The organism is Palleronia abyssalis, assembly GCF_900302445.1.
Lineage (GTDB): Bacteria > Pseudomonadota > Alphaproteobacteria > Rhodobacterales > Rhodobacteraceae > Palleronia > Palleronia abyssalis.
In genome coordinates this window covers 1-55,330 of the sequence record NZ_ONZF01000006.1, presented here as the reverse complement: position 1 = coordinate 55,330, position 55,330 = coordinate 1, and the positions used below count along the sequence as shown (strand labels likewise).

General features: G+C 66.2%; 56 protein-coding genes (1 of these 56 cut by a window edge). 33 read left to right on the top strand and 23 right to left on the bottom strand.

Annotated features, from left to right (window positions below):
- Positions 1-649, top strand: the 3' portion of a protein-coding gene (locus tag PAA8504_RS13475) for a urate hydroxylase PuuD (RefSeq protein ID WP_108894716.1). The gene continues 602 nt to the left of window position 1, outside the view; 649 of the gene's 1,251 nt are visible here — the last part of the coding sequence; the start codon falls outside the window, past its left edge; its stop codon occupies positions 647-649.
- A 1-nt stretch (position 650) separates the two neighbouring features.
- Here PAA8504_RS13475 and PAA8504_RS22085 read toward each other — a convergent pair whose 3' ends face one another.
- Genes PAA8504_RS22085 through PAA8504_RS13465 form a run of 3 tightly spaced genes read right to left on the bottom strand, consistent with a single transcriptional unit; the run spans position 651 to position 2,892 of the window.
- Complete coding sequence (locus PAA8504_RS22085) at positions 651-821, bottom strand: hypothetical protein (RefSeq protein ID WP_181375798.1); 171 nt, start codon at positions 819-821, stop codon at positions 651-653.
- Positions 822-824: 3 nt separating this feature from the next.
- Positions 825-1,955 (bottom strand): YeeE/YedE thiosulfate transporter family protein, encoded by a 1,131-nt coding sequence (locus tag PAA8504_RS13470; protein WP_108894715.1) that lies wholly within the window; start codon positions 1,953-1,955, stop codon positions 825-827.
- 10 nt (positions 1,956-1,965) lie between these two features.
- Positions 1,966-2,892, bottom strand: coding sequence for a sulfurtransferase (locus PAA8504_RS13465; protein ID WP_108894714.1), 927 nt, complete (start codon positions 2,890-2,892; stop codon positions 1,966-1,968).
- A gap of 392 nt (positions 2,893-3,284) precedes the next feature.
- On the opposite strand from PAA8504_RS13465, the gene PAA8504_RS13460 reads away from it, so the two are divergent.
- Entirely contained in the window at positions 3,285-4,487 is a 1,203-nt protein-coding gene (locus tag PAA8504_RS13460) for an ROK family transcriptional regulator (RefSeq protein ID WP_108894713.1), read from the top strand.
- Between the two features lie 4 nt (positions 4,488-4,491).
- Here the strand turns inward: PAA8504_RS13460 and PAA8504_RS13455 are convergent, their stop codons facing one another.
- Complete coding sequence (locus PAA8504_RS13455; RefSeq protein ID WP_108894712.1) at positions 4,492-5,094, bottom strand: GcrA family cell cycle regulator; 603 nt, start codon at positions 5,092-5,094, stop codon at positions 4,492-4,494.
- Between the two features lie 122 nt (positions 5,095-5,216).
- Here PAA8504_RS13455 and PAA8504_RS13450 point away from each other — a divergent pair, with 122 nt between their 5' ends.
- The 6 genes from PAA8504_RS13450 to PAA8504_RS13425 all read left to right on the top strand — a co-directional run bounded on the left by PAA8504_RS13450 (position 5,217) and on the right by PAA8504_RS13425 (position 11,091).
- A complete protein-coding gene (locus PAA8504_RS13450) occupies positions 5,217-6,026 on the top strand; it encodes an ABC transporter permease (protein WP_108894711.1) in 810 nt (269 codons plus the stop codon).
- 198 nt (positions 6,027-6,224) lie between these two features.
- A complete protein-coding gene (locus tag PAA8504_RS13445; RefSeq protein ID WP_108894710.1) occupies positions 6,225-7,400 on the top strand; it encodes an aspartate aminotransferase family protein in 1,176 nt (391 codons plus the stop codon).
- A gap of 79 nt (positions 7,401-7,479) precedes the next feature.
- Positions 7,480-8,385: an ornithine carbamoyltransferase gene (gene argF, locus PAA8504_RS13440; RefSeq protein WP_108894709.1), complete on the top strand. Its 906-nt coding sequence runs from the start codon at positions 7,480-7,482 to the stop codon at positions 8,383-8,385.
- Between the two features lie 53 nt (positions 8,386-8,438).
- Positions 8,439-9,182, top strand: a complete 744-nt coding sequence (locus tag PAA8504_RS13435; RefSeq protein WP_108894708.1) for a hypothetical protein — start codon at positions 8,439-8,441, stop codon at positions 9,180-9,182.
- Positions 9,183-9,308: 126 nt separating this feature from the next.
- Entirely contained in the window at positions 9,309-10,247 is a 939-nt protein-coding gene (locus PAA8504_RS13430) for an aldo/keto reductase (protein WP_108894707.1), read from the top strand.
- Between the two features lie 73 nt (positions 10,248-10,320).
- On the top strand, positions 10,321-11,091 hold the full coding sequence (locus tag PAA8504_RS13425) for an ion transporter (RefSeq protein ID WP_108894706.1): 771 nt from the start codon (positions 10,321-10,323) through the stop codon (positions 11,089-11,091).
- Here PAA8504_RS13425 and PAA8504_RS13420 read toward each other — a convergent pair.
- A complete protein-coding gene (locus tag PAA8504_RS13420) occupies positions 11,088-11,309 on the bottom strand; it encodes a hypothetical protein (RefSeq protein WP_108894705.1) in 222 nt (73 codons plus the stop codon). The genes PAA8504_RS13425 and PAA8504_RS13420 overlap by 4 nt on opposite strands.
- 5 nt (positions 11,310-11,314) lie before the next feature.
- Positions 11,315-13,699, bottom strand: a complete 2,385-nt coding sequence (gene hrpB, locus PAA8504_RS13415; RefSeq protein WP_108894704.1) for an ATP-dependent helicase HrpB — start codon at positions 13,697-13,699, stop codon at positions 11,315-11,317.
- A 146-nt stretch (positions 13,700-13,845) separates the two neighbouring features.
- Between hrpB and meaB the strand changes: the two genes are divergently transcribed.
- The 4 genes from meaB (at position 13,846) to rpmB (ending at position 17,484) form a co-directional block, all read left to right on the top strand.
- Positions 13,846-14,829, top strand: coding sequence for a methylmalonyl Co-A mutase-associated GTPase MeaB (gene meaB, locus PAA8504_RS13410; protein ID WP_108894703.1), 984 nt, complete (start codon positions 13,846-13,848; stop codon positions 14,827-14,829).
- 80 nt (positions 14,830-14,909) lie between these two features.
- A complete protein-coding gene (gene egtB, locus PAA8504_RS13405) occupies positions 14,910-16,148 on the top strand; it encodes an ergothioneine biosynthesis protein EgtB (protein WP_108894702.1) in 1,239 nt (412 codons plus the stop codon).
- Between the two features lie 3 nt (positions 16,149-16,151).
- A complete protein-coding gene (gene egtD, locus PAA8504_RS13400; protein WP_108894701.1) occupies positions 16,152-17,087 on the top strand; it encodes an L-histidine N(alpha)-methyltransferase in 936 nt (311 codons plus the stop codon).
- A 103-nt stretch (positions 17,088-17,190) separates the two neighbouring features.
- Positions 17,191-17,484, top strand: coding sequence for a 50S ribosomal protein L28 (gene rpmB / locus PAA8504_RS13395; RefSeq protein WP_108894700.1), 294 nt, complete (start codon positions 17,191-17,193; stop codon positions 17,482-17,484).
- 55 nt (positions 17,485-17,539) lie between these two features.
- Here the strand turns inward: rpmB and PAA8504_RS13390 are convergent, their stop codons facing one another.
- Positions 17,540-18,214, bottom strand: coding sequence for an NAD-dependent deacylase (locus PAA8504_RS13390; RefSeq protein WP_108894699.1), 675 nt, complete (start codon positions 18,212-18,214; stop codon positions 17,540-17,542).
- 89 nt (positions 18,215-18,303) lie between these two features.
- Here PAA8504_RS13390 and PAA8504_RS13385 point away from each other — a divergent pair, with 89 nt between their 5' ends.
- Positions 18,304-18,753 (top strand): low molecular weight protein-tyrosine-phosphatase, encoded by a 450-nt coding sequence (locus PAA8504_RS13385; protein WP_108894698.1) that lies wholly within the window; start codon positions 18,304-18,306, stop codon positions 18,751-18,753.
- Here PAA8504_RS13385 and PAA8504_RS13380 read toward each other — a convergent pair.
- The 4 genes from PAA8504_RS13380 to PAA8504_RS13365 form a co-directional block, all read right to left on the bottom strand.
- Positions 18,741-19,040, bottom strand: coding sequence for a hypothetical protein (locus tag PAA8504_RS13380; RefSeq protein ID WP_108894697.1), 300 nt, complete (start codon positions 19,038-19,040; stop codon positions 18,741-18,743). The two genes, PAA8504_RS13385 and PAA8504_RS13380, sit on opposite strands and share 13 nt — an antisense overlap.
- A 116-nt stretch (positions 19,041-19,156) precedes the next feature.
- Positions 19,157-19,429, bottom strand: coding sequence for an acylphosphatase (locus PAA8504_RS13375; RefSeq protein WP_108894696.1), 273 nt, complete (start codon positions 19,427-19,429; stop codon positions 19,157-19,159).
- A gap of 13 nt (positions 19,430-19,442) precedes the next feature.
- Positions 19,443-20,876 carry a UdgX family uracil-DNA binding protein gene (locus tag PAA8504_RS13370; RefSeq protein WP_108894695.1) on the bottom strand — a complete coding sequence of 478 codons (1,434 nt, stop codon included), beginning with the start codon at positions 20,874-20,876 and terminating at the stop codon, positions 19,443-19,445.
- The gene (locus PAA8504_RS13365; protein WP_108894694.1) at positions 20,876-22,111 is read right to left on the bottom strand and encodes a putative DNA modification/repair radical SAM protein; all 1,236 of its coding nucleotides are present in this window, start codon (positions 22,109-22,111) and stop codon (positions 20,876-20,878) included. The genes PAA8504_RS13370 and PAA8504_RS13365 overlap by 1 nt, the downstream gene beginning before the upstream one ends.
- A gap of 142 nt (positions 22,112-22,253) precedes the next feature.
- Between PAA8504_RS13365 and PAA8504_RS13360 the strand changes: the two genes are divergently transcribed.
- Positions 22,254-23,435: an NAD(P)/FAD-dependent oxidoreductase gene (locus PAA8504_RS13360; protein WP_108894693.1), complete on the top strand. Its 1,182-nt coding sequence runs from the start codon at positions 22,254-22,256 to the stop codon at positions 23,433-23,435.
- Between the two features lie 4 nt (positions 23,436-23,439).
- Here the strand turns inward: PAA8504_RS13360 and ggpS are convergent, their stop codons facing one another.
- Genes ggpS through PAA8504_RS13345 form a run of 3 tightly spaced genes read right to left on the bottom strand, consistent with a single transcriptional unit; the run spans position 23,440 to position 26,835 of the window.
- Entirely contained in the window at positions 23,440-24,924 is a 1,485-nt protein-coding gene (gene ggpS / locus PAA8504_RS13355; protein ID WP_108894692.1) for a glucosylglycerol-phosphate synthase, read from the bottom strand.
- A 10-nt stretch (positions 24,925-24,934) separates the two neighbouring features.
- A complete protein-coding gene (locus PAA8504_RS13350) occupies positions 24,935-25,723 on the bottom strand; it encodes an HAD-IIB family hydrolase (RefSeq protein WP_108894691.1) in 789 nt (262 codons plus the stop codon).
- On the bottom strand, positions 25,720-26,835 hold the full coding sequence (locus PAA8504_RS13345) for an NAD(P)H-dependent glycerol-3-phosphate dehydrogenase (protein WP_108894690.1): 1,116 nt from the start codon (positions 26,833-26,835) through the stop codon (positions 25,720-25,722). Before PAA8504_RS13345 ends, PAA8504_RS13350 begins: the two co-directional genes overlap by 4 nt.
- A gap of 265 nt (positions 26,836-27,100) precedes the next feature.
- On the opposite strand from PAA8504_RS13345, the gene PAA8504_RS13340 reads away from it, so the two are divergent.
- Entirely contained in the window at positions 27,101-28,006 is a 906-nt protein-coding gene (locus tag PAA8504_RS13340) for a UTP--glucose-1-phosphate uridylyltransferase (protein ID WP_108894689.1), read from the top strand.
- 73 nt (positions 28,007-28,079) lie between these two features.
- On the opposite strand, the gene PAA8504_RS13335 is transcribed toward PAA8504_RS13340, so the two are convergent.
- Positions 28,080-29,429 (bottom strand): HupE/UreJ family protein, encoded by a 1,350-nt coding sequence (locus PAA8504_RS13335; protein ID WP_245897637.1) that lies wholly within the window; start codon positions 29,427-29,429, stop codon positions 28,080-28,082.
- 2 nt (positions 29,430-29,431) lie between these two features.
- Here PAA8504_RS13335 and PAA8504_RS13330 point away from each other — a divergent pair, with 2 nt between their 5' ends.
- On the top strand, positions 29,432-30,250 hold the full coding sequence (locus PAA8504_RS13330; protein WP_108894688.1) for a DUF4198 domain-containing protein: 819 nt from the start codon (positions 29,432-29,434) through the stop codon (positions 30,248-30,250).
- Here PAA8504_RS13330 and PAA8504_RS13325 read toward each other — a convergent pair whose 3' ends face one another.
- Positions 30,251-30,661 (bottom strand): hypothetical protein, encoded by a 411-nt coding sequence (locus tag PAA8504_RS13325; protein ID WP_108894687.1) that lies wholly within the window; start codon positions 30,659-30,661, stop codon positions 30,251-30,253.
- Positions 30,662-30,784: 123 nt separating this feature from the next.
- Between PAA8504_RS13325 and PAA8504_RS13320 the strand changes: the two genes are divergently transcribed.
- The 3 genes from PAA8504_RS13320 to PAA8504_RS13310 all read left to right on the top strand — a co-directional run bounded on the left by PAA8504_RS13320 (position 30,785) and on the right by PAA8504_RS13310 (position 32,013).
- On the top strand, positions 30,785-31,171 hold the full coding sequence (locus PAA8504_RS13320) for a helix-turn-helix domain-containing protein (RefSeq protein ID WP_108894686.1): 387 nt from the start codon (positions 30,785-30,787) through the stop codon (positions 31,169-31,171).
- Positions 31,162-31,440, top strand: a complete 279-nt coding sequence (locus tag PAA8504_RS13315) for a succinate dehydrogenase assembly factor 2 (protein ID WP_181375797.1) — start codon at positions 31,162-31,164, stop codon at positions 31,438-31,440. The genes PAA8504_RS13320 and PAA8504_RS13315 overlap by 10 nt, the downstream gene beginning before the upstream one ends.
- 75 nt (positions 31,441-31,515) lie before the next feature.
- Entirely contained in the window at positions 31,516-32,013 is a 498-nt protein-coding gene (locus PAA8504_RS13310; RefSeq protein WP_108894685.1) for a MarR family winged helix-turn-helix transcriptional regulator, read from the top strand.
- Positions 32,014-32,100: 87 nt separating this feature from the next.
- Here the strand turns inward: PAA8504_RS13310 and PAA8504_RS13305 are convergent, their stop codons facing one another.
- The 3 genes from PAA8504_RS13305 to PAA8504_RS13295 are packed head-to-tail and all read right to left on the bottom strand — an operon-like array spanning position 32,101 to position 33,910.
- Entirely contained in the window at positions 32,101-32,799 is a 699-nt protein-coding gene (locus tag PAA8504_RS13305; protein WP_245897636.1) for a DUF1194 domain-containing protein, read from the bottom strand.
- A gap of 8 nt (positions 32,800-32,807) precedes the next feature.
- Positions 32,808-33,482, bottom strand: coding sequence for a DUF1194 domain-containing protein (locus PAA8504_RS13300; protein WP_108894683.1), 675 nt, complete (start codon positions 33,480-33,482; stop codon positions 32,808-32,810).
- Positions 33,476-33,910, bottom strand: a complete 435-nt coding sequence (locus tag PAA8504_RS13295; protein WP_108894682.1) for a VOC family protein — start codon at positions 33,908-33,910, stop codon at positions 33,476-33,478. Before PAA8504_RS13295 ends, PAA8504_RS13300 begins: the two co-directional genes overlap by 7 nt.
- A gap of 94 nt (positions 33,911-34,004) precedes the next feature.
- On the opposite strand from PAA8504_RS13295, the gene thyX reads away from it, so the two are divergent.
- Both thyX and PAA8504_RS21810 read left to right on the top strand, forming a co-directional pair.
- Positions 34,005-34,910, top strand: coding sequence for an FAD-dependent thymidylate synthase (gene thyX / locus PAA8504_RS13290; RefSeq protein ID WP_108894681.1), 906 nt, complete (start codon positions 34,005-34,007; stop codon positions 34,908-34,910).
- On the top strand, positions 34,907-35,506 hold the full coding sequence (locus tag PAA8504_RS21810; protein ID WP_146190496.1) for a hypothetical protein: 600 nt from the start codon (positions 34,907-34,909) through the stop codon (positions 35,504-35,506). The genes thyX and PAA8504_RS21810 overlap by 4 nt, the downstream gene beginning before the upstream one ends.
- Before the next feature lie 106 nt (positions 35,507-35,612).
- Here PAA8504_RS21810 and PAA8504_RS13285 read toward each other — a convergent pair whose 3' ends face one another.
- Complete coding sequence (locus PAA8504_RS13285; RefSeq protein WP_108894680.1) at positions 35,613-36,095, bottom strand: REP-associated tyrosine transposase; 483 nt, start codon at positions 36,093-36,095, stop codon at positions 35,613-35,615.
- Positions 36,096-36,448: 353 nt separating this feature from the next.
- Here PAA8504_RS13285 and PAA8504_RS13280 point away from each other — a divergent pair, with 353 nt between their 5' ends.
- From PAA8504_RS13280 to PAA8504_RS13255, 6 genes are read left to right on the top strand one after another with little or no spacing between them, the layout of a single operon-like run.
- Positions 36,449-37,486 (top strand): LacI family DNA-binding transcriptional regulator, encoded by a 1,038-nt coding sequence (locus PAA8504_RS13280; RefSeq protein WP_181375796.1) that lies wholly within the window; start codon positions 36,449-36,451, stop codon positions 37,484-37,486.
- 48 nt (positions 37,487-37,534) lie between these two features.
- Positions 37,535-38,590, top strand: coding sequence for a sugar phosphate isomerase/epimerase family protein (locus PAA8504_RS13275; RefSeq protein ID WP_108894679.1), 1,056 nt, complete (start codon positions 37,535-37,537; stop codon positions 38,588-38,590).
- A 1-nt stretch (position 38,591) separates the two neighbouring features.
- Entirely contained in the window at positions 38,592-39,734 is a 1,143-nt protein-coding gene (locus PAA8504_RS13270; protein ID WP_108894678.1) for a Gfo/Idh/MocA family protein, read from the top strand.
- Positions 39,719-41,245: a sugar ABC transporter ATP-binding protein gene (locus PAA8504_RS13265; RefSeq protein WP_245897635.1), complete on the top strand. Its 1,527-nt coding sequence runs from the start codon at positions 39,719-39,721 to the stop codon at positions 41,243-41,245. The genes PAA8504_RS13270 and PAA8504_RS13265 overlap by 16 nt, the downstream gene beginning before the upstream one ends.
- Complete coding sequence (locus PAA8504_RS13260) at positions 41,245-42,243, top strand: ABC transporter permease (protein WP_108894677.1); 999 nt, start codon at positions 41,245-41,247, stop codon at positions 42,241-42,243. The genes PAA8504_RS13265 and PAA8504_RS13260 overlap by 1 nt, the downstream gene beginning before the upstream one ends.
- Positions 42,244-42,285: 42 nt before the next feature.
- On the top strand, positions 42,286-43,227 hold the full coding sequence (locus PAA8504_RS13255; RefSeq protein WP_108894840.1) for an ABC transporter substrate-binding protein: 942 nt from the start codon (positions 42,286-42,288) through the stop codon (positions 43,225-43,227).
- A 53-nt stretch (positions 43,228-43,280) separates the two neighbouring features.
- On the opposite strand, the gene PAA8504_RS13250 is transcribed toward PAA8504_RS13255, so the two are convergent.
- Together PAA8504_RS13250 and PAA8504_RS13245 are read right to left on the bottom strand one after the other, a co-directional pair.
- Positions 43,281-43,700 carry a response regulator gene (locus tag PAA8504_RS13250; protein ID WP_108894676.1) on the bottom strand — a complete coding sequence of 140 codons (420 nt, stop codon included), beginning with the start codon at positions 43,698-43,700 and terminating at the stop codon, positions 43,281-43,283.
- A 98-nt stretch (positions 43,701-43,798) separates the two neighbouring features.
- Positions 43,799-44,584: a sulfotransferase family protein gene (locus PAA8504_RS13245; protein WP_108894675.1), complete on the bottom strand. Its 786-nt coding sequence runs from the start codon at positions 44,582-44,584 to the stop codon at positions 43,799-43,801.
- Positions 44,585-44,776: 192 nt separating this feature from the next.
- On the opposite strand from PAA8504_RS13245, the gene PAA8504_RS13240 reads away from it, so the two are divergent.
- The 4 genes from PAA8504_RS13240 to PAA8504_RS13225 are packed head-to-tail and all read left to right on the top strand — an operon-like array spanning position 44,777 to position 50,067.
- Entirely contained in the window at positions 44,777-46,816 is a 2,040-nt protein-coding gene (locus PAA8504_RS13240; RefSeq protein ID WP_108894674.1) for an HAD-IIB family hydrolase, read from the top strand.
- A 1-nt stretch (position 46,817) separates the two neighbouring features.
- Entirely contained in the window at positions 46,818-47,963 is a 1,146-nt protein-coding gene (locus PAA8504_RS13235; RefSeq protein WP_108894673.1) for a glycosyltransferase family protein, read from the top strand.
- Positions 47,960-48,940: a glycosyltransferase family 2 protein gene (locus tag PAA8504_RS13230; protein ID WP_108894672.1), complete on the top strand. Its 981-nt coding sequence runs from the start codon at positions 47,960-47,962 to the stop codon at positions 48,938-48,940. Before PAA8504_RS13235 ends, PAA8504_RS13230 begins: the two co-directional genes overlap by 4 nt.
- Entirely contained in the window at positions 48,937-50,067 is a 1,131-nt protein-coding gene (locus tag PAA8504_RS13225) for a glycosyltransferase (RefSeq protein WP_245897634.1), read from the top strand. Before PAA8504_RS13230 ends, PAA8504_RS13225 begins: the two co-directional genes overlap by 4 nt.
- Positions 50,068-50,071: 4 nt before the next feature.
- On the opposite strand, the gene fdhD is transcribed toward PAA8504_RS13225, so the two are convergent.
- Complete coding sequence (gene fdhD / locus PAA8504_RS13220; RefSeq protein WP_108894671.1) at positions 50,072-50,875, bottom strand: formate dehydrogenase accessory sulfurtransferase FdhD; 804 nt, start codon at positions 50,873-50,875, stop codon at positions 50,072-50,074.
- A 126-nt stretch (positions 50,876-51,001) separates the two neighbouring features.
- Here fdhD and PAA8504_RS13215 point away from each other — a divergent pair, with 126 nt between their 5' ends.
- Together PAA8504_RS13215 and PAA8504_RS13210 are read left to right on the top strand one after the other, a co-directional pair.
- Positions 51,002-53,299: an FdhF/YdeP family oxidoreductase gene (locus PAA8504_RS13215; protein WP_108894670.1), complete on the top strand. Its 2,298-nt coding sequence runs from the start codon at positions 51,002-51,004 to the stop codon at positions 53,297-53,299.
- A gap of 668 nt (positions 53,300-53,967) precedes the next feature.
- Positions 53,968-55,206, top strand: coding sequence for a hypothetical protein (locus PAA8504_RS13210; protein WP_146190495.1), 1,239 nt, complete (start codon positions 53,968-53,970; stop codon positions 55,204-55,206).
- The last annotated feature ends 124 nt before the right edge of the window (positions 55,207-55,330 follow it).

The following is a 55,330-nucleotide window of genomic DNA, read 5'->3' as shown; positions in this document are numbered from 1 at the left end:
CGTGGGCGACCTGAAGGCAGGGCGCAAGCCCGACCCGAAATACGGCAAGATCGCCAAGCTGCGGTCCACCCACAACAACTATCTGACGTTGCCGGTGCTGTTCCTGATGCTGTCGAACCACTACCCGCTGGCCTTCGCCACGGAAAACGCGTGGATCATCGCGGCGCTGGTGTTCCTGATCGGCGTGTCGATCCGGCATTTCTTCAACAGCATGCACATGCGTAAATCCCCGCCATACTGGACCTGGGCCGTGACCGCGGTGCTGTTCGTGATCCTGGCGTGGCTGTCCACCGCGCCTTTGCGCGACGGCGACTACGAGGTGGCCGCCGACCGGCCCATGGACGCCCACGCGCTGGCCTTCGCCGACGCGCCGGGCTTCGAGGCGGTCGAGGGGATCGTGGTCGGCCGCTGTTCCATGTGCCACGCGCGCGAACCCGTGTGGGACGGCATCCGCTGGGCGCCGAAGGGCGTCTATCTGGAGACGGCGGCCGATATCGCGGGGCAGGCGCGGCAGGTCTTTCTACAGGCGGGCGTGTCCCACGCCATGCCGCCCGCGAACCTGACCGATATCTCGGAAGACGAGCGGCGCGCGATCCGCGACTGGTTCCGCGCGGGGCAGGGCGGCGCGCGCGAGGTCGCCGCCCGCTAGGTCATTCCGTGGGCAGGGACGCGCAATGCGCCCCCGAGGCCGCCGCCCCGGACCCTAGCGCCACGACCGGCGGCTGGGCATAAGGGTCCAGCGGCTCGGACGCGGCCAGATCGAAGGCCAGCAGGCCCACGACCAGAAGCCCGGCGATGGTGGCGGTCAGTTTGCGCGTCATGGCCTAGCCCCCCAATCCGAATTTCGGCCGCAGCCTGACGCCCAGGACCGACCCTGCGAAGGCCGCGGCGAACCACGCCCAGCCATGCAGCGACCCCGTGGAGATCCCTGAAAAGAACGCGCCTACGTTGCATCCGAACGCGATCCGCGAGGAATAGCCCAGCAGGAACCCCGCCACGATGGCCGCAATCCAGCCTTTCAGCGGGTATGACGGCAGCTTCTGCCCGAACCCACCGCGCCATGCGGTGACCAGCAGCGCGCCGCCGATGATGCCGAGGTTGGTCAGCGAGGTGACGTCGGTCAGCAGGCTTTCGGCGATCCGCTCCTGGTTGGCGGGGATGCCCCAGAAGGCCGACGGCTCGGTCGGGACGCCCAGCGTGGTGGCGCCCTTCGCGGCCCACAGGCCAAGGCCATAGACGATGCCCCAGGGCTGGCCCGCGACCACGATGTTAAGGATGGCGAAGATCGCCAGGCCCACGGCCGCGTAGACATAGCGGCGCGGGATCGACCGGTATTGCGCGGGCGCCATCCACAGGATCGCCGCCGCGACGGCCGCAAGCCCGGCAAGCGTGATCAGAAGGCCCGACGTGCCTTCGAACGCGATGACGGGCAGCGCGCCGAGGTCGGTCCACCAGATCAGGTTGTAGGCCCCCGCGAAGGACCCCAGCGCGAAGAAGGGCAGCGCCAGAAGCCCTACGGGGTTGCCGGATCCGGCGTTGACCAGCGTGCCCGACCCACAGCCCATGACAAGCTGCATGCAGGCGCCGAAGACGAAGGCCCCGCCGATCATGGCAAAGCCCACGGGGGCATGGGCGCCGATCAGCTCCTCCCCGTGGGTGGCCAGCAGCGGGAAGGCCACCAGCGCGACCAGCCCGATGGACAGAAGGTGCCCCAGAAGCCCGTCGGGGTTGCGGTCGGTGATCATCCGCCGCCACGGCCCCGCGAAACCGAACCGGAACCCTTCCAGCGTGATGCCAAAGCCCAGGCCGATCAGGATCAACAGGCCATAGCGCGCGCCCGCAAGGACGGCGACGGCGAAGGCAAAGGCCAACGCCGCCCCGATCAGGGCGGCACGGGTGATGTTCGAGGCGCCGGTGCGCCCCTCGGGGCTGGTGCCTGCGGCGAAGCTGACCATGCCGCCCCCCTCAGAATGCGCTGGTGATGTTGTTCCACAGCGTCTTCAGCGGGCCGGGAACGTTCGCCATCTCGTAGCCCGCGTTCGACCAGCCGACCATGGATTCAGGATACAGCTTCACGTCGCCCACCTCGGCCAGTTCGGAAAGCGCGAACCAGTTGGTCGCGGCCCAGTGCCCGGTGTTGCAGAACGAGATGATGGACCCTGCGTCGCTGAAATTCTGCTCGTCCGCAAGGCTGCGTGCGGCCGACGCGTCGATGATCGCGGGGCCTTCGGCGAACCAGCCCGCGTGTTCGAAATACTCGGACTGGGGCAGGGTGCCGGGCTTGGCAGCCGACGGGTGCGACTGGTTGCCGGACCAGAAGCCTTCCGGGCGGGCGTCCAGAAGCAGCGCCTCGTCCTCGCCGTTCAGCACCTGCTGCACATCCTCGGCCGAGGCGGTCCACTCGGGCGACCACGTCACCTCGATCTGGCTGGCCTCGGGCGATGTGACCTCGTCATCCAGCTCCAGCCCCGCTTCGGTCCAGGCGGCGATGCCGCCGTTCAGGATCGACAGATTCTCGAACCCGGACGATTTCAGCGTCCAGTAGACCCGCGCGGCGGCACCGAAATCGCTGATGTCCGACCCCGCGTAAGAGATGACGACATGGTCGTCCAGCGACAGGCCGAGGTCGCGATAGGCCTGCTGAAGGTCATCGGCCGGGACGATCTGGCCGGGATTCTCCTCGGGGCCGCGGAACAGGGCATAGGGGGCGACGACGGCGTCGCCGATATGCCCGTCACCGAACGCACCTTCGGGGCGGATGTCGATCACCCGCACGTCGTCCAGCGCGCCCTGAAGCTCTTCGGGGGTGACGAGGGGCCCCAGCGCGGTCTGCGCGGCGGCGATGGACGTGGTGGCCAGAAGGCCGGCGGCGGTCAGGGCGGCAAGACGCATGAGAAAGCCTCCTTTGAATGAATTTCCCAGCTTATGTGGAGGTGTCCCACAGGACATCAAGCCCGTCCACGCCGCCCGTCGGGGAACCGTTTTCGCCCTTCGGGCCCCGTATCCGAACGCCGTCATCATCGTGGCGCGGTGCCCGGACGCAGGTTTCCGGCGCGGATCGGCACCGGGACATCCGTCCCGAATGCGCGCGGGGCGGCGCATGCCGCCCTTCGGCGGGTTGATGCCTGCGTAGCCTTGCAGGGGCAATCACGGTCTTGCCCACGCGCGCGCAGAATGACAGGCGATAGGTGCAAAACAGGTACGGCAGGGCATGGGCTGGCCACGCCGCGCGGCCTTATTCGCGCGGGGCCCGTGGGGCGGCTGCTGTTTGAAAGGCGTTTGGCATGGCTCAAAACCAAGACGGTCGCGGGACCTATGGCCCGGTGCCCATGCGTATGCTGGGCACGAACCAGAGCGGCGTGCGCGATCACAACGAACGGCTGGTGCTGTCGATCCTGCGCCGCGATGGCGCTTTGGCGAAGGCCGACATCGCCCGCAGGACCGGGCTTTCGGCGCAAACGATCTCGGTCATCATGCGCGCCCTCGAAGAGGACGGAATGCTTCTGCGTGACGCGCCCCGGCGCGGCAAGGTCGGCCAGCCTTCGGTGCCGATGCGACTCAACCCCGACGGGGCGTACTTCTTCGGCGGAATGATCGGCCGCCGCTGGACCGAGCTGGTTCTGGTCGACATGACCGGCACCATCCGCAGTCACGAACGCATCTTCTATGACTACCCCGTTTTCGACGAAGTGCTCGAGTTCCTGCAAGCCGCCGCGGATCGAATCACCGCAGGGCTGAGCCTTCGCGAACGGGCCCGGCTTTCGGGCTTCGGGGTCGCGCTGCCCTACAACATCTGGGACTGGGCCGAAGAGATCGACGCGCCGGTCGATGCGCTGCTGGCCTGGCGCGACCGTGATATCGGCGCCGAACTTGGCGCCCGCACCGGGTTCGAGGTGCTGATCCAGAATGATGCCTCCGCGGCATGTGCTGCGGAACTCGTCTTTGGGCAGGCTGGAACCCTGCCCGAGGATTTCCTGCACATCTTCGTCGGCTTTTTCGTCGGCGGTGGCCTTGTCATCGGCAATCACCTGTTTGCCGGGCGGACGGGGAACGCGGGCGCCGTGGGGTCACTGCCGATCCCACAGCCTGACGGCACCACGCGACAATTGATCGACCTTGCCTCTCTGTATGGGCTGGCCGAGGTTCTGATCGCCGAGGGTCGCAGCATCGAAGAGCTGTGGAAGCTTCGCCCCGAGGACTGGGCCGGGATTCGGCCGGAAGTCCAGCGCTGGATCAAATGCGCTGCGCCGGCGCTTGCCCAGGCGATCCTGTCGACCGTGGCGCTTCTGGATGTGGGCTGCGTGCTGATCGACGGGCATCTGCCGGACGAGGTGCGTACAGAACTGGTGGCGGCTGTCGATACCGCCGTGGCCGCGTCCGACTTCGCCGGCTTGAGGCGGCCCCAGATCCGGGCCGGCACGCTGGGCGCGGAGTCGAGATCGCTTGGCGCGGCCTCGCTTCCGCTGGCCGCGCGCTTTCTGGTCTGAGGGCCTAGCGGCGGCGATCCCGGCGCGAGGACATGGGCTGGAACGCCACGCCGACATGGGCCTCACAATAGGGTTTGCCCGACTGGGTGGTCAGACCGCAGAACCAGAAATTGTCACCCGCCGGATCGCCGATCGGCCATTTGCAGGTCCGCTCGGTCAGCTCCATCAGGCTCAGCTTCTTCGACTTGCGCTCGACCTCGCGGACCGTCTCCAGCGCCTCGGGGCTGATCTCGTTCGCGGATGGCTGCGGCGGCAGGGGCTGGCCTGCGGGCACGATCTGGCGGCGCGCGATGACGGGGGCTTCTTCCTCCTCCTCGTCGTCGTCTTCATCCTCGACAGGCTCTTCCACGACAGGCGCGTCGGCGGCGGCCGATGCCGCCACAGGCTCGGGCGCGGGGGCCGCGGCGGGGGGAATCGCGGGCTCGGCCGCGGCGGGGGCCTCGGGTTCGGCCTCGGGGCCGCCGCGGTTCGACAGGCCAAGCCGGTGGACCTTGCCGATCACGGCATTGCGGGTCACACCGCCCAGTTCCTTGGCGATCTGGCTGGCCGACTGGCCTTCGGTCCACATCTTCTTCAACAGCTCGACGCGCTCGTCGGTCCAGGCCATGTCGGGATACCTCGTGATCGGGGGCGGGGGCGGCACAGGCGCCGCTTGAGAATTCGCGTGGGCCTCTATTGTAATCACGCCTGCGCCCGATACAACCCGGCCCGACCCTCTCAGGAGACACCATGACCGACCGACCCGATACCGAAATGGGCGTGCGCCGCTTCGGCCGCTGGAACTGGCTGGGCATGATCACCCTGGCCGAGCGCGAGTGCCGCCGCTTCATGTCGATCTGGGCGCAGACGATCATGGGGCCGCTGATCAACGCAGGCCTGTTCCTGGCCGTCTTCGCCATCGCCATCGGCCCCACCCGCGGCGACGTCATGGGCGTGCCCTACGTCGACTTCATCGCACCGGGCCTGATGATGATGACGGTGATCCAGAACAGCTTCGCCAACACCTCCTCGTCGCTGCTGGCCGCGAAGGTGCAGGGCAATATCGTCGACACCCTGATGCCGCCGCTCAGCCCGGTCGAGATGACGCTGGGCTACATGGCCGGCGGCATCGCGCGCGGTGGTCTGGTGGCCGTGGTGATCGGCGCGGTGATGGTGCTGATCCTGGGCACCGGCCTTGCCCATCCGTTCGTGTTCGTGGCCTTCACGTTGCTGGGGGCGGCGATGATGGGGGCGTTGGGCATCCTTGCGGGCATCTATGCGTCGAAATTCGACCAGATGTCGGCGATCACCAACTTCATCATCACGCCGCTGTCGTTCCTGTCGGGCACGTTCTACTCGATCGACGCGCTGCCGCCCGCGCTGACGGCCGCCAGTCATTTCAACCCGTTCTTCTACCTCATCGACGGCGCGCGCTATGGCACCCTGGGGGTCTCCGACTCCTCGCCCTTGCTGGGCTTCTTTGTCTGTTTGGGCGTGACGCTGGCCCTGTTCGCCTTGGCGTGGAGCTGGTTCCGCAAGGGCTATCGCCTGAAATCCTGAGGCTTAGGATCCTCAGACTTGCACCCATGGGGAAAGCGGCGTATCGCCTTCCCCATGGACACCCGGACCGCCATTCTGCCGATCCTGCGACGAGGGCGCATCAGCGCCTGACGTCTTCGTTTCCGTAATCTTCCCCATCGTTGACAGGCCCGGGGTGCTCATGCACCTCTCGGGCTTCATTTGCCAAAGGTTCCGCCGATGATCCCCGCGATCCTTCCCACCTATAACCGCGCGCCGCTGTCGTTCGAACGCGGCGAGGGCAGCTGGCTCTGGACCGATGACGGGACGCGATACCTGGACATGGGGGCCGGGATCGCTGTCAACGCGCTGGGCCATGCTCATCCGGCCCTGGTCGAGGCGTTGACCACCCAGGCGCAGGCGCTGTGGCACGTGTCGAACCTGTACGACATTCCCGCCCAGCAGAAGCTGGCGCAGATGCTCGTGGACCACACCTTCGCCGATACGGCCTTCTTCACCAATTCGGGCACCGAATCCTGCGAGCTGGCGATCAAGATGGCCCGCAAGCACTGGGCCGAGAAGGGCGAGCCCCGCACCACCATCCTCGCCTTCGAGGGCGCGTTCCACGGCCGGTCCTCGGCCGCCATCGCCGCCGCTGGGTCGGAAAAGATGACCAAGGGCTTCGGCCCCCTCCTGCCGGGCTTCCAGCAGCTGCGCTGGGGCGACCACGACGCGCTGACCGCCGCGCTGACCGAGGATGTCGCCGCCGTCATCCTCGAGCCCATCCAGGGCGAGGGGGGCATCCGCCCTGTGCCCGACCACTGTCTGCGCGGCCTGCGCGAGCTTTGCGACAAGACCGGCACGCTTCTGATCCTCGACGAAGTGCAATGCGGCATGGGTCGCACGGGCCGCCTCTTCGCGCATGAATGGGCCGGGATCACGCCCGACATCATGATGGTCGCCAAGGGCATCGGCGGCGGCTTCCCTCTGGGCGCGGTGCTGGCCACCGAAGACGCCGCCGCTTGCATGACGGCCGGCACCCATGGCTCGACCTACGGGGGAAACCCCTTGGCCTGCGCCGTCGGCGCGAAGGTGATCGAGCTGATGACCGCCGACGGCTTCCTCGACCGTGTGGGACAGGCCGCGGGCCGGCTGCGCCAGGGCCTCGAAGGGCTGGTCGCGAACCACCCCCGCATCTTCGAAGAGGTACGCGGCACCGGCCTTCTGCTGGGCCTGAAATGCCGGGTGCCCAACACAGACCTCGTCGCGCAAAACTACGCCCAGCACATGCTGACCGTGCCCGCCGCCGACAACGTGGTACGCCTGTTGCCGCCCCTGACGATCACCGATGACGAGATCGCCGCCGCCCTCGACCGCCTCGACAAGGCGGCCACCGCCCTGGAACAGGCCGTATAGCTTCATCCTTGCTTAAATATCCTCGGGGGTCCGGGGGCAGACAGCCCCCGGTCCGACCGACCAACCCGGACCCTTTTCGATGCCTCATTTCCTCGACATCCATAAAACAGACACCGCAGACCTGCGCAGCATCGTCGACACCGCGCGCGCCATGAAGGACGGGCGCAACGGCCGCCCCAAGGGCGCCCCCGACGACGACCGCCCGCTCGACGGGCGCATGGTCGCGCTGATCTTCGAGAAACCTTCAACCCGCACCCGCGTCAGCTTCGACGTCGGCGTGCGCCAGATGGGCGGGCAGACCATGGTCCTGTCCGGGGCCGACATGCAGCTGGGCCATGGCGAGACCATCGCCGACACCGCCCGCGTCATGTCGCGCTATGTCGACCTCATCATGATCCGCACGTTCGAGGAAGCGACGCTTCTCGAGATGGCCGAACACGCCACGGTGCCGGTCATCAACGGGCTGACCAACCGCACCCATCCCTGCCAGATCATGGCCGACGTGATGACCTACGAGGAACATCGCGGCCCCATCGCCGGCAAGAAGGTGGTCTGGTCCGGCGACGGCAACAACGTCTTCGCCTCCTTCGCCCATGCCGCGCAGCAATTCGGGTTCGAGCTGACCTTCACCGGGCCTGAGCCTCTGGACCCCGAGCCGCGCCTGCACGACCTCATCACCATCGAGCGTGACCCGATGAAGGCGGTCGAGGGGGCAGACCTCGTCGTCACGGACACCTGGGTGTCCATGCACGATCCCCAATCTGCGAAGGAACGTCGCCACAACCAGCTGCGCGGCTACCAGGTCAACACGCGCCTGATGTCGGCCGCCAAGCCCGACGCGCTGTTCATGCACTGCCTGCCTGCCCACCGCGAGGACGAGGTCACGTCCGAGATCATGGACGGCCCCCATTCCGTCATTTGGGACGAGGCCGAGAACCGCCTGCACGCACAGAAGGCGATCATGCGCCACTGCCTCGGGGCATAGGTCGCCATTGACGGCGGCTTGACCAGGGGCGGGGGCGGACCATCTCCGCCTCCATGCCCGCGCCCCATGTCCTCTTCTGCATCCCCGTCATCGCCCGCAGCCTGACCGCCGACTGGTCGGTCGTCGAACGCTGCCTTGATCGCACGTTCGGCAGTCTCATCGCCCAGACCGACCCCGCATGGCGCGCGGTCGTCTGCGGCCACGAAGTCCCCCGCCTGCCCAACGACCCCCGCATCCGCGGCATGGCCATCGACCGCCCGCTGGACGGCGACGACAAATGGGCCAAGATCACCGCCATCCTGAACGACGAGCCCGAGGACGACGCCTTCCTCTTCGCCCTCGACGCCGATGACCTGCTGGTCCCCCAACTCGTCGCGCATATCCGCAGCGAACCGGCCGACGGATGGCTCATCACCGATGGCTGGTCGCTGGACGCGCGGACCGGCGCGCTGGGCCGTCACGGCGCGCCCACGCCTGACCACCCCAAGCGTGCGCCCTTCTACAAGGTCTGCGGCTCGGCCGGGGCCGTGCGACGCGTGAAAGGCGACCTCAAGGCTACGCGCCAAATGATGGTCCGCCACTTCGACCTGCCCGAAACCGCCCCCCGATACGGCCAGACCCTCCGCCCCATCCCGTTCCCCGCCGCCGCCTACCTCGTCGCCCATGGCGAGAACCAGGAAAGCCGCTCGGGCCGCGAGGGTGACAAGCTACGCTACATCGCCGCCAACCCCGTTTCACCCGCCGAGGCCGCCGAGGCCCGCCGCCTGCTGAACCTCCCCGAAGGCAAACTGGACTGACGCCAAATCCCGGCGCGCGCCTCCCCCAATTCACCCTTGGCAAAATACCCAAATCCCGCCGCCCCGCCACGGAACGCACCACCCGCCTCGGCGCGTTTGCGCATCGACCACACGGAAGGACACCCCATGCAGACCCGACAGCTCGGCCTCACCGGCCTCGAGATCGCGCCCATCGTCTTCGGCGGCAACGTCTTCGGATGGACCGCCGACACCCCCACGTCCCACGCGCTGATCGACCAGTTTCTCGATCGCGGCTTCAACGCCATTGATAGCGCCGATGTCTATTCCGCCTGGGCCCCCGGCAACGAGGGCGGCGAAAGCGAGCGCGTCATCGGCGACTGGCTACAGAAGACCGGCCGCCGGGACGAGATGGTGTTGATGACCAAGGTCGGCATGTGGGGCCCGCGCGAAGGCCTGCGCGCCCAGAACATCGAAAAGGCCTGCGAGGACAGCCTGAAGCGGCTCAACACCGACCATATCGACGTCTATTTCGCCCATCGCGACGACACCGACACCCCGCTGGAGGAAACGCTTGAAGCCTTCGCCAAGCTCAAGCAGGCGGGCAAGATCCGCCACGCGGGTGCATCGAACTACGATGCCGACCGGCTGGCGCAGGCTGTCAGCGCGGGGCAGGGCGACGGCAAGCTGGTCTACGAGGTGTTCCAGCCCGAATACAACCTCGTCGCCCGCGACTACGAGGGCGCGCAGAAGGACGTCGCGCTGAAGCACGGGATGGGGGTCGTGACCTATTTTTCGCTGGCCTCGGGGTTCCTGACCGGCAAGTACCGCGACAAGTCCGACATCGAGGGGACCGAGCGCGAGGCCATGCTGGGCGGGTATTTCGAAGGCAAGGGCAAGGCGGTTCTGGACGCGCTCCTGGCCGTCTCGGACGAGGTCGGCGCCAAGCCCGCTCAGGTCGCATTGGCTTGGCTGATCCAGCGCGACGGGGTCACGGCGCCCATCGCCAGCGCCCGCAATCCCGGCCAACTGGCGGAAACGCTGGGCGCCGCTGACCTGACCCTGGCCGAGGACCAGATGAACCGTCTGACCAAGGCAGGCGCATAACCGCGCGGGCGGCGTTGACGGATCGCCCCGGCATCGTCAAATGCCGGGGCAACCCAGACACACAGAAGCCCCCATGTCCCATCGCGACCGCCTTGCCGCCTTCCTCGACCGCGCGACGATCCGCAACACGATCACCGCGGTGATCCTCGTGAACGCCGTGACGCTGGGGCTCGAGACCTCCGAAACCGCGATGGGGCAAGCGGGCAGCCTGATCATAGCGATCGACCGGGTATGCCTCGCGATCTTCGTGGTCGAGCTTATGGCCAAGCTCTACGCCTTCGGCCCCCGCTTCTTCCGCGATGGCTGGAACCTCTTCGACTTCGCCGTGGTCGCAATCGCGCTGGTCCCGGCCTCGGACGGGTTCTCGGTGCTGCGGGCCCTTCGCATCCTGCGGGTGTTGCGCGTCATCTCGGTCGCACCGCGCCTGCGCCGGGTGGTCGAGGGCTTTCTGACGGCCCTTCCGGGCATGGCCAGCGTGTTCCTCCTGATGGCGCTGATCTTCTATATCGGGGCCGTGATCTCGACCAAGCTGTTCGGGGACGCCTTTCCCGAATGGTTCGGGGACCTCGGACGGTCTGGATACACGCTGTTCCAGGTCATGACGCTGGAATCGTGGTCCATGGGCATCGTCCGCCCGGTGATGGAGACCTATCCCTACGCGTGGGCCTTCTTCGTGCCCTTCATCATGGTCACGACCTTCGCGGTGGTGAACCTGATCGTGGGCCTCATCGTCAACTCGATGCAATCCGCGCATGAGGAAGAATCCGTCGCCGCCACGGACGCCTATCGCGACGCGGTGCTGGCGCGGCTGGAGGCGATCGAGAAGCGGCTGTCCGACCGCTAGCCGTCGGCCTCGTTCGACCCCGCCCGCTCCAGCACCGCGCGGGCGCGCAGCTCGGCCCGGCGTATGCGGACGGCGTTCAGGTATTCCTCGGACATGGTCTGGCTGGCGTTCTGGATCGCATCGGCCACCTCGCGGATGATCGCGTCGTCGGTGCCGTCCTCGATCAGGCGCACCGTCTCCTGCGCCAGTTCGTCGGCGACCTGTTCCATGATCGACATGCGCGTCAGTCCTTTCTGCGTTTCGCCCGAAGGGTCGGGTCGGCCTGGGTCGGGTCCTCGGGCCATGGATGCCTAGGGTATCGCGCGCGCATGTCCTTGGCCACGTCGGCATAGCTGCCCGCCCAGAAGCCCGGTAGATCCTGCGTGACCTGCACCGGCCGGCCCGCGGGCGATAGAAGCGACAGCTTCAGCGGCGTTCCGGCGATGGTCGGATGGCGGGTCATCCCGAACAGCTCCTGCACGCGGATCGCCACCTCGGGCGCATCCCCGGAATAGTCGATGGGCACCCGGCGCCCCAGCGGCGTCTCGAGATGCGGCGGCACTTCGGCATCCAAGCGTTGCTGCTGGTCGTAATCCAACCGCGCCCGCAACGCGGGCAGGATGTCGAACCGCTTCCAGTCGTCTGCGGATCGAACGCCCGTCAGGAACGGCAGAAGCCACTCCTCCGCGCAGTCCGGCAAAGCCGCCTCCGAGGTATCGAACAGATCCAGAAGGGCCACCCGTGCCAGGAACCGCCGCGCGGCGGGCGACGGGTTCAGCCCCAACGTCCGCACCCCGTCCAGCATGGCGCGCGCGACCAGATCGGGCGGCACCTCCGGCCACGTCCTGTCGTCCAGCGCGATGGCGCCCAACCGCTCCTGCCGGCGCGCCACGACGCGGCGGTCCCGCCCGGACCAGTCGCAGACGTCGTGCCAGGCGATGCGGTCACCCACAACGGCGCGCAGATCAGCCTCGGCGATGGGGATGGCCTGCCGGATCGTGGCCTCGCGCGGGTGCCCATCAGTGTCGGTCACGACCAGTAACCGTTGCCCCGCCAGAGGATCGCCTTCGGTCATCTTCACGCCCTTGCCGCCTGACAGAAGCCAGCGCGGCGCCTCGCCCGGACGGCGCAGCGCGATCCGGTCCGGATAGGCCAGCGCCGCCTGCTGCGCGGCCGACAGATCGCCACCCTTGCCACCGAACCGGCGCAGCCGCTTCGCCTCGTCCCGGATTCGGGTCACGGCCCCCTTGGCCACCCCGAACGCCCCCGGGTCCTTCAGCGCCCGCAGCCGCAAGGTCAGATCCACCCCCCGATCCCGGAGGATATCGCGATCGGACAACAAAGCGGCCAGATCCGCCGCCCCGGCCCCTGCGATTTGCAGCATATGTGCAAGCCGCGGATGCAGGGGCATTGCCGCCAGCGCCCGTCCGTGTTCGGTGATCCGCCCGCGCTCGACCGCGCCCAGCCCCGCCAGAAGCGCCTGCGCCTCGACCAGCGCGCCCGCCGGGGGCGGCGTCAGGAAGGGCAGCGCCGCGCCATCGGGATCGCCCCACAGCGCAAGGTCCAGCGCCAGCGCGGTCAGGTCGGCCGCCTCGATCTCCGCCGGGGGAAAGGCGGGCAGGGCGCCGTCCTCGCCCTTCGCCCATAGCTTCCATGCCACCCCGGGCGCGACCCGTCCGGCCCGGCCCGCGCGCTGAGCGGCCTCGGCGCGGCTGACCCGCTCGGTCACCAGCCGGGTCATGCCGCTGCCGGGGTCGAACCGCGCCCGGCGCGCGCGACCGCCATCGACGACGATGCGCACATCCTCGATGGTCAGCGACGTCTCGGCGATGGCGGTGGCCAGCACCACCTTGCGCCCCTGCGCGGGCTGTATCGCCGCGCGCTGCTCGGCGAAGGGCAGGGCACCGTACAGGGGACGGACCTCGACCCCCGGCAGGTTCAGCATTCCCGCCACGCGCCGGATCTCTCCCTCGCCCGGCAGGAAGGCCAGCACGCCACCGTCGTCCTGCGCCACCGCGCGCGAGATCAGCGCCTCCATCGCAACGTCGAACCGCGTGCCCTTCGACAGAGGTCGATCCAGCCAGCGCGGCTCCACCGGGAAGGCGCGCCCTTCGCTCGTTACCACAGGCGCGTCCAGCAGCGCGGCCACGGGGCCCGCATCCAGCGTTGCGGACATGACCACCACCGCCAGATCCTCGCGCAGGGCCTGCTTCACCTCCCACACCAGCGCGAGGCCCAGATCCGCGTTCAGCGACCTCTCGTGGAACTCGTCGAAGATCACGCAGCCCACGCCGTCCAGCCCCGGGTCCCGCTGCAGCCGACGCGTCAGGATGCCTTCGGTCACCACCTCGATCCGCGTCGCGTCGGACACCACGCGCTCGCCCCGCACCGCATAACCCACGGTTTGCCCCACGGGCTCGCCCAGCGTCTCGGCCATGCGCTCGGCAGCGGCGCGGGCGGCCAGGCGGCGCGGCTCAAGCATGACGATCCGCCCCGTAACCTGGATCAGCAGGGCCAGAGGCACGCGCGTCGTCTTGCCCGCCCCCGGCGGCGCTTGCAGCACCACCCGGCCATGCGCCGCCAAGGCCGCGCGCAGATCGTCCAGAACCTCGTCGATGGGTAAATCCATGGCCGCCAGCCCTACAAACCTTCGCCCCCCTTGCCCAGAGGGGCGCGCGCCCCCTCATTCACCCTTGCTGAAATACCCACATCCCGCCGACCCGCAAACAGCACACCGGCTGGACAAGCCGTCCCCCGCCCCGCCATATCCGGGTCATGGAGATCGACACCCTTGCCACCCGCCTGACCCAAGGCGACCGCCGTGCCCTGTCGCGCGCGATTACCCTGGTTGAAAGCACGCGCTCCGATCATCGCGCGGCCGCGGTCAAGTTGCTGGAACGCGTCACGGACCCGGACCGGCAGGCCCTGCGGATCGGCCTGTCGGGCACGCCCGGCGTTGGCAAGTCGACCTTCATCGAGGCGTTCGGCCTGATGCTGACGGGGCAGGGGATGCGCGTCGCGGTGCTGGCGGTCGATCCCAGCTCGGCCCGGTCGGGGGGCTCGATCCTGGGCGACAAGACGCGGATGGACCGCCTCAGTCGCGATCCCGCCGCCTTCATCCGTCCCAGCCCCAGCCAGACCGAGCTGGGCGGCGTCGCGCGGCGCACGCGCGAGGCCATCGCGCTGTGCGAGGCGGCCGGCTTCGACGCGGTGATCGTGGAAACCGTCGGCGTCGGCCAATCCGAGACGATGGTTGCGCAGATGACCGATCTGTTCGTGCTTCTTCTGGCGCCCGGCGGCGGGGACGAGTTGCAGGGCGTCAAGCGCGGCATCATGGAAATCGCGGACCTGATCGTCATCAACAAGGCCGACGGGGCGCTAAAGGCGCAGGCTCAGTCGACCCGGGCCGATTACGCTGGCGCGCTGCGATTGTTGCGCAAGCGCCCCGGCGATCCCGAGGGGTTTCCGAAGGCGCTGGCGGTGTCGGCCTCCGAAGGCACGGGGTTGGATACCGCGTGGGACGAGATGCAGGCGCTCGCCCGCTTCCGGCGCGAGTCGGGGCATTGGGACCGCACCCGCGCTGCGCAGAACCGCCACTGGTTCGAGGAAGCCGTGCGCTTGGGCCTGATGCGCCACCTGGCCACTGATCCCCAAAGCCGCGAGGCCATGGACCGGCTGGGCCGCGATGTAGCCGACGGCCACCTGCCCCCCGGCGCCGCGGCCGAGAAGATGCTGAACCTGCTTTTGTCCCGCGACTGACGGTCACGTTTGACGCCGCGCCCTTTGCCTTCGACCGGAATGCCCTAACCTTTTTCGGTGCACGGTATGGAGTTCCCAGTATGGCCCGTCTCGCCCCCGCGACCCGCGTCGCAGATATCCCCCCGCTTTTCGACAAGACCCGCACGCGCAGTCGCGACCTGGTGGCGCCGCTGTCTCCCGAGGACACGATGCTTCAATCCATGGAGGATGCGAGCCCGGCGAAATGGCATCTGGCCCATACGACGTGGTTCTTCGAGGAATTCATCCTCAAGCCCCACGCCCCGGACTACCGCAGTCCGGACGAGCGGTTCGCGTTCCTGTTCAACTCGTATTACGTCCAGGCCGGCCCGCGTCACGCGCGGGACAAGCGCGGCCTCGTCTCGCGGCCCGGTCTTCAGGCGGTCGTGGAGTATCGCGCCCATGTGGACGACGCGATGGCCCGCCTGCTGGAGGGCGGGGACCCTGAGGTCGCCGAACTGACCGAGCTGGGCTGCCACCACGAGATGCAGCACCAGGAGCTTCTGGTCACCGATCTGCTGCACGGCCTGTCCTTCAACCCGCTTCTGCCCGCCTATCGCGACCCGCAGCCCATGCCGGTCACCGACGAGGTGCCGCTGACCTTCGCCGCCCATGACGGCGGCCTGCAAGAGATCGGACATGCGGGCGAGGGGTTCGCCTATGATTGCGAAGGGCCGCGCCACCGGACTTTCCTGCATCCGTTCCGCATGGCCGACCGCCCCGTCACCAATCGCGACTGGATCGCCTTCATGGAAGATGGCGGTTACGGCCACCAGCCGCTGTGGCTGATGGACGGCTGGGCCACCTGCCAGCGCGAGGGGTGGGATGCGCCGCTGTACTGGTGGCAGCAGGATGACCAGTGGTGGACCTATACCCTGCGCGGCCCACAGCCGGTGAACCTGGACGCGCCGGTGGTCCATGTCTCGTATTACGAGGCCGACGCCTTCGCGCGCTGGGCCGGGGCACGCCTGCCGACCGAGGCCGAGTGGGAGGTGTTCCACGCCGACCGCCCCGTTGAGGGCAACTTCCTGGATGACGGCCCCCTGCGCCCGCTTCCCGGCGGCGGCCCCTGGGGCGACGTTTGGGAATGGACGCAGTCTCCCTTCACCCCCTATCCGGGCTTCCGCCCGCCCGAAGGGGCCATCGGGGAATACAATGGCAAGTTCATGGTCAACCAGTTCGTCCTGCGCGGCGGATCCTGTGCCACGCCCCGCGCGCAGATGCGGCCGACCTATCGCACCTTCTTCTATCCCCATCACCGCTGGCAGATGCTTGGCCTGCGGATTGCAAAGGACGCCTGACACATGGACGGATCCGATATCAGGAATACCGAACTTCTGGCCGCTGCGCTGGAGGGCCTTCAGGCCACCCCCAAGAGCATGAACCCCAAATGGTTCTATGACGAGAAGGGCAGTCTGCTGTTCGAGAAGATCACCGATCTGCCCGAATACTATCCCACACGGACCGAGGTCGGCATCCTGCGCGACCGCATTGACGACATCGCGGCGCATGTGCCCGACGATGCCGAGCTGGTCGAGCTGGGGTCGGGCGCGTCGACCAAGACGCGGCTGCTTCTGGACCGGCTCAGGCTGACGGCCTATCGCCCGCTGGACATCTCGGGCGAGTTCCTCGAGGCGACGGCGGCCCGGCTGCGCGAAAGCTATCCCGTGCTGGGCGTCGCACCCATCGTCGGTGACTTCACCCAAGACATGACGCTGCCCAACACCGATTCTGCGCGGGTTGCGTTCTTTCCGGGGTCCACCCTGGGCAATCTGGAGCCTGACGCGGCAGCGGCGCTGCTGAGGCGCGTGCGGGACTGGCCCGGCATCGCGGCGTTCGTGCTGGGCGTGGATCTGGTCAAGGACCAGCGCACTTTGGTCGCTGCCTATGACGATGCCGAAGGGGTCACGGCGGCGTTCAACCTGAATCTGCTGGAGCGGCTGAACCGCGAGGCGGGGGCGAATTTCAACCTCGACCGCTTTGCCCACCGCGCGATCTGGAACGCCGACAAGGCGCGGATCGAAATGCACCTGGAATCGCTAGCCGATCAGACCGTGACGCTGGATGGGACGCGCATCGCCTTCGAGAAGGGCGAGACGATCCATACCGAAAGCAGTCACAAGTTCACCCGCGAAAGCCTGTCGCGGATCGCGGGGCAGGGCGGCTGGCAGGTGGCCGAGCTGGTGACCGATCCGGCCGAATTGTTCGCCGTGGCGATCCTGACGCCCGTTCCCGCTTGACTGTCCCGCGTCGATCCCTTATCGGCCCCCGACACAACAGATTTATCGAACCACCGTGCCGCCCGCCGGGCAGGCCGGTTTAGACCAGACGAGGATCAATCCCATGTCGCGCGTTTGCGAACTGACCGGCAAAGGCCCCGCCACTGGCAACAACGTCAGCCACGCCAACAACAAGACCCGTCGCCGCTTTCTGCCCAACCTGAACGACGTCACCCTGATGTCCGAGGTTCTGGGTCGCACCGTGAAGCTGCGCATCTCGGCCGCCGCCCTGCGGACCGTCGACCACCGCGGTGGTCTGGACGGCTTCATGGAAAAGGCCAAGGACGACGAGCTGAGCGCCCGCGCCCTGAAGATCAAGAAAGAGATCGGCAAGGCCCGCACCGAAGCCGCGGCCTGATCGTTTCCTTTCAAGCGTTTCAAGACCCCCGCGGCTGCCGCGGGGGTTTTCGCGTTCACCGCTTGAGGATTTCGTCGACCCAGGCCGGCACCGTCTCGGTCGCGGGGCCGTAGCGGCCGTCGTCGAATCGCCCGCCCGAGGGTTCGAGGTTCAGCTCCAGCGTCGGGATGCCGTTCGCGTGCGCAGCCTCGACGAAGCCTGCGGCGGGATAGACCGTGCCGCTGGTGCCGACTGCCACGAACATCTCGGCGCTGGACAGGGCGTCCTCGATCTCGTCCAGGCCGTGGGGCATTTCCCCGAACCAGACGACGTCCGGGCGGACCGCCTGCGCGCCGCACTGACCGCAATGGTCGAACGGATCCATGACTTCGGGCGCGTCCCAGCGGGCTCCGCACTTGTTGCACAACACCCGGTCTAGCCGCCCGTGCATGTGCAGGACGGATTTTGCTCCCGCCCGGTCCAGCAGCACATCCACGTTCTGCGTGACCAGGAACGCGCCGGCCTCGGCTTCCAGTCGGGCCAGTGCCTGGTGCGCGACGTTGGGCTTGGCATGGGCCGCATTCGCCCGCCGTGCGTTATAGAAGTCCAGGAGCTTGGTGGGGTTCTTTGCATAACCCTCGGGCGTCGCGACTTCGGACAGGTCGTATTGCGTCCACAGCCCCCCCTCGTCCCGGAACGTGCCCAGACCGCTTTCGGCCGAAAGGCCGGCCCCTGACAGAACGAAGATCATGGTGGTTCCTCCTTCGGTCCAGCCTGTCAAATCCGCGCAGCGATGCCCAGAGGATGGACGCCGCGTCAGCGCTGCCTAGGTTTCAGCCCATGACACACCGCATCCTCATCGTCTGCCTCGGCAATATCTGCCGATCCCCCACCGCCGAGGCGATTCTGCGCCAAAAGGCCGAAGCCGCGGGGCTGAAGCTGGAGATCGACAGCGCGGGCACCGGCGACTGGCATATCGGAGAGCCGCCTTACCCCGCCATGATCGACGCCGCGAAGACTGCTGGATACGACCTGAGCGCGCTGCGTGCCCGTCAGGTCACCCCCGCGGATTTCGACCGTTTCGACCTGATTCTGGCGGCCGATCCGCAGAACCTGGCCGATCTGGAGGCGATGCGCCCCCCGGGCAACCTAACCCCGATCGAACTGTTCGCCCCTTACGCAAACGGGCCGGACACCGAAGTGCCCGACCCGTATCATACCCGCGATTTCGATGGCGCCCTTGCCCTGATCGAACGGGCGTCGGACGGCCTGATCGCTCAGCTGCAGTAGCTTTCCGCGGCGCTGCCAAATTCGCGGTAGCGCTTCCAGAAGACTTCGTCATTGGCGCGCGAGGACTGCCGAATCTCCTGCGCCTTGTGAGGATCCTTGAAGAACCGGGCGGCCAGACGCTGGTCGCGCCGGTCCAGCGTGAAGTCGGCCACTTGCTGGATGCAGTTGCACAGCTGGCGCTTGCCCGCAGCCCGGTCCGACCGGTTGCACGCGCTCTCTATCACCCCGGCATGAGCGCTGGTTGCCAGGAAAAGGCCTGCCGCGGCCGTAAGGATAAGTGATTTCATAGCTCTGCCTCGCTTCGAGTTCCGCCGCCGGGGTTGGCCCCGGTCGCGCGATTCCATGCCACGGCATGGACGCTAGCACAGCCCGTAAAATCCCGTCTGCGCGAATTTTCACCAAATCACGAGCGTATCTCGAAATCCACAGCCCCGATCTGTTCGGCAGGATCGGCCTGAACTCGGTCGACCCTGGCGGCCATTGGCCCGTCGTGCAGACGCCTCATCATGCGGTCGATCTGGCCCTCGGGGCCTTCGATATGGGCCTCGACATTGCCATCCTCGCGGTTCCGGACCCAGCCTTTCAGGGTCAGCTCCTGCGCCGTGTCGCGAGTCCAGGCGCGAAAGCCGACGCCCTGGACGCGGCCTTCGACGATGACGTGGCGGGCTTCGGTCATGGGGGTCCCCCTTTCAAGCGGCGTGGTCGGCAAGCCAGTGGACGGCCTGTTCCAGATCGGCGCGGAAGTCGCGCGTGGCGGCCTGCCTGGCCTGTTCGTTCGGCACCCGAAGCAGATACGAGGGGTGCAGTGTCAGCAACACCTGGGTGCCGTCCTCGGTTTCCTCGAACGTGCCACGGCGCTTCATGATGCCTTGCCCCCGCCCGGTGACCGAGGCGGCGGCGGTGGCGCCCATGGCAAGGATCAGCCTGGGCTTGATCAGGTTGCGCTCGGCCTCGAGCCACCAGCGGCAGGCGGTGACCTCGCCCGCGTCGGGCTTCTGGTGGATGCGGCGCTTGCCGCGGGCCTGGAATTTGAAATGCTTCACGGCGTTGGTGACGAAGGCGGCATCGCGGTCCAGCCCGACCTCGCCCGCGATCCGGTCGAAGAGCTGCCCGGCGGGACCGACGAAGGGACGTCCGGCCAGGTCCTCCTGATCGCCGGGCTGTTCGCCCACGACCATCAGCGGGGCGTCGCGCGGCCCTTCGCCCATCACCACCTGCGTGGCATCGGAGTAGAGCGGGCAGCGCGTGCAGCCAGCCGCCTCGCGCTGCAACGCGTCCAGATCGGTGGCGGCCGGTGTGTCGTCAGTCATGCGCAGCCTTTCGGTGATCTTGCCCGCCCGCGCAGGTGCCAGGGTGGGGGCGGCCAGTTGCATCTGGCGCGCCCGGGCCTCGGCTGTGGCGATCATCTCGGGGATGGCCGCCGCCTCGGGCATGTTCTTCCAGTATTTCTTCGGCATCTCTGCCTGCATCGCTTTGATCTTCAGGCGGGCGGGGTTGAAAATGTTCCGGAAATACGTGGACCAGAGCGCTTCTGTCGCGTCCTCCGGCAGGGGGGGCTTGGGCTGGCCCGCCGCGAAGGACAAATCGCCATCCATGAAGATCGCCGTGCGGTCGGGGGTGGCGATGATCCAGTCCATGTCTCCGAAGCGGCGCGCGAAGAACGGGGCCAACGGTTCGGTGATGTGGTGCGACGGCTCGAACCACGCGGCAAAGCGGCGGCGGGGGCCGGTGGCGTCGATCTCGCGAAAGCGAAGGAACGCCTTCATCTTGTGCTTGTCGCGGGTGACCGATTTCTCCATCTCGCGCAGCTTCGCCAGCCCCGCATCCCCCCGGTCGGACATCAGCCCCGGTCGATCCTTTGCCTGCCACAGCAGTGCATAGAGGCGCGCGAACCGTTCTGGATCACTGTGCCACACGACGTTCTGCGCAAGCTCGACGAAGGCGCGGGGCACGGTGACGGTGCCTGTCGGGGGAGCCACCGGGGCCTCGGCGAACAGATCCCCGGCCGCGTCACCATATTGCCAGAGGATGTCCTCGGGCGGCACGGCGACCGCGAGGCACCCCCGCGCCGCATCGCGCCACGCGGCGAACGTGCCCAGCTCGGGGACGGCGACGGTGGGCATCAGAACAGCGACAGCTGCTCGGGCGGGGGGGCGAAGCGGGCGCGCAGATCCGCACTGTCGGTCAAAGCGCCGGGGGTCCAGCCCTGCAAGGTGATGAAGGCCCGCGCCTTCTTCAGGCTCGCCCCCATGCGCGTCAGATCCTCGTAACGCAGAGTGCGGTGGCGGCGAGTGGTCAGAATGCGGTTCACCGTCTTCACCCCCAGCCCCGGCACGCGCAGCAGCGTCTCGCGATCCGCGCGATTGACGTCCACGGGGAACAGGTGGCGGTTCTGCAACGCCCAGGCCAGCTTGGGGTCGATCTGCAAGTCCAGGTTGCCGTCCGTGGTTGCGCCCGTGATCTCGGCCAGGTCGAAGCCATAGAACCGTAGCAGCCAGTCCGCCTGGTACAGGCGATGCTCCCGCTCCAGCGGAGGACGGATCAGGGGCAGCTTGGCGGTCGCGTCGGGGATGGGCGAGAAAGCCGAGTAATACACCCGCTTCAGCTTGTAGCTGGAATACAGCCTCGTGGACTGCCGCAGGATCGTGGCGTCGTTCGATCCGTCCGCCCCCACGATCATCTGGGTGGATTGCCCGGCGGGCGCGAATTTCGGAGGGCGCTTGCCGGTATGGCTCCGCTCGGCCCCCGCCTCCTTGCGCAGGCGCACATCGGCCATGGCCTTGCGAATGGTCTCGGGCCGTTTTTCGGGCGCGTAAGATTTGACCGAGGCATCCGTCGGCAGTTCCACGTTGATCGACAGCCGGTCCGCATACAGCCCCGCCTGCTCGATCAAAAGCGGATCGGCATCGGGGATGGTCTTGAGGTGGATGTACCCGCGAAACCGATGCTCCTGCCGTAGCTTGCGCGCGATTTCGACCATCTCGCCCATGGTCTCGTCGGGGGACTTCACGATGCCCGAGGACAGGAACAGCCCCTCGATATAGTTCCGGCGATAGAATTCCAGCGTTAGCGTGACGACCTCGTCGACCGAGAACCGCGCCCGTTTCACGTTCGAGCTGACGCGGTTCACGCAATACGCGCAGTCATAGATGCAGAAATTCGTCAGCAGGATCTTCAAAAGGCTGATGCAGCGCCCGTCCGGCGCATAGGCGTGGCAGATGCCCGACCCCTCGCTGGAGCCCAGCCCATCGCCCTTGCGCGAATCGCGCCGCGACGTACCCGAGGACGCGCAGGAGGCGTCGTATTTCGCCGCGTCCGAAAGGATCGCCAGTTTTTCCGAAAGATCGAGTCGTGCCATACGTTCATATTATGTTCGCACGCCCCCCGGGCCAAGCCCCCTGCGTCACACCGTCCATTCACCCTTGGGTAAATACCCATGTCGACCGGCCGCAATGGACGCGACGGCAGCGAGGTTCTACACCGCCGGCAGGGGGACCTGCATGGATCATTACGACATCCTCATCGTCGGCGCCGGGATCATGGGGGCGTCGGCCGCGTGGCACCTGATCCGGCGCGATCTGGCCTTGCGCATCGCGATGGTCGAGCGTGACCCGACATTCATGTTCGCCGCCTCGACGGCCACCAATTCCTGCCTGAGGCAGCAATTCACGACCGAGGTGAATATCCGCGCCTCGCAATACACGGCCGACATCATCCGCGACTTCCGCGCCCATACCGGCGATGCCGAGGCGCCCGAGGTGGCGCTGGTTCCGTTCGGATATCTTTACCTCGCGGCCGATCCCGCGGGGGCGAAGGCGCTGCGGCAGGCCCATGCGTTGCAAAGTTCGCTGGGGGCGGGGCCGCGGCTTCTGGACCGGGACGCGCTGGCCGCGGCGTTCCCCTTCATCGACACCACCGACATCACGCTGGCCAGCCACGGGACGCGGGACGAGGGGTATTTCGACGGTCATGCCCTGTGGTCCTATTGGCGCCGTGCCGCGAAACGCGCTGGCGTGACAGAGATCCGGGGCGAGGTGGTCGAGGTGGATCGCGTGCTGGACGAAGGGCGCATCCGCGGGGTGACGCTTCTGGACCGGACCCGGATCGCCTGCGACTGGGTGGTGAACGCGGCTGGGGGCCGGGCGGGGGAGTTTGCGAAGCTGGCGGGAGAGGACCTGCCCGTCGAACGGCGCAAGCGCTTTACCTACGTCTTCGAGGCCGAAAGGCCCTTGCCCGCCAAGCTGCCGCTGACGATCGACCCGTCGGGCATCCATGTCCGGTCAGACGGCGCCCTCTACATGGCCGGGGCCGCGCCGCCGGATGACGTCGCCGTCGCGGCCGACGATTTCACCGACCAGCCCGATCTGTGGGAGGATCGTGTCTGGCCCGCGCTTGCTGCGCGGGTCCCGGCGTTCGAGGCGATCCGTCTGCGCCGGTCCTGGGTGGGGCACTACGACATGAACATGTTCGACCGGAACGCCATCCTCGGCCCCGGGCCGAACTGCCCGAACCTGGTTCATTGCGCCGGCTTCTCGGGGCATGGTCTTCAACACGCCGCCGCGATGGGCCGCGGCGTGTCCGAGCTCGTCCATTCGGGCCGGTTCGAGTCGCTGGACCTGTCGGCTTTCTCGCCCGCGCGCCTGACCGGGCGCGCGGGGTCGGTCGAAGGGGCGGTGATCTGAACGCCTAGAACGCGCCGTTCTTGCCGGCAAAGCCCGCCATCTGATCCTCGGCCCAGTGCCGGATGTCGTATTTGCGGATCGTCTCGCGCATATCGCGCATCCGATCGGACTGTTCTTCCTCGCTCATGTTCAGCGCTTGCAGCAATGCGCGGTCCATGGAGCGGTGCGAGAACGGGTTGGCCATCACGGCCGATCCCATCTCGACCGCGGCGCCGGCGAATTCCGACAGCACCAGCGCACCGCGCAGATCGCTGCGGCAGGCCACGAATTCCTTGGCGACCAGGTTCATCCCGTCCGCCAGCGGCGTGATCCACGCCACGTCGCAGGCGCGGTAATAGGCGACGAGGTCGTCAAAGGGGATCGCCCGGCTCATCAGCGTGACGGGGGTCCAGTCGAAGCTGCCGAAGCGGCCATTGATGCGGCCTACGGTGGCCTCGATCTCGTTCTGGATGCCCTCGTAGACGGTCATGTTGCGGTTGGCACTGACCGAGACGTGCAGAAGGCGCACATTGCCGTGCAGGTCGGGGTTCTCGTCCAGGATCCGCTCGAAACTGAGAAGCTGGTCGGCACCGCCCTTGGTGTAGTCGGTGCGCCCGACGGACAGGATCATCGCGCCGTCGCCCATTTCCTCCCGGATCTCGCGGGCGCGGATCCCGGTATCCTCCTGATTGGCCTTGCCTTCGATATAGTCGACATCCACCCCCACCGGAGATGCGATGACCTGCGTCTTGCGGCCCATGTAAGTAACCGACTTGGCCACCTTGCGGTCCGAAAGCGCCACGTATTCCTTGATGAAATCGGGATTCACAGGCTCACGCGGGCCGGTCTCGATGTCAAACAGGCTTTCGGCGACGCCGACGAAATTCGCCGCATAGCGGGGGATGTGGAAGCCCACCGCGTCGCAGGACAGAAGCGATTCCACGATTTCGCGCCGCCACGGCAGCACGTTAAACATGTCCGCGGAGGGGAACGGAGTGTGGTGGAAGAAGCTGATCCGAACGTCGGGCCGCAGCTTGCGCAGATAGCCGGGGACGAGCCACAGGTTATAGTCGTGCACCCAGACCACCGCGCCTTCGGCGGCTTCGGCGGCAGCCGCTTCGGCGAAGGCCCAGTTCACCTCGCGGAAGGTCGGCCAGTCCACGGGGTCGTAGTTATACTTTTCCTTGAACGAATGGAGGATCGGCCAGAACGCCTCTTTCGAGGTGACGTGGTAGAACGACTTCACCTGCGCCTCTGTCAGGGGCAGGCGGCTGACGGAGTACTTGCCGTAGCTGTCCTCCATCTCGACCACGCGCTCGAAGCCGGGATTGGACGTGTCGGTCGCCAGCTTCCATGCCACCCACGACCCCTTGTCGACGCGGCCGAAGAACCCCTTCAGCGTCGGCACGATGCCGTTCGGGCTTTTGTTCTCCTTGAAGACTGTCTTTCCGTTCTCGACCACTTCCTCGTAGGGTTGGCGGTGGTAGACGATCACCAGATCGGACGGCATCGGGATTTCCTCACTCTTCGGTCTGGGTGGCGCCCTCTTCGGGCGTCTCGTGCAGGTTCAACTCTTTCACGGCTTCCAGGATCCCGGCCGCACCGACGCCCTTGGCGATGTAGACGTGGTGCAGCGGTTCGACCCGTTCGACCAGACTGGCTTCCGAGCCGCCGACGGCGACCGCGGGCAGGCCGCATTCCAGCATGGACAGGTCGTTCAGCGTGTCGCCCGCGCACAGCACCGTGTTGGGCGAGACGCCCAGATGCGACACCAGCTTCTTGATCGACGGCCCCTTCGAGATGCCCTTGGGAAGCACATCGAAATACTTGCCGTCGGACGCGATCCAGTCATGGCCCATCTCTTCGACCGTCTCGATGACCGACTTGTCGAACGTGTCGGGATCCATGTCGTAGCTGACGCGATAGCGGAACTCGGTCGGCTGAAGGGTCAGACCCGCCACGCCGTCCAGCGCGGCGCGCACCTTCTCGCCGCCGTCGCCCCAGAGTTCGGCGATATCCTCCTCGAGCGATGCGATCGGGGACAGATCCTTGCCATCGACCTTCGCGATCGTGGTGCCGACATCGCCAACGACGAATTCCGGCCATGGCACGCCGCCTTCGCACAGCTCGGCGATGAAGCCGGGATCGCGACCGGTGACGAAGATCAGGCCGATGGTCTGGCGGTTCTCTTCGATCCAGTCATAGAGCTGTTTGCGATCCTCGTCGGACCCGCCAAGAAAGGTGCCGTCCAGATCCGTGGCCAGGACGAACTTGCAGCTTGAAATGTCGCGCGCGGGGGCGTCGGTCATGAATTCTCTCCGAAGGGGTGTGCGAACTGCATGCCCATGCCTTTGGGCTCGGCTTCGATGGGGCGGGCCCACAGGTCGCGGAAGGTCTGGGGGATGTCGGCGCCCTGGTGCAGGACGGCATAGACGGCCTCGCAGATCGGCAGCGTGACCCCGATCCGGCCCGCAAGGTCGATGACCGAGACCGAATTGACTTCGCCCTCGACCACGACCTGCTTGCCGCCGAAGCATTCCGACCGCTTCAACCCCTGACCGAGCTGGGTGCCCAGGCTCATGTTGCGCGATGTGGTGGACGAGCAGGTCAGCGTCAGATCGCCCGCGCCCGAAAGGCCGGTCACGGTCTCGCGCCGTCCGCCAAGATTCTCGGCCAGAGTCTTCATTTCGTCCATGCCGCGGGTGATCAGCGCAGCGCGCGTATTCTCGGCGAAGCCTGCGCCGCTCATCATCCCGCAGGCGATGGCGATGACGTTCTTGACCGCGCCGCCGATCTCGACGCCGACGATGTCGTCCGAGATATAGGGGCGGAAGCTTTCCGAACTCATCGAAATGGCCAAACGCGTGGCCGGGCTTTTGGCCGGGTCGAGGCGGTCCTTGTAGGAAAACTCGAATGCCACCGTCGCGGCGGTGGGGTGGGCCAGCACTGTCTCCTTCGCGAAGGTCGGGCCGGACAGGGCGCCAACGGGGTTGTCGCCTAGCTCGCTGGCCGCGACCTCCCCCAGCAGAAGGCCGGTCTTGGCCTCGATTCCCTTGGCACACAGCGCGACCGGCACGCCCGGGGCCAGGTGGGGGCGCATCTGGCGGCAGATGTCGCGCAGCGTCTTCGAGGGGGTGACGATCAGCACCGCCTCGGCCCCGGTCAACGCTTCCTGCATGTCGGTCGTGGCCTCGATGCCTTCGGGCAGGGCCACGTCCTTGAGGTATTTCGGGTTCTGGTGATCCTCGCGAATGGCGCGAATGGTTTCGGCGTCACGTCCCCAGACCACGACCTCGCGGCCGGCCCGGCGTGCGACGGACGCCAATGCGGTTCCCCACGAGCCCGCGCCGATGACGGCGATCCGTTTGTAAGGTTCCGCCTGTGACGCGACTGCGCGCGCCTCTGTCTTCGATAAACTCATGCCCCATACCTGTCGGTGAATTGCGAAACGGCAAGCCCAAAGGACCTCTGATCGGGAAGCTCCCGGCACTGCCCCGAAACTGTCACGACTTCAGATACAAATTTCTCCGAATCGCCCCGATTTGGTCCCGTTTGGTTAACACAGTCCTAACAACCGAAGTCACCCGCTTCGGCAAGCGTATTCCCGTTTCGGCCCGTCCCGGCCACCCCGTCAAATACATAATGGAGCCTTCATGTTTAACCCCATCCCCCGCAGGAGCCGTGGCATGACCCAATCGACCGTTCGGACCGCAATCTTCCCTGTCGCCGGCATGGGCACCCGCTTTCTGCCCGCCACCAAGGCCGTGCCGAAAGAGCTTCTGCCGGTCGTGGATACGCCCCTGATCCAGTTCGCCATCGACGAGGCGCGCGCCGCCGGTGTCGAAAGGTTCGTGTTCGTCACGCATCCGTCGAAGGCCGCGATCGAGCGTCACGTGCGTAACGACGCCAACCTGTCGCGCCAACTGCGTCACAAGGGCAAGAACGCCATCGCCCGCAAGCTGGAGGAAGCTGCGCTGGATTCGGTCCGCCACGACGTGGTGTTCACCATGCAGGACGAGGCGTTGGGCCTGGGTCACGCAGTAAAGTGCGCCGCCCCCCATGTTCTGCCCGGCGCCGTTGCGGTAATCCTGCCCGACGACCTGATCCTGGGCCGCGGTGCCATTGGCGAGATGATCGGCGCCTACCAGACCGCAGGTGTGGGCCATATGGTCGCCACGATGGAGGTCGATGCGGACAAGGTATCGTCCTACGGCGTGCTGGACCCGGTGTCGCGCAACGGTCAGATCGTGACGGCCCGCGGCATGGTCGAAAAGCCCGCCCCCGACGCCGCGCCGTCGCGCCAGGCGGTGGTCGGTCGCTACATCCTGGACGGGTCGATCTTCACCGATCTGCACGCCATCGCTCCGGGCACGGGCGGGGAATACCAGCTGACCGACGCCATCGCCCGCGGTGCCGACCGCGTGGGGCTTGCGGGGTTTGCATTCTCGGGGCGGCGGTTCGACTGCGGCTCGAAGGAGGGGATGCTGGCCGCGACCCTGTTCCGCGCCCGCGAGGATGCCGCCTTCGCCGACGTGCTGGCTGAGTATGCCCAGCCGGTGGAGGACCCGGCGGAGCGTGTCGTCGCCGCCTGAGCCTTCGCATCCCGCGACTGTCTTTCCCTCGAACTGGCCGGCCCCTTGGGACCGGCCGTTTTCGTGTCTGCGGCTAGAGGAACACCCGTTCCACGAACCAGTAGGCGCCCGTCAGCGCGATCAGGATCGAGGCGGGGTTCGCCACGTTCTGACGGTAGCTCTCGGACCCGGTCGACACCAGCGCCGCGGCGGTGAAGCCCAGCAGGATCGCGGCCGCCGCAATGACCGGAAGCACGCCGCCCACTGGCATCATGACCGCCAGAAGCCCGACCAGAGCGGGGGCGATCAGGAAGGACAGTACCATGTAACCATAGGCCAGCGGGTCGTTACGCTCGCCCTCGCGGGTGTGTCGGATGGCGGCGGCGACGATCAGGAAGGCCACCGCGATGACGGTCAGCTGCCCGATCTCGACCCCGATGTTGAAGCCGATCAGCTTGGCCACGAAGTTCGACGATCCCAGCCCGTAGTCGGTCAGCACGCTGGCGAAACCCAGCCCGTGCAGCAGGCCGAACAGGACGATCACCACTGGACGCCACGGGGAGAGGCCGCGGGCCAGCACGTTTTCCACCCCTACGTAAAGGATCGAGGCGGCGATCAACGGCTCGACCACGGATGCGGGCACCCGCACGATCCCCAGCGCGGCAAGGGCCAGGGTGACGGTATGGGCCAGTGTGAAGGCGGTGACCTGCCAAAAGAGGGGGCGGAACTGCGTGGACAGGAAGAACAGGCCTAGCACGAACAGGATATGATCGAGGCCCAGCGGCACGATATGCTCGAAGCCCACGGGAATGTAGGTCAGAAGTGCCGCGCCGAAGCCCATGGTCGATCCGCCCGCGCGGGGGATCGCGTCGGTCTCTCCGCCCGAGGCGAGATAGCCTGTATACCCTTCCTGTCCTTCGCCCATCTGCCGCACGGCGACGCCGCCCAGCTGGGGTGACCAGGCCACGGTGACGGGGGCATCGCCGGCGGGCAGGTCGGCCGTGGCCGTGAAGGTCGAGACGCGCGGCAGCTCGGGGTTGCCGACCTCGGGGATATCGACCGATTGCAATCGAAGCGGGACGGTCTGGTCGCCCGCGCGAAGCTGGAACCGGTCCTGCATGGCGGGCCAGGCGTCGCGGAACGCGGCCTCGAGCTCGGCGGGCGGCAGGCGGCGCAGGCGGTCGTTCTCGGCCGACCGGTCCGAGGCATTGGTATCGGAAAGCCCATCAAGGTCGATCCCGGCGATGAAGGGCTCGAGCGTGGCCTCGACCTCGACCTCGGCCGTCTCGGGCGCCAGTGTCAGGTTCATGACCGAGGGCTGGACCTCGTGTGCCTGCGCGCCCGATGACATGAGCGCGAGCAGGACGGCCAGCACTGCCGCCAGCCTTGACACGATGGCCCCGTGGGCCACCGTCAGTCGACATCTTCGATCCAGGGAAAACACGTATGAAGCTCCTTTTCGTTTTGCTGACCGGTGTAGCTAGCGCGATTGCCGTGCCGTCATGGTCGCACGAGTTCTGGATCGACGTCACCGATTACACCATCGCCCCCGGCGAGACGCTGGAGGCCGCGTTGCGCGTGGGCGAGGACTTCGAAGGTTCGTCCTATGCCTATGTCCCGATGAACTTCCGCCGGTTCGAGATCGCCATGGGCGACGCCGCGCCCGAGCCGGTCGAGGGGCGGATCGGCGACCGCCCGGCGCTGTCGATGGTGCCCGAAGAGGGGGGCCTGACCGCCATCCTGCACGTCACCCGCGACTACGAGCTGACATGGGAGACGTGGGAGCAGTTCACCTCGTTCGTCGGGCACAAGGCAGGCGACGGCGTGCTGGAGCGCCATGCCGAGCAGGGCTATGCCGAGGATGCCGTGCGCGAGGTCTATTCCCGCTATGGCAAGGCGCTGGTCGCAGTGGGCGAGGGCGCGGGCGAGGATCGCCCCTTCGGCTTGCTGACCGAGATCGTGGCGCTGGAGAACCCTTATACCGGCGATCTGTCCGATGGGCTGGACGTGCGGGTCCTGTATCAAGGCGACCCGCGGGCCAACGCGCAGGTCGAGATCTTCGCCAAGGACGGCGACGGTGCGGTGGAGGTCACCACGGCACAGACCGACGCGCAGGGAGTCGCGACGATCCCCGTCTCACCGGGGTCGACCTATCTGCTGGATTCCGTGGTCTTTCGCCAGCCGGCCGAGGACACAGCGCCCGAGTTCGATCCCATGTGGGAAACGCTGTGGGCCAGCCTGACCTTTGCCGCACCGGCCGAGTGATCAGTCGCCGCGGTCCTTCGACAGCTTCTCCGACCGTTTGCGCACAAGGACCTGCCGCAGGTCGTGCATGGACAGAAGCAATGCGTCGGTGATCTGGTCGATTTCGTCGTCGCTGGCCTTGGTCTGCACCCAGTGGGCCACTTGCGCCAGGTGATCCACCGTGCGGTGGATGTCGTCGAGCATGCGGGCCGACACCACCTTGCGCCGGTCTTCCATCCAGACCTCGATTGCGGCCAGATCCTCGGGCGTCAGGGTGCGGTCGCCATGCGGCTTGACCTCGCCGTTGCGGATGTTGACCACGGCGATCTGGTCCATCTCGATCCGGCGCATCCGGGTTTCCTGCTCGACCCGGAAGACAAAGGCGCCGTTCTCGCGCGTGCGGAAGTAGTAGGGGGGAAGTTCGGCGACCATGGGGCCTCTCTGGGTTGGTGTCCGGTGTCGCGGATGGCGGACATCTTGTCGCCCGAAGGTAGCCAGGCGCTTCGGTGTGTCATAAGGTCGGCCCATCTTTCCGACAAGCAAGCGTGTGAGCCCATGACCGAAGACGCGACCCAGGACTGGTATTCCGACGAAACCTCGACCTTCGGCGACCGCCTGGCCGATGCGCGGCAGGCCGTTGGCCTGAGCCAGCGTGATCTGGCCCAGCAGCTTGGGGTGAAGCTGAACACGCTGATCGCGTGGGAGAATGACGTGTCCGAGCCGCGCGCGAACCGGCTGTCGATGCTGTCGGGCCTTCTGAACGTATCGCTGATGTGGCTGCTTTCGGGCAAGGGTGAGGGTCTGGCACCGCCGGTGGAATCGGACATGCCGGCGGACGTGACGTCGACCTTGGCAGAGATGCGCAAGATCCAGGCGGAAATGGTGCGCCTGGGCGAGCGCATGGGTCATCTGGAAAAAAGGCTGCGCACCGCATGGAAGTGACCGACCCCCACCAGGTGACGCTGCGGCGGCTGCGCATGCGATCCATGCGGCGCGGTATAAAGGAGATGGACCTGATCCTGTCCGCCTATGCCGAGGAACGGCTGGCCGAACTGGATGGCCCGACCCTTGCGCTTTATGACGAGATGCTGTCCGAAAACGACCAGGACCTCTATCGATGGGTCTCGGGGCAGGAGGACGCGCCGGAACGGTATGCCGCGCTGATCGGGGACATCCGGACTGTCTCGCTTTCTCGTGCAAAAGGTGAATAATCCACCGGAAATTTGACGTTTTCTTAGCTTTTAATCGGCCATTCTCCGGGTGTGAAACTTTCGACGGAGAATGCCATGAACATGCGAAGTCCATCCATCTCGGATGCCGATCGCGGGTTCGCGGGCGAGTATCTGGACAGCCTCTCGCTTGTCGAGCGGTTGCACCGGCTGCTGCTCGACGTGCTCAAGGATGAATTCGAACGGGTCGGATTGCTGGAGATCAATCCGGTCCAGGCCCTGCTGCTGTTCAATGTGGGTAGCAAGGAGGTGACGGCGGGCGAATTGAAGACTCGCGGTTACTACCAGGGCTCGAACGTGTCCTACAACCTCAAGAAGCTGGTCGAGATGGGGTACATGCACCACAAGAAGTGCGAGATCGACCGCCGCGCCGTGCGGGTCAGCCTAACCGAAAAGGGTGAAGAGGTGCATCACGCCGTCGCCCGTCTGTTCGCGCGACACGCCCATGGTCTGCAGGACAAGGAGGTCCTGAGCTTCGATCAGATCACCAACATCAACGCGACGTTGAAGCGGGTCGAACGGTACTGGACCGACCAGATTCGCTATATCTACTGACGGCGACCGACTGCCGGCAGGACGCCACATCGGCCAGAATGGCCCACCGCCGCATCGATCCGCTCAGCGATTTTCGCTCCAATCGGGTCAGGGCACATCTTTTCCATCCCCCAGAACCATGACGCGCAGCTCTCGGATCAGCTTGCGCTCCATCGCGCGTGCGTAATCCCGGAATCCCAGCGCGGTTTCCAGGAATGCGTCGGGCCCGTGGATGACCTCGGCCCGGAAATAGGCCCCAAGCTCTCCGATCTGAACCGACCGCCGGTCGCCGCGTCCCGGATCGTCCGTTCCGATCACCAGCGCATTGACGACGACATCGCCCAGACCGAGTTTCACATCGCGCGGACGCGGGCCGGTGTTCGATTTGCCGTCGCCGGAGATGTCCACCACACGCCGCCAGCAGGGCCGCGTCCGCACCATCGCGGCCCCCGTCGACATCGCGCCGCCAAGCGCGGTGGAAGGATTGCCCGCCGGACGTCGTGCCGACCGCAACCTGTCGGCGACGTCCGAAAGCGGGCCGGGGCCAGTGATCGCCGTGAAGGGCACCGTGACCCGCGTATCGCGCGGCCCCGACCATTCGTAGATTGCCAGATCCACCCAGGTGCCCGGCATCGTCAGGAAGGCGGCTTGTACGTCCGGGCTGTCGAGGGCCGAGGCCACGCCGTCGAGTTGCAGGCGGTATTCCTGCGCATCGACGGATCCCGAGATATCCAGCCCCAGCGCCAGCGCCTGCCGACATTCCGCCCAGCCGGGTCCCGCGGCCAGCGCGGCCAGAACCAGGGCCACGGCCGCCCTCATTGCGCTTCGCCCAGTGTCAGGACGCCCATCTCACGCTCTAGCTTGGTGCGCATCGCACGTTCGAAATCGTCGAACCCGTCGGCCACCTCGTAGAACGCGCCGGGCCCGTGCAGGATGTCGTTGGCATAGAAGGTGACGACCGTGTCGTCATGGCCGGTGATCGGCAGGCCGTTCACCGTGACGCCGTCGAAATCGAAGTTTTGGTAGGCCAGGTTCGGGGGGAAGCCATCATTGTTCACCCCGTCGCCCGACAGGTCCAGCGTCCGGAACAGGCAGACTGGCGCGCGCGCCAGCAGGCCTGACGCATAGCCGAGGGCATAGCCAGCGGCGGTGGGGAAGTCCTGATAGGACCGCTGCGATCGGGCGATGATGTCGGCGGCGGCGGTGATATCCGCGTCGGTCCGCAGAAACGTCCAGTCCAGGATCAAGTCCTGCTGCCATCGGCCCGACCATTCGAACACGGCCAGGGCGACCGGCTCTCCTGACAGGGCAAGGGCGGCGCGTCGGACCGCGTCGGACCCCAACGCACGCGCCAGCCCCTGGCGTTGCAGGCGATCCTCCTCGGCGTCGACCGAGGAGGAGATGTCGATGCCGACCGCCAGCGCCAGTCGGCACTGGGCCTCCGCCCCCCAGGCGGCGCAAAGCCACAGGAGGGCGGCAAGCCTTACCAATGCCCGGTATTCTCCATGCTAGCCCAGGGCTCCTTCGGCTCTTTCGCGTCGCCCTTCTGCAGCAGTTCGACCGAGATGTTGTCGGGCGAGCGGACGAACGCCATGTGCCCGTCGCGCGGGGGGCGATTGATCGTCACGCCGTTGGCCTGCAATTTCTCGCACATGTCGTAGATGTCATCGACGCGGTAGGCGAGGTGCCCGAAATGGCGGCTGTCGTCGGGCAGCTTGTCGTCGCCGTCCCAGTTATACGTGATCTCGACATCCGCGCGGCCGTCGTCCTGGTCGGGCGGGCACATGAAGACAAGGGTGAAGCGGCCGCCCTCGTTCTCGCTGCGGCGGCGTTCCTTCAGACCCAGCATCTCGAAGAAGGCCATCGTCTTGTCCAGGTCCTTGGCGCGGACCATCGTGTGCAGGTATTCGGTTCCCATCGACTTCTCCCATGGTTTGTCTGTCGCGGGACCTAGCGTTTTGCCCGGGCGGGTCGATAGAAGGGGACGGACGCACAGCCCCCCGGAGGACCCCATGCCCCTGACCCCCGAGCAACAGGCCGAGATCGACGCCCAACGGTCCGCGACGAGCCAAACCCTGCGAGCCACCGCGCCGGGGATCGAGGCGCACCTGTATCAGGCCAAGCCCGTGCTGGATCACGGGCTGGTGCGCGCCATCGACTACATGGGCGACGACGCGGCCATCGTGCAGGCCGCGCGCGTCAGCTACGGGCGGGGCACCAAGGCGGTCAGCAACGACGAGGGGCTGATCCGCTACCTCATGCGGCACTGGCACTCGACCCCGTTCGAGATGTGCGAGATCAAGCTCCACGTGAAGCTGCCCGTCTTCGTCGCGCGCCAGTGGATCCGCCACCGCACCGCCAACGTGAACGAGTACTCCGCCCGCTACTCGGTGCTGGACCGCGAGTTCTACATCCCCGCGCCCGAACACCTCGCCGCGCAATCGCAGCAGAACAACCAGGGCCGGGGGGACGTTCTGGAGGGCGAAGAGGCGCAGCGCGTCCTCGACATCCTGCGCGACGATTCGAACCGCGCCTACGACCATTACGAAGAGATGCTGGGCACCGACGGCCAGCAGGGCCTCGCGCGCGAGCTTGCCCGGATGAACCTGCCCGCGAACATCTACACGCAATGGTACTGGAAGACGGATCTGCACAACCTCTTCCACTTCCTGCGCCTGCGCGCCGACCCCCACGCCCAATACGAGATCCGCGTCTATGCCGACGCCATCGCCCAGATCGTCAAGGACTGGGTCCCGCTCGCCTACACCGCCTTCGAGGATTACCGCATGGGCGGCGCCCACCTATCCCGCGGCGCTGTGGAGGTCGTGAAGCGCATGCTCGCCGGAGAGCAGGTCACGCAGGAGACCAGCGGGTTGAGCAAGAGGGAGTGGGCTGAGGTGATGGGGGTTATTGGGTGAGAATTTCGGGGCAGGATCTTCTCACCCGCCAAACGGTTACGGCCCATGCAAAGCTTATGATTGTGATTGCCGCCATCTTGGCAGTGACATTCTATGATCTGAACTCGAAGTCATGGATCGTTTTTGACCGCGACCTGCGACCAGAAGAGTTTGCTCAAATTTCAGCAGTTATTCTGATCTACTCGATGGTATCATATGCCGTGCATTATATGGGAGATGTCACGTCGTTTTGTTCATGGTCTTCAGAATCTAAAGTGGTTTCTGACAATCTTACAGACCTAAAGCTTCATAATATTTTTGATGAACTTCGGGGTGAAAGCAGGGAAATTCGTCGCACCGTAAAGGAACTGCGCAGAAATCTTGGTCGGAGTAGTGAAAACGAAGAGAAGCTGCGTAGCGATATATCTTTGGCGGTCGACAATCTTCATTCCGTCGCAGTGAAATTAGAAAGAACATTTGATGGGATATTCAAAGGGTTTTCTCGTTTAAGTCTGTCTGCGAAATTCATTCTGTTCTTCTGGTATGGCGCGGTTCCGTTGGGCGGGGCAATTTTGGCGCTTCGGCTAATTTTGCCTACGGCGATGAAGTCGTTCTAGCAAACGTAGGGTGCGCATTCATGCGCACCGATCCGATCCATTGAAACACACCCACACCCACACCCACACCCACACCCCGCCACCGCGGCGCGCATGAATGCGCGCCCTACGTTCCCCCACCCCATTCCCCCGCGTCGCGGTGAAACGACGAATACGGCCACGCGGCGGGGTCGGGCGCCAATCCGTGTTTCACCGGGTTCATCCAACAATACCGGATCGCGGCCTGCAAATGGTCCTCGGATCGGATATGGCTTTCCCAGAACCGGCGTTGCCAAACCCCGCGCTCCCGGCGCGCGATGTGGCTGGGGCGGGGCGATCCGCCGTCGACGCTGCAAGAAAACCGCGCCTTTATGACGCTCCACCGCGTCGAATAGTCCGAGTCTCCCTCGGGCAGGGTCCAGACCGCATGCAGGTGGTCCGGCAGCACCACCCACGCCACGATGTCGAACGGCCGCTCGGCCCGGGTGTGTCGCACCGCCTCGCGAAGCGCGTCGATCTCGGCCACAAGCCGCCGCTCACCCCGGCGGGCAAGACAGACCGTAAAGAAGATCGTGGCCCCCGGCACGCGAGGGCGTCGGTAAGAGGACATGCCCAAGCTATTGCGCTATATCCCTAACACCCCGTTACCCCCACCATGACGCACAGACGCGCGCCATACGTCCGCCTGACGCGGGTGGCGATGCAGCCGATGGCGGCACCGTATCCTTGGGGTCCCGGTACTGCGATGACCCTTCGGTCGGGGTCGAGATAAGGGCAATAGGCCAAAGGCTTCAGTTTTCGGGGGCGTTCGAGATGTGGACCTCGATCACAGGCCCCTCGGCCACGGCCGGCGCATCCAAGGTCGCGGTCGGAATATGGGGCAGTGGGGCGGGGTCGTGGCCGCCTCCGCTGATTGACGTCTCTCATTTCCGGTGCTTTGGTGCCCCGCAAGGGAGGATGGCGATGGACAGGCGGATGCCGACATTGTCGGACGTCGCCCAGCGGGCGCGCGTCAGCTATGCGACGGCCGACAGGGTCGTGAACGCGCGGGGAGGGGTGTCCGCGAAGTCGGTGGATCGCGTGCGTGCAGCCATCGAGGACCTCGGATACGTCCGCAACGTCGCGGCCGCGAACTTGTCTCAACGCAAGCTCTATCGCTTTGCCGTGGTGCTGCCCGCAGGATCGAACGCGTTCTTCGCGCGGGTGCGGGCTCTGTTTGTCGAGGCGGCCGAGCGGCTCCGCCCGGATCGCGTCGTTCTCCGGGTCGAGGATGTCGAGGCGTTCGATCCCCGGGCCCTATGCGCCCGGCTGGAGCTGCTGGCTGAAGATGGCGTGGACGGGATCGCCCTGGTGGGCAGCGACGACGCGCAGGTGACCGCGGCCATCGACGGGCTGCGCGACCGCGGGATTTCGGTAGTCACGCTGGTTTCGGACGTGCCGGGATCGGGGCGCGACGTCTATGTCGGCATCGACAACCGGACGGCGGGGCGCACCGCGGGGCGGCTGATCACGCTGGCCCATGCGGGCGGCGGCGGCGCGGTGTTGCCTGTCGTGGGCGCGCTCTCGGCCCCGGACCACGCCGAACGGGTCGCCGGGTTGCGCGACGTGCTGGACGGCTTCTTCCGGATCGCCCCGGTGATCGAGGGGCGCGACCGCCACGCCGAGGTCGAGGCGCGGGTCGCGCAGGCGCTGGACGCCGACCCCGCGATCACCGCCATCTACAGCGCGGGCGCCGGGAATGCCGGGCTGATCCGGGTGCTGGAGGCCAAGCCCGAACCGCGCCCCGTCGTGGTTCTGCACGAACTGGTCCCGCATACGCGCCGGGGGCTGGAAGCCGGTCTGATCGACATCGTGATCGACCAACGCCCCGAGGAAGAGGTCACCCGCGCCACCGAAACGCTGCGCGCGCTGGCCGATCGCCGTGACCCGGCGGCCGCGGGTCCGATCGTGCCGACGATCTTTGTGGCCGAGAATCTGCCGCCGATGCCGGGCGCGCCGTAATGCAGTCCGGGCCGCTGGCCCGGGACACAGATCGAGGAGGAGGATGACATGAAGACGATCAAGGGGCCGGGTCTGTTCCTGGCGCAGTTCGCCGGGGACGAGGCGCCGTTCGACAGCTGGGACGGGATCACCAAGTGGGCGGCCGAATGCGGCTACAAGGGCGTTCAGGTGCCCGTCTGGGACGCGCGGCTGGTCGATCTGGACAAGCTGGCCAGCTCGAAGACCTATTGCGACGAGTGGGTCGGACAGGCCCGTGCGAACGGGGTCGAGATCACCGAACTGTCCACCCACGTCCTGGGTCAGCTGGTGGCGGTGCATCCCGCGCATGACGCCTGGGTCGACGCCTTCGCCGCGCCGGAGGTGCGGGGCAAGCCCGCCGCCCGTCAGGACTGGGCGGTCGAGCAGGTGAAGAAGGCGCTGACCGCGTCGAAGAACCTTGGAATCGGGCAGCATGTGACGTTCTCGGGCGGTCTGCTGTGGCCCTTCGTCTATCCTTTCCCGCAGCGCCCCGAGGGTCTGGTCGACACCGCCTTCGACGAGCTGGCCGCGCGGTGGCGTCCGATCCTGGACCATGCCGAGGACTGCGGGGTCGACGTGTGCTACGAGATCCACCCGATGGAGGACCTGCACGACGGCATCACCTTCGAGATGTTCCTGGAGCGTCTGGACGGTCACGCGCGCTGCAACATGCTGTACGACCCCAGCCACTATGTCCTGCAATGCCTTGATTACCTTGATAATATCGACATCTATGCCGAGCGCATCAAGATGTTCCACGTCAAGGATGCCGAGTTCAATCCCACCGGGCGGCAGGGCGTTTATGGCGGCTATCAGCCTTGGGTGAACCGGCCGGGACGCTTCCGCTCGCCGGGTGACGGACAGGTGGATTTCGGGGCGGTGTTTTCCAAGATGGCGGCCAACGATTTCGACGGCTGGGCGGTCGTGGAATGGGAATGCGCCCTGAAGCACCCCGAGGACGGGGCGCGCGAGGGGGCCCAATTCGTGCGCGATCACATCATCCGCGTCACGCCGCACGCCTTCGACGACTTCGCGGGTGGCGAGGTCGATGACGCGACGAACCGGAAAATGCTGGGGATCGACTGATATGGCACGGATCAGACTGGGTATGGTCGGCGGCGGCACGGACGCGTTCATCGGCGGCGTTCACCGCATTGCCAGCCGGATCGACGACCGGTTCGAGCTTGTGGCCGGCGCGCTGAGCTCGAACCCCGAGAAGGCCCGGAAGAGCGGCGAGGCGCTGGGCTTGGCGCCCGATCGGAACTACGGCAGCTTCGAGGAGATGGCCGAGGGCGAGGCGGGTCGCGACGACGGGATCGAGGCGGTCAGCATCGTCACGCCGAACCACGTCCACTTCCCGGCGGCGCAGGCGTTCCTGTCGCGGGGCATCCACGTGATCTGCGACAAGCCGCTGACCGCGACGGGCGAGGATGCCGCGTCGATGGAGGCCGCGGTGCGCGACAGCAGCGCGTTGTTCATCCTGACCCACAACTACACCGGCTATCCCATGGTGCGGCAGGCGCGGCAGATGGTGGCTGCAGGCGATCTGGGCGAGCTGCGCGTCGTTCAGGTGGAATACCCCCAGGACTGGATGACCGACCCGGTCGAGACGCAAGGCGTCAAGCAGGCCGAGTGGCGGACCGATCCCGAACGCTCGGGCGCGGGTGGGGCCGTGGGCGATATCGGTACGCATGCGTTCAACCTTGCCACTTTCGTGACGGGACTGAAGGGGGCGTCGCTGGCCGCTGATCTGCACAGTTTTGGCCCCGGGCGGGCGCTGGACGACAACGCGCATGTGATGCTGCGCTTCGACGGCGGCGCGCGGGGAATGCTGTGGTGCAGCCAGGTCGCGCCCGGGTGCGAGAACGGGCTGCGCCTGCGGGTGTTCGGCGCAAAGGGCGCGCTGGAATGGGCGCAGGAAAACCCCAACGAGCTGTGGTTCACCCCGCATGGTGAGGCGACGCGCCGGATCACCCGCATGGGGGCGGCCGCCAGCGATGCCGCCAACGCGGTCAGCCGCATTCCGCCCGGCCACCCGGAAGGGTATCTGGAGGCCTTCGCGAACATCTATACCGCCGCCGCCGACGCGATCCGCGCGGTGCAGGACGGCGCCTCGCGCGACGAGGTGATGGGCGTTCTGCCGGGTATCGGGGCAGGGATGGAAGGGATGGCCTTCATCCGGGCCTGCGTCGCCTCGTCGAAGGATGACGCCGCGTGGGTGACGCTGTGACGACCCCGCCGACCCTGGCCTTGCGCGACGTGCGCAAAAGCTTCGGACCGATCGAGGTTCTGCACGGCGTCGATCTGGAGCTGAGGGCGGGGGAGGTGCTGGCCCTGATCGGAGAGAACGGGGCCGGCAAGTCGACGACGATGAAGATCCTCGCCGGATATCAGGGTGCCACCTCCGGGCGGATCCTGCTGGACGGGGAGGAGGTGACATTCGCCTCGCTCCACGACGGCGAGGAGGCCGGGATCGTGATGATCCACCAGGAGTTCAACATCGCCGAGCAGTTGACTGTCGAGCAGAACATCTTCCTGGGGCGCGAGCTGCGTCGCGGCTGGCTTCTGGACAAGAAAAAGATGCGGCAGTTGACGCGGGACTACCTGGACCGGGTGAATTGCGACGTCGATCCGAACGCCCGGGTATCGACGCTGTCGAACTCGGACAAGCAGATGGTCGAGATCGCCAAGGCCCTGAGCCGCGATGCCCGGATCCTGATCATGGACGAGCCGACGGCCGTTCTGACCGCGCAGGAAACGGACGTCCTGTTCGACCAGGTCCGCGCGCTGAAGAAGGCGGGAACGGCGATCCTGTTCACCTCGCACAAGCTGGGGGAAGTGGCCGAGATCGCGGACCAAGTGACTATCCTGCGGGACGGCTCGGTGGTCCATGACGGCCCCGCGGCCGAGGTGTCGGAAGACGAGATGGCGACCGCCATGGTCGGGCGCGATGTCTCGGACCTGTTCCCCGACAAGCCCGACACCCCGCCGGGCGAGGTGATGATGCGGGTCGAGGGGCTGACCGTCCCCGGCTATGCCGAGGATATCGGGTTCGAGCTGCGCCGGGGTGAGATCCTGGGGATCGCCGGCCTGATCGGCTCGGGCCGGACCGAGGCGATGGAGGGGCTGTGCGGCCTGCGCCCCGCCTCGGCCCGTCTGGTCGAGATCGGCGGCAAGGCGGCCGACATCCGTCGCCCCAAGGACGCCCGCGATCACGGGCTGTGCTACCTGACCGAGGATCGCAAGCTGCGCGGCCTGCTTCTTGGGATGGGTCTGCGGGTGAACCTGACGTTGCAGGCGCTGGACCGGTTCGGCGGGTTCCTGATCGACAAGGCCGCCGAGGAGCGTGCCCTGGACGCGGCCATCGAAGCCTTCGACATCCGCGCCGGACAGAGGGACGTCGCCGTCGGCAACCTGTCGGGCGGCAACCAGCAGAAGCTGCTGCTTGCGAAGGTCATGCAGACTGAGCCGTCGATCCTGATCGTGGATGAGCCCACGCGCGGCATCGACATCGGAACCAAGCAGCAGATCTATGCCTATCTGCGCAACCTCGCGGCACAGGGGCATGGGATCGTCATGATCAGCTCGGAAATGCAGGAGGTGATCGGCCTGTCGGACCGCGTGATGGTCATGCGCTCAGGCCGGTCGGCGGGGATCCTGTCGGGCGACGAGATCGGCGAAGATGCAATCGTGCGCCGCGCCATGGGCGTGGGCGCGGACATGAACGGGAAGGTGGCCTGATGACCAGCGATACAGCAACCCCCGCGCCGAAGCGCAGCCTTCCGTCGATGAGCCTTCTGGGCCCCGTGATCGCCCTTCTGGTCCTCATCGCGATCGGCGCGTCGCTAAACTCGAACTTCCTCGGGGCGGCGAACATAACGAACGTGCTGGCGCGGTCGGCCTTCATCGGCATCATCGCGGTCGGCATGACCTTCGTGATCACGGCGGGGGGCCTGGACCTGTCGGTCGGGTCCATGGCGGCCTTCATCGCGGGTCTGATGATCCTGGTGATGAACGCCGCGCTGCCCACCTTGGGGATCGGCGTGCCGATCATCCTGCTGGGGATGGTGGTCGCCATCGTGGCCGGGATCGTCGCGGGGCTGATCAACGGGTTCCTGATAACCGCGCTGGGGATCGAGGCGTTCATCGTGACGCTGGGCACAATGGGCATCTATCGGAGCCTCGTCACCTGGCTGGCCGACGGGGGTACGCTGTCTTTGGATTTCGGGCTGCGCACCTTCTACCGGCCGGTCTATTTCGACGGGATCCTGGGGATTTCCTGGCCGATCATCGTTTTTGCGCTGGTCGTCATCCTGGGCGAGATCCTGATGAGCTTTGCCCGCTTCGGCCGTCATTGCGCCGCGACCGGGTCGAACGAGCACGTCGCGCATTATTCGAACGTGGACGTCAACCGCACGCGGCTGTTGACCTATGCGATGCTGGGCCTTCTGGTCGGGGTCGCGACCATCATGTACGTGCCTCGGCTTGGATCGGCCTCAGCCTCGACCGGCCTGTTGTGGGAGCTTGAGGCGATCGCGGCCGTCATCATCGGCGGCACCGTCCTGAAGGGCGGGTTCGGACGCGTTTGGGGCACCGTGATCGGCGTGTTGATCCTGTCGCTGATCGACAACATTCTGAATTTGACCGACTTCGTATCGCCGTACCTGAACGGGGCGATCCAGGGGGTCATCATCATTCTCGCTGTGATCTTGCAGCGAGAGGCAAAGGCGAAGGGCTGAGACAGCCCCGCCTGCATCAAGGGAGGAACGAAAATGACCCATATGAAAGCGATCCTGATGGCCGGCGCTGCCAGCGTTGCCATGACGACCGCGGCCACCGCGCAGGAGACGTCGGTGATCGGCGTGTCGATCCCCGCGGCCACCCATGGCTGGGCGGGCGGCATGAACTTCCACGCCCAGGAGGCCGTGGAGCGGTTGGAGGAAGTCTATCCGAACCTCGACTTCGTCCTGTCCACCGCCTCGGATCCCGGCACGCAGGTGAACGACATCGAAGACATGATGGCCACGCGCAACATCGACGCGCTGGTCGTCCTGCCATTCGAGTCCGAGCCGCTGACCGGACCTGTCCAGGCTGTCGCCGACGCGGGCGTCTGGGTCACGGTCGTCGACCGGGGCCTGTCGGTCGACGGGATCGAGGATCTGTATGTCGCCGGGGACAATGAGGGCTTCGGCCGGGTTTCGGGGGAATACATGGCCTCTCAAATGCCCGATGGCGGCGATATCGTCGTGCTGCGCGGCATTCCCACCACCATCGACAACATGCGGGTCGAGGGTTTCGAGCAAGCCATCGAAGGCTCGGGCATCAACATCATCGACATGGAGCACGGCAACTGGAACCGTGACGACAGCTTCAACGTGATGCAGGACTTCCTGCAAAAGCACGAGCAGATCGACGCGGTCTGGGCGTCGGACGACGACATGGCCGTGGGTGTCCTGGCCGCGATCGAGGCCGCGGGACGCGACGACATCCAGTTCGTGCTCGGCGGTGCCGGGATGAAAGAGATGGTCCAGCGCGTCATGGAAGGGGACGAGATGATCCCCGCAGACGTGACCTATCCCCCTGCGATGATCGCGACCGCAATCGAAATGACTGCCGTGGGCCTGACGTCATCCGCCCCGGTGTCAGGGACGTTCACGATCGGCTCGGTCCTCATCACGCCGGAGAACGCGGAAGAGTTCTATTATCCCGACAGCCCGTTCTGAGGGATCTGCGGCGGGCGGTTGTCTAACCTGCCCGCCGCGCATGCGTTGCCTGATCAATCGGAGCGGTCCGGGACAAGGTCGAGCAGCGCCCGACGCAGTTCCATGTGATTGACGGGTTTGCCCAGAAGGGGTGCATGACGCAGCACGTCATCTTCCGCTGTTTGGGACGCGGAATAGCCGGTCAGGAACAGATACGGGATTTCGAGGCGCGACATTTCCGTCGCGATGGGGCGGCTGGTCTTGTCGCGGCCCAGATTGACGTCCAGTATCCCGATATCGGGCTCGAAGCTTGTCAGCGCCGATATGGCCTGATCGCAATTCTTGTGGGGACCATCGGCAACGTAGCCCCATGATTCCAGCGTCATGACCAGGTCCATTCCGATCAGCGCCTCATCCTCGACCACAAGAACACGGGTCGGTCGGGATGTGTTTCGGGTGTCGTCGGCCCGACTGTCGCCTTGTGCCGATACCATACTGATAATTCCACGAATTGTGTCGGACTGCGCCTTTGTTTTCAAACCAGCCGATGGAAGCAAAGTTCCGCTGATCGGCAGTCGTCAGGGGCAGGAACTCAGTCGGTTTCCAGGGCTTGAATCGTCTTCTCCCGCGCGCCGCGAAGGGCGTGTCGGACCTGCGGCGCGATGGGAGTCGTCCGGAAACCGTCGCCATATCCCCATCGCGCCAGAGCCTGCGCCTGATCGGGACGCAGGGGCGGGGGCGGATCGTACTTCTGGTTCTGGCCGCGGATCGCCTCGCTTTGGTCCGCGTCTCCGGCACCGAGTTGCAGGAAGCTGAAAATGGCCGATCTGACCCTGTCGGGTCGGGCCACGAGATCCTCGTAGCGCAGCACCATCACCGAGTGGAGGAAATCCAGATCGGCCTCGACGATACGGTGCGCCGCGATCCAGTGGTCGACGGCGGCCTCGGTGTTCGAATGCCCCCATTTCTCCAGCGCGCGGGCCATGGCCTGGGGGTGGCGCAGGATGACGATGAACTGTGACGCCGGAAAGAGCTGTTGATAAAGCCGCATGCGCGTCAAGTTCACGGGGCTCTTTTCGACCCGCCAGTCCCCGCCCGGGGCGAACCAGCGATCCCAGTCCGAGGCGAGGCGGTCGCGCGTCTCCAACCGGTCATGGGGGCCGGCTTCGATCAGGTGCTGCGCGGGGTCGGTCGCGAAATGAAGGGGGCGGCCTGACTGCGCGGTGTGGGGAATGGCGCCTTGCAGGTACACGCCTTCCTGCTCGGGGACCGGTGCGCCGGTGATGCCGCGTACTTGCGGATGGGCGGCGATCAGACGCGCGAGGATCGATGTCCCCGAGCGGTGCAGACCGCCGACGAAAATGTATCTCTGGGCCATTTTCTTCCTTCGCCGGACGCGCTTGCCGGTGCGCCGCACAGGTCGGTCGGTCTGGCCCGCCGTCAAGGGTGCGCGAATGCGCGCAGGTCCCCCGGGGAACCGAGCGAAAGGTAAACCTCTTGAGTCGGTTAGCCGGCCCGGCTTCAAGATCGGGCGTTCGTTCACGAGTAGCAGGTTTCAGGAGGCCGCCCCATGCATATCGTACACATCGCGCTGGGTGGATGCCTGAAAGCCCCCCCGGTGCATTATGGTGTCACGGGCGATACGGGCGGCCACATCGCGTATATCCTGGGGGCCGTCGAGGCGCTGGCGGCGCGGGACGACGTCGCCTCGGTGGACGTCGTGACCCGTGCATTCCGGGTCGATAGCCTTGGTCACGACTATGCCCGCCCGGTCGAGCGTTTGGGTCCGAAATCGCGGATCGTGCGCCTGTCGACATCATCGAACGCCTACCTCGAAAAGGAAAGCCTTGCGGCCGAGATCCCGGCGCTGAGCCGGGCGTTTCTTGACTGGATCGCCGCGCTGGACCGCAAGCCGGACGCGATCCACGCGCATTTCGCTGATGCGGCTCGCCTTGCAATGGCGGCGAAGGCGCGGTTCGGCATTCCGTTCGTCTACACGCCCCACTCGCTGGGGATCGACAAACGCGCCTGCGGCCTGACCGGTCCGGCGCTGAAGGCCCGCATCGCGTCCGAAGGGGAAGCCATCGCGCAAGCGGACGCCATCGTCGGATCCTCCCGCGACGAGGCCGAGCGCCAGGTGCCGGCCTACGGGATCGGCGCCGCGGGGCGGACTCATTGCGTGCCGCCCGGGATCCACCTTCCCGCCGCCGGGCCGCGCGACCGGGCCGAGGCACGCCTGCGGCCGTTCCTGCGCGACATGACCCGGCCGCAGGTGTTGGCCATCGCGCGGCCGGTCGCGAAGAAGAACCTTCCAGGCCTGATAGATGCCTTCGGCCGCCACGATGGGCTGCGGGACACGGCAAACCTGGTGATCCTGGCCGGGCAGCGCGACGATGTCGAAGGTGGCACGCCCGAACAGACGCGGGTTCTGCGGCAGATGGTCGACGCCATTGACCGGCACGATCTGTGGGGGAAGGTCGCTATCCCCAGGCGTCACGATCCCCAAGATGTGGCCTCCTTGTATCGCATGACGGCCGAAGGTCGCGGCGTCTTTGCCAATCCCGCCCTGTTCGAGCCGTTCGGCCTGACCGTTCTGGAGGCCGCGCGGTTCGGTCTGCCCGTGGTGGCGACCGACAAAGGCGGTCCATCCGAGATCCTGCCTCGGATCGGTCACGGTCGGCTGGTCGATCCGCGCAATCCGGATGAGGTCGGGCAGGCGTGCTTCGATCTGATCTCGGATGACGGCGCGTGGACGAAAGCCTCGGAAGCCGCTTTGCGCAATGTGGGCCTTTATTCCTGGGGCAACTGGGCCACGGCGGTTCGCAGGCTCTATGCCTCTCTGCGCAGCACGCCGCCGAAGCCAGTGCGCGCTCCGAAATCCATCCTGGCGTCGGATATCGATGGCACGCTGACCGGCTCGCGCGCGGGCGTTCGCTTGTTTTCAGAGTGGGCGAGCGACCGGGGCCGGGCGCGCTGCTTGTTTGCCGTAGCGACGGGACGGTCGATCGGGGAAGCGCGGCGTGTTCTTGCCAAATGGCGGCTTCCGTTGCCGGATCTGTTCATCACCTCTGTCGGGACGGAAATCTGGCGGCATGGCGCGTCGGGTCTCGTCCTGTGCCAGGACTATGCCGCCGATCTGCAAAGAACCTGGCCGCGGGACGATATCGCGGACGCCCTGTCCCGGATCGGGTTGGTGCCCCAGGCCCCGTTCGAACAACGCCCCTGGAAGTTGAGCTATGTCGGAACGGTCTCCGACAGCGCCCGGGCCGAGGCGGCGCTGCGCGAGGTCGGTCTGGTCGCCCGCGTGGTGCCGTCCCACGGGCGGTTCATCGATGTCCTTCCGATACGGGCGGGCAAGGCGCGCGCCGTGGCGTTCGAGGCCGCGCGCCAAGGACTGGCCCTGTCGGATTGTATCGGGGCTGGGGACAGCGGCAACGACCGTGACATGCTGGAACAATGCGGGCGGGCGATCCTCCCGGCCAACGCCTTGGACGAAATTGCAGACCTCCTGACGTCTGACAGGCTTCTGCGTACCCGTGAAAGCCATGCCTCCGGCGTTGTCGAAGGGCTGGAAGCGCTTGGCCTCGTCCCTCAGCGGATCAGGGCCTGACATGCGCGACACCGTCGAAACCACTCAGCCCATCGGCTATTTCGTGCATCATCAGGGGCGCGGCCACGCCGAACGTTGCGCGGCCATCGCGCATGCCCTGCCACCAAGCCGGCCGCTGACGATCTTCTGCGCCAAGCCCGACATTTTTCCCGATCTGCCGCGCCATGCCCAGATCGTCCAGATTCCGTCCCTATTCGAACCGGTGCCCGGGCAGGGCACGTTAATGGACGATCTGCCCACCCCGCGCACGCTGCATTGCGCGCCGGTCGGGTGGCCCGGCATCCGCGAGGCGACGGGCCGTATGGCCAGCTGGTTCGCCGAGGTAAACCCGGCGCTGATGATCTGCGACGTCTCGGCCGAAATCGCGCAGTTCAGCCGCATCTGCTCGGTTCCGCATGTGAAGGTTCTCCAGCACGGCGACCGCCGGGACGAAGGGCATGTGGCGGCCTATGACGGGGCGGCGGGTCTTCTGGCCCCGTTTGACCGTGTGCTGGCCCAGCCCGACTGGCCCGAGGCGATGGTTGCCAAGACCTGCTTCGCGGGCGGGCTGGGGGTCGATACCGGGCTGCCGGACAAAGCCACGGCCCGGGCGATGCTGGGACTCGACCCGGAGCGGCGCATCGTTTTGGCAATGTCGGGCGGCGGCGGATCGGGTCTGGCGCAGGCGCCCCTGGGCGTCGGCGCGCGCACCTTTCCCGATGCGCAATGGATCAGCATAGGACCGGTGCAACGCGACTGGCACGCGACCGAGCCGGGCAACCTGGAACACCGCGGATGGGTCAATACGGCGGCCGCGCATATCGCGGCCGCCGATCTGGTGGTCGCGGCCCCCGGCAACACGGCCTGCCAGATGATCCTGGCGGCTGGAGTGCCATGGATCGCGGTCCCCGAATGGCGCTATTTCGACGAGCAGGTCGAGAAGGCGCGCGCCCTCGCTCGGGCCGGGGTCGCCCTTCACCTGCCGCATCCGCCGTCCTCTGCCCATGCGTGGCGCGAGGCGGTTGATCTGGCGCTTGCCTCCCACGATCCCGCCCGCCAACGCGCGTTGGTCGTTCCAGATGCCGCGGCGCGCACCGCCGATTGGCTGGAGGGTCTGATCGCGACGCTCTGGCACACCCCTGTCCTGAACCACGAGGTCCCCGCATGACACCGACCATATCCGCCCTGACCATCGCCTCGGGCCGCGAGGCGCATCTGGCCAATCTGATCCGCGGCCTTGCCCGACAAACCCATCCCGTGGCCGAACTTGTCGTCGCGGTTATGCAAGACGCGCCCTATCAGAACCTGCCAGACGTTCCCTTCCCGGTGCGGCAAGTCATGGTGCCGGTCGCCGAAGGTCTGCCTTTGGCGGCAGCGCGGAACGCGGCGGCGCAGGCGGCCAAGTCGGCCATCCTGGCCTTCGTCGATGTCGACTGCATTCCGGGGCCCGATTTTGCCGCCGACTATGCTCACGCGGTCGGGACGCATGGCGGGCTGCATATGGGCGAGGTCGGATATCTGCCCGAGGGTGCCGCTGCGGCCGGAATTGACTTCGACGCGTTCGAGGCGATCGCCAAGCGCCATCCCGACCGGCAGGCGCCCCCGAAGGACGGCATCGCGCCCTGCACCGATTACCGCTGTTTCTGGTCGCTGACCTTCGCGCTGACTGCCGAGGATTTCGCAGCCACGGGCGGGTTCGACGAGCGGTTCGTCGGGTATGGCGGCGAGGATACCGACTTCGGGCGCAAACTTGAGGAATCGGGCCTACCCATCCACTGGGTGAAGGGCGCCAAGGTCTATCACCAGTATCACCCGCATTTCATGCCGCCGATCCATCACGTCGCCTCGGTGGTGCGCAACTCGGAGCTGTTCCGTGAAAAGTGGGGGCACCGCACCATGGGCCACTGGCTTTACGCGTTCGAACGGATGGGCCTGATCCACGTCACGCCCGACAAGATGACGGTTCTGCGCGACCCGTCCGAGGAAGACATGGCGCTGTGCCGGCAGGAGACCGACATGCCGGTCGCGACAACCCGCCGGGTTCTGGACCTTCTGGACGCGCGCGAAGCGCCCTTACCGGACGAACACGCGCGGCGCGACGTCGTTGAACGGGCCAAGGCCCGACTGATCGGTGCGGCGAGTTGAGCCTTCGGATTGCGGTTCTGGCGCATGTGCGCCACCCGATCTCCCGTCCCTTCATGGGCGGGATTGAAGCACATTCGTGGCACCTGTGCCGCGGGCTGGCCGCGCGCGGGCACGAGGTCACGCTTCTGGCCGCCGGGGACAGCGATGCGGGCGTGCCGCTCTATTCGGTGGTCGAACGCCACTACGACAGCCACATGCCGTGGCACAGCTATCGCGAGACGCCCGAGCTGACCGCGTATCTGGACCGCGCCTACGGGGACGCGCTTGATGTGCTGGGTTCAGGGCGGTTCGATGTGGTGCACAACAACGGCCTGCACCGCTTTCCGCCTCGGTTCGCCCGCCGCGACCGCATGCCGATGGTCACCACCCTGCATGTCCCGCCCTTCGACGTCCTGAAGCGCGCGGTGGATGACGGCGTGGCCCCGTGGCACGCCTACACTGTCACCTCGCAGCGTCAAATGCACTCGTGGTGGGGGGATGCGCCCCCCGATGCGGCGCGGGTCGTGTCGAACGGCATCGATATGGGCGACTGGCCGTACCAGCCCCAAGGCAACGGAGAGGCCGTGTGGGTGGGGCGCATCACCCGTACGAAGGCCCCCCATCTGGCGGTCGAGGCTGCGCGGATCGCAGGGCGTCAGCTGACGCTGTTCGGCTCGATCGAGGATCGCGACTATTTCGAAGAGGATTTGCGCCCGCTGCTGGGACAGGGCGTTCGCTATGGCGGGCATCTGGAACAGACCGAACTTGCGGCGGAAATCGGTCGGGGATCTGTCTTTGTGTTCACGCCCCTGTGGGATGAACCGTTCGGTCTGGTCGCGGTCGAAGCCATGGCCTGCGGCTTGCCGGTCGCCGGCATCGACCGGGGGGCCGTGGCCGAGGTCGTGGGTGGGGCAGGGTGCCTGTCGCGGTCCGAAGCCCCGGAAGACTTGGCCGCGGCCATCGACGACGCGGCGCGGGTCCCTCGACCCATCCCGCGGTCCCGTGTGGAGCGGAGGTTTACGATGGACCGTATGCTGGACGGGTACGAGGCGGCGTATTGCGACGTGATCGCGGCGCAGGGAGCAGAGTGGAGCGACCCCGACTTCGAGCGCTTCAAGCTGCCGCCGCGGAGCGTTGCGGCGGAATGACGTGTCAGGGCGCCGCCGTCAGCATCCCGTCGGGCTTGGCGCAGGCGACCACGGGAAGTCCTGCCTGGGCCGCGCGGGACAGGGCGAGGCTTGACGGCGTGGACATCGCGGCAAGGCCGCCCAGTCCGGCGCGTGCGGCTTTCTCGACCAGTTCATATGACAGGCGGGACGTGACGAGGGCGAAGATCCCCCCGAAACCGGTACCTGCCCTCGCACCCGCGCCGATTGCCTTGTCGAGGGCGGTATGCCGGCCGATATCCTCGCGGCAAAGGACGATCTGCCCGTCCGGCGTGCAAAGTGCCGCGGCATGCGTCCCGGATGTCAGTCGCCCAAGGGTCTGGTGATGCCGGAGGTTGAAAAGCGCGGAAGTCACGGCCTCCGGCGAAAAGGTCAGGGGCGTCTTGACGCGGGGCAGGGGGGCGCTGAGGGCATTGATGTTCTCGACCCCGCACAGGCCACAGGCGCTTTCGGTCACACGGGCACGCGCCCGGTCGAGGCCGATCTGCCGGGCCGGGCCGGCCAATGTCAGGCGCAGAACAATTCCATGCTGTATCGGGCAGATGTCCACGCCCGCTATGTCGTCCGGCCCCTCGATCAGGCTTTCGGCCATCGCGAAGCCGGTTGCGAAATCCTCCAAGTCGGCGGGTGTGGCCATCATCACGGCAAACGAAACGCCGTTCACCTCGACTGCGACGGGGGTTTCGACTGGAACTGCGCGGGTCAGCGGCCCTTTCGCATCGGTAAAGCGGGCATGGGACACCGGCACCGGGAAGGGCGGGGCGTCATGTTCTGCGATATCCTTGGCCATGTCCCGTGGTTCCCCTGCGCTTGGGTAGAGTAGCGGACCATAAGGGGGGAACCGGAGTATCGGCGGAATGTTCCGTCAATCAGGCGGCTATCGCGCTCCGCCCGCGTTCAGTGAAAAGGTGACAGCATGGCTGACGATACGGCAAAGGCCCACCGGGCCGACGTTCAGGACCCCGAAACTCCGTTCTACGATCGCGCTGCGGGGGGGTGGGGGTCACTGCAGGGCATTGCCAGCATCTTCGGGACCGAATGGTCGCAGGGCGATGCGGCCGCGACCTTGTTCAAGCAGAACAAGACGAAAGGGGTGATGTGCACCTCGTGCGCCTGGGCCAAGCCTGCGGACTATCACACCGCCGAGTTCTGCGAGAACGGCGCGAAGGCGACCCTGTGGGAGCTGACGCGCAAGCGTGCGACGCCCGACATCTTTGCCGAGCACAGCGTTTCGGCCCTGCGGGACTGGCGCGACTATGACCTGGAACAGCTGGGACGTTTAACTCATCCCATGCGATACGACCCCGAAAGCGACCGATACGTCGAAACCACGTGGGAGGCCGCGTTCGACCGGATCGGCGGTGCGCTGAAGCAGATCGACCCGAAGAAGGCGGTGTTCTACACCTCGGGGCATGCGGGGCTCGAGGCGTCATACCTCTATGCGCTCTACGCCCGGATTTACGGGCACAACAACCTGCCCGACAGTTCGAACATGTGCCACGAGACGACGAGCGTCGGCCTGAAAGAGCTGATCGGATCTCCTGTCGGGACCTGCGTCCTGGAAGATTTCGACAAGTGCGACGCGATCTTCTTCTTCGGCCAGAACACCGGGACCAACAGCCCGCGCTTCATGCGCCCGTTGGCCGAGGCCGTCCAGCGCGGCTGCAAGATCGTGACGTTCAACCCCGTGCGCGAGCGTGGGCTGATCGAGTTCGTGGACCCGCAGAACCCCGCCGAGATGACTGTGGGCAAGTCGACGAAGATCTCGACCGAGTATTTCCAAGTGCGCGGCGGTGGCGATATCGCGGCCTTGGCGGGCATGATCAAGCTGGTCCTGGAGGCCGAGGATGCGGCGCCGGGGACGGTTCTGGATCACGACTTCATCAACGATCACACCACCGGCTTCGATGACGCGATGGCCGCCATCCGTGCCATGGAGTGGCCCGATATCGAGGCGGAATGCGGTCTCAGCCGCGAGATGCTGGAACGCGCGGCCGACATCTACATGAACGCCGAGAACGTCATCGGCATCTACGGGATGGGCCTGACCCAGCACGTGCACGGGTTCGAGAACCTCGGCATGCTGGTCAACCTGATGCTTCTGCGCGGGAATATCGGGCGTCCGGGGGCCGGGATTTCGCCGGTTCGGGGGCACTCGAACGTGCAGGGGCAGCGCACGGTCGGCATCTCGGAAAAGCCGTCGCTGGTGCCGCTGGACGATCAGGAACGCATGTTCGACTTCACCGCGCCGCGGGAAGAGGGGATGAACGCCACCGCGGTGTCGAAGGCCCTGCTGGAGGGTGAGGTTCGGGCAATGATCTCCCTCGGCGGCAACCTCGTGCGCGCGTTGCCGGACAGCGCCAGGATCGAGACGGCGTGGCGCGACATGGACCTGACCGTACACGTCGCCACCAAGCTCAACCGGTCCCATCTTCTTCCGGGGAAAGAGGCCTGGATCCTGCCCTGCCTGGGCCGGACCGAACGTGACGATCAGGCCAGCGGGCGACAGGCGATCTCGATCGAGGACAGTTTGAGCCACATTTATGGCTCGGTCGGGAATGCCGCGCCCGCGTCCGATCACTTGCGCAGCGAGGTGGCGATCGTCTGCGGCCTGGCAAAAGCCACCTTGCCGCCGAACCCGAAGCAGGATTGGGACGGCTGGACGGCCGATTACGGCCGGATCCGCGATCTGATCGCGGAAAGCCACCCCAAGGAGTTCCACGACTTCAACGCCCGCCTGTTCACCCCCGGCGGCTTCGACCGGGGCAATGCCGCGCGCGCGCGCCAATGGCAGACCGAAACCGGCCTTGCCCATTTCACCGCGCCCACCACCTTGAGCGCCACGGATTTCGAGGCTGCCCCGGATCGATTCCGCCTGATCACCTTGCGCTCGAACGACCAGTTCAACACGACGATCTACGGTTTTTCCGACCGCTTGCGTGGTCTTGAAGGCTCGCGCGAGATCGTCCTGATCAACCGCGATGAGATGGCCCGGATGGGCCTGACCGAAGGACAGAAGGTCACGCTGGTGTCGGATGCCGGCGACGGGGTCGACCGGCGGGTCGGCAACCTGGCCGTGACGGCCTACGATCTGCCGGCCGGCTGTGTTGCGGCCTATTACCCCGAGGCCAATCCACTTGTGCCAGTCTGGTATCACGAAAAGAAGTCGCAGACGCCGGGATACAAAAGCGCGCCGGTCCGGATCGAACCCTGACCTTCCCCCCCAAACGGAAACGGCCCGGATAGACCTGACACATTCCGCGGGTTAGGACATGTCGCTGACGGCCTGCCGGAGAACATCCGGCAGGCCGTAATTATTTGGGACTCTTTTAGACGTTGTTCGCGCACAACCGAAGAGTGAATGTGCGCGCACCTGCGCCAGGAAACACTTTATACGGGATTTTCGATCATTCCGCTTCGTAGAGGGCAAAACCAGCCAATCTTCGGAGCGACACAATGATCAAGAAGCGAGGTAACTTGCAGGCCCAGACTCTGCCGAAGCTCACCGTCTCTCAACTCTATCCCGACCAACGAAAGGAAATCAACCTCAACACCTGTGGCGACCCCGACTGCGGCAACTACGGCGTGTCCCCTGATCCTGTGTTCGACCAATTCGTAGGTCGGGGAGCAGAAGCCCGACGCCAAGCGGCAGGACGAGCGGACCCGAAGATTGCAGCGGGCCTTGGTTTCTACACGATGAGCTCCGTAAAAACGAGGAGCGCGTCTCGAAGGTTTTCAACTTCCACAATGCTCCTGTGATCTGGAGCGATGGCCGTCGGCTGGTGTGTCGCCACCAGCAGGACGCCGCAGCGTGCAAGGTTGGTTTTGCTCTACTCTCGAACCAGCACTTTATGGATGAACTCGAACGACTCAGAGACCATGATGGCGTCTTGGATGGGCCGAAGCGGAGCCTGTGGAAAACGCTATTTCGAGGCTCCGGATGAGTTCGCTCTGAACGGCGCCAACGGTAAAGATCCGAAGACAAAGCGGCCTCGCGGGATTCGCGTAATCCACAAGCCCTGCAAGGGCCGGAAAGGCGCGCGTTTCACCGTCTCGAAGGACCACCAAGGTCAGCGCGACCGAGAAGACAACATCAAGATTCTGAAGATGCTGGTGAATGGGGCGTCAATCAACAGCATTCAGCGGGTCCTTACCTGTCCCAGAACCGGCAAGCGCGCCGGCATGTCGAGGGTTTATGATCGGATCTTCTGGCTCGAACGGACGCTTCTTGCGTTCGAACGCGCCCAGCTTGGAAAGTGGCGGAAGGAACTGAAGCGTAGAGGCGTGTTTCGTCATACGCGCATCGCGCACGACGACATCGTGCTCGGCATCAACTGGGAGACCTCGGCCGATCGCCGCATCACCGCGCTGAACTGCACCGCCTCGACCGACATCCAGAGCGGGTATGTGCTCCGTCTGGATGTGGATTTCGATCCACGCGTCGATCCGGTCGAGGTATTCAAGGACGCCTACCTCGACGCGAACCGGCATCCGAAGAACCTGCTCAGCCAATATCACAACTCGACACAGAGCTTCGTTGCTCCGCTCCTACACTACCAGCGACCCACCGGGCGTTTCGATGAGGCTGCGTTCTTCGGAGCTTGCCAGTCAAGCTTGCGCTTGTTCGCAGTGCAGACGGAGGACGCCTTCGGCGGAGCCACCCTGCCGCCGGATGTCCAGCAAGCTGTCGCGGACGCGCGCTGGTTCGCCGACGCTGCCGAGGCCGTCGGGGAGGGGTGGTTCGGACTTTCCGAGCACCGGCGCGACAGCCGAAACACCTTTACCGGCATCATGACGCGCGATGCTTATACGAAGGCGGCACACTTGGCGCTGCTGAAGGAGATGCTTCCCGACGGCAAGATGACCCTGGTGTCGGAACAGGAAGCACTCATCGCGCGGACTGTGCCGCACATCTTCCGCGACGACATTCTCGCCGACCGCTTCGAATGGCTCGCCATCGCCTTCGATAAGGACGCCACGAAGCCCAAGGTTCAGCACCGGGTGGGCGTATTCCGCAGCAACCTGGAGCAGTTCCGAAAGTCCTACACGGGTCAGGAGATCTCCAACTGGGAAATGCTCGAGCTCTTCGTCGAGCACTCGATGAAGCCAGCGACCTCCTGAACTGGCCCCCGTTTCGACCGGACACCTGGGCATAACCATGGAGGCTTAGGCATATGCCTAAGCACGTGCTTATGTCTGACTACGAGATCATCACCGATGGCGGCCGTCGGCGCCGCTGGCCTGC

Bases quoted from the DNA above. Each gene is read 5' to 3' on its own strand.
- PAA8504_RS22085 (WP_181375798.1), bottom strand. From the start codon at position 821: ATGACGCGCAAACTGACCGCCACCATCGCCGGGCTTCTGGTCGTGGGC.
- PAA8504_RS13470 (WP_108894715.1), bottom strand. From the start codon at position 1,955: ATGGTCAGCTTCGCCGCAGGCACCAGCCCCGAGGGGCGCACCGGCGCC.
- PAA8504_RS13465 (WP_108894714.1), bottom strand. From the start codon at position 2,892: ATGCGTCTTGCCGCCCTGACCGCCGCCGGCCTTCTGGCCACCACGTCC.
- PAA8504_RS13460 (WP_108894713.1), top strand. From the start codon at position 3,285: ATGGCTCAAAACCAAGACGGTCGCGGGACCTATGGCCCGGTGCCCATG.
- PAA8504_RS13455 (WP_108894712.1), bottom strand. From the start codon at position 5,094: ATGGCCTGGACCGACGAGCGCGTCGAGCTGTTGAAGAAGATGTGGACC.
- PAA8504_RS13450 (WP_108894711.1), top strand. From the start codon at position 5,217: ATGACCGACCGACCCGATACCGAAATGGGCGTGCGCCGCTTCGGCCGC.
- PAA8504_RS13445 (WP_108894710.1), top strand. From the start codon at position 6,225: ATGATCCCCGCGATCCTTCCCACCTATAACCGCGCGCCGCTGTCGTTC.
- argF (WP_108894709.1), top strand. From the start codon at position 7,480: ATGCCTCATTTCCTCGACATCCATAAAACAGACACCGCAGACCTGCGC.
- PAA8504_RS13435 (WP_108894708.1), top strand. From the start codon at position 8,439: ATGCCCGCGCCCCATGTCCTCTTCTGCATCCCCGTCATCGCCCGCAGC.
- PAA8504_RS13430 (WP_108894707.1), top strand. From the start codon at position 9,309: ATGCAGACCCGACAGCTCGGCCTCACCGGCCTCGAGATCGCGCCCATC.
- PAA8504_RS13425 (WP_108894706.1), top strand. From the start codon at position 10,321: ATGTCCCATCGCGACCGCCTTGCCGCCTTCCTCGACCGCGCGACGATC.
- PAA8504_RS13420 (WP_108894705.1), bottom strand. From the start codon at position 11,309: ATGTCGATCATGGAACAGGTCGCCGACGAACTGGCGCAGGAGACGGTG.
- hrpB (WP_108894704.1), bottom strand. From the start codon at position 13,699: ATGGATTTACCCATCGACGAGGTTCTGGACGATCTGCGCGCGGCCTTG.
- meaB (WP_108894703.1), top strand. From the start codon at position 13,846: ATGGAGATCGACACCCTTGCCACCCGCCTGACCCAAGGCGACCGCCGT.
- egtB (WP_108894702.1), top strand. From the start codon at position 14,910: ATGGCCCGTCTCGCCCCCGCGACCCGCGTCGCAGATATCCCCCCGCTT.
- egtD (WP_108894701.1), top strand. From the start codon at position 16,152: ATGGACGGATCCGATATCAGGAATACCGAACTTCTGGCCGCTGCGCTG.
- rpmB (WP_108894700.1), top strand. From the start codon at position 17,191: ATGTCGCGCGTTTGCGAACTGACCGGCAAAGGCCCCGCCACTGGCAAC.
- PAA8504_RS13390 (WP_108894699.1), bottom strand. From the start codon at position 18,214: ATGATCTTCGTTCTGTCAGGGGCCGGCCTTTCGGCCGAAAGCGGTCTG.
- PAA8504_RS13385 (WP_108894698.1), top strand. From the start codon at position 18,304: ATGACACACCGCATCCTCATCGTCTGCCTCGGCAATATCTGCCGATCC.
- PAA8504_RS13380 (WP_108894697.1), bottom strand. From the start codon at position 19,040: ATGAAATCACTTATCCTTACGGCCGCGGCAGGCCTTTTCCTGGCAACC.
- PAA8504_RS13375 (WP_108894696.1), bottom strand. From the start codon at position 19,429: ATGACCGAAGCCCGCCACGTCATCGTCGAAGGCCGCGTCCAGGGCGTC.
- PAA8504_RS13370 (WP_108894695.1), bottom strand. From the start codon at position 20,876: ATGCCCACCGTCGCCGTCCCCGAGCTGGGCACGTTCGCCGCGTGGCGC.
- PAA8504_RS13365 (WP_108894694.1), bottom strand. From the start codon at position 22,111: ATGGCACGACTCGATCTTTCGGAAAAACTGGCGATCCTTTCGGACGCG.
- PAA8504_RS13360 (WP_108894693.1), top strand. From the start codon at position 22,254: ATGGATCATTACGACATCCTCATCGTCGGCGCCGGGATCATGGGGGCG.
- ggpS (WP_108894692.1), bottom strand. From the start codon at position 24,924: ATGCCGTCCGATCTGGTGATCGTCTACCACCGCCAACCCTACGAGGAA.
- PAA8504_RS13350 (WP_108894691.1), bottom strand. From the start codon at position 25,723: ATGACCGACGCCCCCGCGCGCGACATTTCAAGCTGCAAGTTCGTCCTG.
- PAA8504_RS13345 (WP_108894690.1), bottom strand. From the start codon at position 26,835: ATGAGTTTATCGAAGACAGAGGCGCGCGCAGTCGCGTCACAGGCGGAA.
- PAA8504_RS13340 (WP_108894689.1), top strand. From the start codon at position 27,101: ATGACCCAATCGACCGTTCGGACCGCAATCTTCCCTGTCGCCGGCATG.
- PAA8504_RS13330 (WP_108894688.1), top strand. From the start codon at position 29,432: ATGAAGCTCCTTTTCGTTTTGCTGACCGGTGTAGCTAGCGCGATTGCC.
- PAA8504_RS13325 (WP_108894687.1), bottom strand. From the start codon at position 30,661: ATGGTCGCCGAACTTCCCCCCTACTACTTCCGCACGCGCGAGAACGGC.
- PAA8504_RS13320 (WP_108894686.1), top strand. From the start codon at position 30,785: ATGACCGAAGACGCGACCCAGGACTGGTATTCCGACGAAACCTCGACC.
- PAA8504_RS13315 (WP_181375797.1), top strand. From the start codon at position 31,162: ATGGAAGTGACCGACCCCCACCAGGTGACGCTGCGGCGGCTGCGCATG.
- PAA8504_RS13310 (WP_108894685.1), top strand. From the start codon at position 31,516: ATGAACATGCGAAGTCCATCCATCTCGGATGCCGATCGCGGGTTCGCG.
- PAA8504_RS13295 (WP_108894682.1), bottom strand. From the start codon at position 33,910: ATGGGAACCGAATACCTGCACACGATGGTCCGCGCCAAGGACCTGGAC.
- thyX (WP_108894681.1), top strand. From the start codon at position 34,005: ATGCCCCTGACCCCCGAGCAACAGGCCGAGATCGACGCCCAACGGTCC.
- PAA8504_RS13285 (WP_108894680.1), bottom strand. From the start codon at position 36,095: ATGTCCTCTTACCGACGCCCTCGCGTGCCGGGGGCCACGATCTTCTTT.
- PAA8504_RS13280 (WP_181375796.1), top strand. From the start codon at position 36,449: ATGGACAGGCGGATGCCGACATTGTCGGACGTCGCCCAGCGGGCGCGC.
- PAA8504_RS13275 (WP_108894679.1), top strand. From the start codon at position 37,535: ATGAAGACGATCAAGGGGCCGGGTCTGTTCCTGGCGCAGTTCGCCGGG.
- PAA8504_RS13270 (WP_108894678.1), top strand. From the start codon at position 38,592: ATGGCACGGATCAGACTGGGTATGGTCGGCGGCGGCACGGACGCGTTC.
- PAA8504_RS13260 (WP_108894677.1), top strand. From the start codon at position 41,245: ATGACCAGCGATACAGCAACCCCCGCGCCGAAGCGCAGCCTTCCGTCG.
- PAA8504_RS13255 (WP_108894840.1), top strand. From the start codon at position 42,286: ATGAAAGCGATCCTGATGGCCGGCGCTGCCAGCGTTGCCATGACGACC.
- PAA8504_RS13250 (WP_108894676.1), bottom strand. From the start codon at position 43,700: ATGGTATCGGCACAAGGCGACAGTCGGGCCGACGACACCCGAAACACA.
- PAA8504_RS13245 (WP_108894675.1), bottom strand. From the start codon at position 44,584: ATGGCCCAGAGATACATTTTCGTCGGCGGTCTGCACCGCTCGGGGACA.
- PAA8504_RS13240 (WP_108894674.1), top strand. From the start codon at position 44,777: ATGCATATCGTACACATCGCGCTGGGTGGATGCCTGAAAGCCCCCCCG.
- PAA8504_RS13235 (WP_108894673.1), top strand. From the start codon at position 46,818: ATGCGCGACACCGTCGAAACCACTCAGCCCATCGGCTATTTCGTGCAT.
- PAA8504_RS13230 (WP_108894672.1), top strand. From the start codon at position 47,960: ATGACACCGACCATATCCGCCCTGACCATCGCCTCGGGCCGCGAGGCG.
- fdhD (WP_108894671.1), bottom strand. From the start codon at position 50,875: ATGGCCAAGGATATCGCAGAACATGACGCCCCGCCCTTCCCGGTGCCG.
- PAA8504_RS13215 (WP_108894670.1), top strand. From the start codon at position 51,002: ATGGCTGACGATACGGCAAAGGCCCACCGGGCCGACGTTCAGGACCCC.
- PAA8504_RS13210 (WP_146190495.1), top strand. From the start codon at position 53,968: ATGGCGTCTTGGATGGGCCGAAGCGGAGCCTGTGGAAAACGCTATTTC.